A 57,671-nucleotide genomic window follows, 5' to 3' on the forward strand; every position below is an offset into this window, starting at 1 on the left:
GCCTGAACTTCCCGCGTAACAGCCTGATTCTGTGCAACAGCCTGTGTCGTGCGGCCGTGGTGATTCTCTGCACGTTGCTGGCAATCTATGCCTGGGCGCAGAACGGCCCGTGGCTCGGCTGGCTGATCTCCTGCGCGATCCTGCTGGTGCTCGCCGACTACCTGCCTCGCGCCCTGGCGGTTCGCCACCCGCAAGCCGTACTGGGCTTTGGTAATACGCTGCTGGGTGTGCCGCTGAAAATCCTCTACCCCCTGGCCTGGCTGCTCAATGGCATCAGCCTGTTATTGCTGCGCCCGTTCGCACGCAAATCCGGCGTGGTGAAAAAGAGCGACGAGCCACTGCCCGATCACGACGATGAACCCGAGCCCGAGACCGATGAAAATCGTACGCCCGGCATGCCCGGCATTCACGCGCTGGACAACATCACGGTCAACGACATCCTGGTGCCGCGCAGCGAAGTGGACGGTATCAACCTGGATGACTCGGTCGAGGAGATCATTGAGCAGCTGCGCACCTCGCAACGCACGCGCCTGCCGGTGTTCCACAGTGACATCAACCAGGTCGAAGCCGTGCTCAATACCCGGCAGATCCAACACCTGCTGCCCGACGCCAGCCTGACCAAAGAAGCCTTGCTCGCGGCCTGCCACGAGCCCTATTTCGTCCCCGAAAGCACGCCCCTGCAACTGCAACTGCTGAACTTCCACAAGCAGCAGCGGCGCCTGGGCATGGTGGTGGACGAATACGGCGAAGTGCTGGGCATCGTCACTCTGGAAGATATCCTCGAAGAAATCGTCGGCGAATTCGAAAGTGATCAGGCAGCGGACAATCCGCATATCGAGGCGCAGCCCGATGGCCGCTACATCATCGACGGCGCGGCTTCGATCCGCGAACTGAATAAAAGCCTGGGCTGGCACCTTCCCAGCGACGGCCCCAAGACCTTGAACGGCCTGGTGACCGAAGCGCTGGAGACCATTCCGGATTGCGCGGTGTGCCTGAAGATCGGCCGCTATCGCCTGGAAATCCTCGAGACCGAGGACAACCGCGTCAGCAAGGTGCTGATCTGGCACACCAGCCGCGTGCCCGTCGCCGCCTGACCTCCTGGCAAAACACATTGCCCCTGTGGGAGCTGGCTTGCCTGCGATGGCCTCACCTCGGTACTCCTGATGTACCGAAGCGCCTGTATCGCAGGCAAGCCAGCTCCCACATCGATCCGGTTTCCAGCCAAGAGATCCTCGCCCGCCCCCTTGTTGTCTGTTCAAACCCCTTCCTATAATCGGGACGGCTTACCAGAGCCCCGCCCGACCGCGTGCTACCCGCACTCAGCGCGTCCAGGCACTGCTTTACCGTGTCTGACCGGTGTTTGCTCCCATCCCGAGCCGCCCCGCTTACACCCCTGATCCATGGGTGTTTGACCAATAATAATCCGCGTCCAAACGCGCAATGACCGTCAGGGATACCTCAATGAGCACCACCTATACCGAGGCTGCAACCGCCGCCCCGCTCAACTCGACCGCACGGGTCGCCACCGCGAGCATCGTCGGCACCGCCATCGAGTTCTACGATTTCTACATCTACGCCACGGCCGCTGCGCTGGTGATCGGCCCGGTGTTCTTCCCGCAGACCTCCGGCACCGCGCAGATGCTGGCATCGTTCCTGACCTTCGGCATCGCCTTCATCGCTCGCCCGCTGGGTTCGGCGCTGTTCGGCCACTTCGGTGACCGTATCGGGCGCAAATCAACCCTGGTGGCGTCGTTGCTGCTGATGGGCGTGTGCACCACGTTGATTGGCCTGCTGCCCGGCTATGACAGCATCGGCGCCTGGGCACCGATCCTCTTGTGCGTGCTGCGCTTCGGCCAGGGCCTGGGGCTTGGCGGCGAATGGGGCGGCGCAGCATTGCTGGCCACCGAGAACGCCCCCAAGGGCAAGCGCGCCTGGTTCGGCATGTTCCCGCAACTGGGCCCTTCGATTGGCTTTCTGGCGGCCAATGGTTTGTTCCTGATCCTGGCCATGAGCCTGAACGACGAACAGTTCCGCAGTTGGGGCTGGCGCATCCCGTTCATTCTCAGCGCGGCGCTGGTGATGGTTGGCCTGTATGCCCGCCTCAAACTGCATGAAACCCCGGTGTTCGCCAACGCCGTCGCCAGAGAAGCGCCGGTGAAAGTGCCGCTGGTGGAGCTGTTCAGCCAGCATTGGCTGCCGGTCCTGCTGGGCGCGGCGTCGATGGTGGTGTGCTATGCGCTGTTCTACATCACCACCGCGTTCTCGCTGAGTTACGGCGTTGCAACGCTGGGCTACAGCCGCGAGACGTTCCTGGGCCTGCTGTGCTTTGCGGTGTTGTTCATGGGCCTGGCGACGCCGCTGGCGGCGTTGGCCAGCGACCGTTACGGGCGCAAGCCGGTACTGATCGTCGGCGCCATTCTTGCGATTCTGTCGGGCTTCACCATGGAGCCGCTGCTCACCCACGGCTCGACCTGGGCCGTCGCACTGTTCCTGGCACTGGAATTGTTTCTGATGGGCGTGACCTTCGCCCCAATGGGCGCGATGCTGCCGGAACTGTTCCCCACGCGCGTGCGTTATACCGGCGCTTCGGCGGCGTATAACCTGGGCGGGATTGTCGGGGCATCGGCCGCACCATTTTTCGCGACCAAGCTGGTGGCGATGGGCGGGCTGAGTTATGTCGGCGGGTATGTGTCGGCGGCAGCGTTGCTCAGCTTGATTGCTGTGCTGTGCCTGAAAGAGACGCGCAATAACGACTTGAACAAGGTCGCCTGATAGACCGCTATCGCGGGCAAGCCCGCTCCCACATGTTGAATTGTGAATGCCTTCAAATGTGGGAGCTGGCTTGCCTGCGATGGGCGCGACGCGGTTTTAAAGCTCTACAACAACCGCCTTCGAAGCCCGAGTCGCCTTGGCCCGCGCCGCCTCAATCGACTCATCCCGCGCCAACGCCACACCCATCCGGCGCTGACCATTGACTTCCGGCTTACCGAACAGACGCAACGCCGTGTCCGGCTCGCTCAAGGCCGCGCCAAGGTTGGCGAACGCGGTCTGGGTCGACTGCCCCTCCACCAGAATCACCGCCGAGGCCGAAGGCCCGAACTGGCGGATCAACGGAATCGGCAGGCCCAGGATCGCGCGCGCGTGCAGCGCGAACTGCGACAGGTCCTGAGAAATCAAGGTCACCAAGCCGGTGTCATGCGGGCGCGGCGACACTTCGCTGAACCACACTTGATCGCCCTTGATGAACAATTCCACGCCAAACAGACCACGGCCACCCAGCGCCTCGGTCACGGCTTTGGCAACCCGCTCGGATTCCGCCAGGGCAATCGGGCTCATGGCTTGCGGCTGCCAGGATTCCTGGTAGTCGCCCTTCTCCTGACGGTGGCCGACCGGCGCGCAGAAGGTGGTGCCGCCGATGTGGCGCACAGTCAGCAGGGTGATTTCGTAATCGAAGTCGATAAAGCCCTCGATGATCACGCGGCCTTTACCGGCACGCCCGCCCTCTTGAGCGTAATCCCAGGCTTTGCGCACGTCATCGGCGCTGCGCAGCAGGCTCTGGCCCTTGCCCGAAGAGCTCATCACCGGCTTGACCACACACGGGAAGCCCAGGTCCTGGACGGCCTTGCTGTAGTCCTCGAACGTGTCGGCAAAGTGGTACGGCGACGTCGGCAGGTCCAGCTCTTCAGCGGCCAGGCGACGGATGCCTTCGCGGTTCATGGTCAGAGAGGTGGCACGCGCGGTCGGAATCACGGTGAAGCCTTCGGCTTCAAGCTCTACCAGCGTGGCGGTGGCGATGGCTTCGATTTCCGGCACGATAAAGTGCGGCTTCTCGGCTTCGATCACTGCACGCAGGGCGGCGCCGTCGAGCATGTTGATCACGTGGCTACGGTGCGCAACCTGCATGGCAGGCGCGTTGGCATAACGATCCACGGCAATCACTTCAACGCCCAGGCGTTGCAGTTCGATTACCACTTCCTTGCCCAGCTCACCGCAGCCACACAGCAAAACGCGGGTCGCGGTTGGCGACAATGGAGTTCCGATTCGGGTCATCTCAGGTCCTCAGGGGAGCGGATCATGGGGAGAAAGGCCGGCATTTTACATGAACTGCAAGAATTGGCCTCAGTTGGCGACGGCGCGTTTGCGCAGGCGCCAGGCCATAATCAACCACACCACCGTGACCCCGGCGAATTTCGACACCAACGCCGTGCCCGCCACCGCCGGCGTCAGCGCGCCGATCAGGCCGAAGAAGATAAAGGTATCGAGGGGAATACTCAGCGCCGAACTTATCCACAGGCGATCGTGCAGTGGGCGCTTGGTGATGCTGAACACCAGCCAGTCAATGCATTCGGACACCGCAAATGCCGTGGCGCTGGCCAGGGCGATGGACGGGTCGGAAGTGATATACGACAGCACCAACGCCGCCAGCATGGCGAGTATCGCGCCATGGCCGAAGCGGGTCTGCACCATGTCGCGCAGGATAAACACCAGTCCACCCCAGGCGGACCAGATGACGTCCAGGTGCGGAGCGGTGGAGAAGGCAAAGTTGATCAGCACGACGCTGCTGATGTAGGCGATCAGGAAGAGCATGGGGAAGGACCTGTGGGTAATGCCGCACAGGGTAATGCACAGCAATCATTGTGGCGAGCGGGCTTGCCCCGCGTTGGGCTGCGCAGCGGCCCCACTAAGAACGCCGCGTCTTGTCAGGCAAACCGCGGCGCCAGTTTCAGGGCTACTTCGCAGCCCAACGCGGGGCAAGCCCGCTCGCCACAACGAGCCAGCTCCCACATTTTTGAATGTATTCACATATCCACTGTGGGAGCTGGCTTGCCTGCGATAGCGGTGGTTCAGGCGCCGGATTTCCCCGGAATCATCCACACCAACCCACTCGCCTTCGCCCGCTCATGGCACAACCCCAATACCACCCGGCGTTCGGCATTGTCCATGCGGCTCCAGCGCGTAATCTCATCCACGTTGCGCTGGCAACCTGTGCAAATATCATCGTCATCCAGCGCGCAAATACTCACGCAGGGCGAGGCAACAGGGCGTTCAATCGGGTTCATTCTTCTTGCTCAACCAAGTCCCGCGCATAGCGCTGCGCGTTATGCACATAGTGCGCGGCGCTGGCTTCGAGCATGCGCTTTTGCGCCTCGGTCAACTCACGCACCACTTTGCCCGGCGAGCCCATTACCAGCGAGCCATCGGGAATTTCCTTGCCTTCGCCGATCAACGAATTGGCGCCGATGATGCAGTGCTTGCCAATTTTGGCGCCGTTGAGGATCACCGCGTTGATGCCAATCAGGCTGTAATCGCCGACGGTGCAGCCGTGCAGCATGGCGTTATGGCCAATGGTCACGCCGGTGCCCAGGGTCAGCGGGTAGCCCATGTCGGTGTGCATCACGCTGCCGTCCTGCACGTTACTGTTCTTGCCGATCAGGATCAGTTCGTTGTCGCCACGCAACACCGCGTTGAACCACACATTGGCGCCCTCCTCCAGCTTGACCTTGCCGACCAGCGTGGCATTGGGCGCCACCCAGCTTTGCGGATGAGTCTCGACGCGGGCGTCGCCCAGGCGGTATTTCATGGTGTGTCCTCACGGCGGTGCCATTCATGCGATGGCTCAGGTATTGATGAAACTCTTGGGTGGCTGGTGCAGGCTGATCTGCGCGTCGTCATAGAGCAGGTTGATCAGCTCGACAATCATGATTGCCGTCAGCCCCCAGATTTTGTATTCGCCAAACCGATAGCTGGGCACATACCAACTGCGGCCCTGGTAATCGATACGGTGGGTATGTTCGCGTGGGTCCTGGCGGAAGAACTCCAGAGGCACGCTGAACACGGCGGCGATCTCGGCATCATTGGCCAGGTATTCGACGTAATCGGGAATAACCCCGACATAAGGCGTTACGCGGATACCGTGCAGGGAAATCAGCGGGCTCAACGGGCCGATGACTTCCACCAGGCCGGGCGGCAGGCCGATTTCTTCTTCGGCTTCGCGCAGCGCGGTAAAGATCAGGTCCGGGTCTTCGGGGTCACGCCGCCCGCCCGGAAACGCCACTTCGCCGCCATGGGTCGACAGGCCGCTGGCGCGCAGGGTCAGGATCAGCTCAGGTTCGTCACTGCGGGTAATCGGCACCAACACGGCGGCCTCGGGGAAACGCCCGTCAGTTTCCAGTGTGTGAGGGGTGTGATTGCTTACCCGGCGAAGTAGCTCGTCCAGCATGAGTCATCTCGGTCTGTTGGCTACCTTGCATCATGCACCAAAGCGGGCGGGTGCCCAACCCCAAAACCCGGCACATGTCGCGAAACGACAACTTGCAGGGCCCTGCCCGCCAAGCCAAGATAGGCCCACTCTCCAGGAACCCCAGCATGAACTTCTGCAGCCAGTGCGGTAAACCGGTTACCCAGCGCATTCCCGAAGGCGACACACGCCTGCGCTATGTGTGTGATCACTGCTCGACCATTCACTACCAGAACCCCAATATCGTCGCCGGCACCGTGCCAGTGTGGGGCGACCAAGTGCTGCTGTGCCGCCGCGCCATCGAGCCGCGCCTGGGTTACTGGACCTTGCCCGCAGGCTTTATGGAAAACGCCGAGACCGTAGAGCAGGCCGCCGTGCGCGAAACCCTGGAAGAAGCCTGCGCCCGCGTGCGCAACCTGAACATCTACACCCTGATCGACGTGCCGCACATCAGCCAGGTGCATATTTTCTACCGCGCCGAACTGGTCGACCTGGACTTTGCCGCAGGCCCCGAAAGCCTTGAGGTGAAGCTGTTCGATGAAGCCGATATCCCTTGGTCAGAGCTGGCTTTCCGCACGGTCGGGCGTACCTTAGAATGCTTCTTCGCTGACCGCCGGCAACAACAGTTCCCGGTACGCAGCGAGTCGGTGCCGCCGATGACGCGGCCGGCCAAATAACACCTTCAGGCAGCACCGTCTAACAAGGGAAACCGTTTCAATGCGTTGGTTGCTCGCTTTCATCTGCCTGTCGTTCGTTACCCTGTCCTCGGCCTCCACGGTGGAAATCCTCGGCGGCAAACCTGTCGAGAAAATCCTGGTGCTCAAGTCGGCGCACCAGTTGCAACTGATCAACGACGGCAAACCGCTCAAGACCTACCGCATCTCGCTGGGCAAAAACCCCAAGGGCACCAAGCAGTTCGAGGGCGACCGCCGCACGCCGGAAGGTTTTTACTGGATCGACTGGCGCAAGACCAGCGACCGCTACAACCTGGCCATGCACATTTCCTACCCCAATATCAGCGACTCCGCCCGCGCGCGCCGCGAAGGCGTGAGACCGGGCAGCATGATCATGATCCACGGCACGCCCGACACCGAGGAATACCCGGAGCAATGGTTCCACACCCTCGACTGGACCGATGGCTGTATCGGCATGCGCAATGTCGACATGCGCGAAGTCTGGAACCTGGTCAAAGACGGCACCATGATCGAGATTCGGCCGTAATTTCGTACCGTTCGTAAAATAATCTGAAAATAATTCCTGCCCCGGGCAGCGCCTGCCGGTGAATACCAGTTCACCGCGCCGGGCTGCACAGTTCTGCGCGCGATAAAGACCTCTCTAATACCACTTGATACCACGCACCCTTAAAGCGCCCTGAAACCGGGCTCTGCACCGTTTTGGCTGCATTGACATGGTATTTAAGTGGTATTAATTTCCGGCCATTACCGGGCGACAACACTCCAATAACCGCATCGGAAACTTCACAGATGAATCCCATCCAGACGCTGCGCCCCGACGAGAAACAATCCACGCCGCTGTACCTGCAACTGGCCCGTAACCTTGAAGCGGCGATCCATGCCGGCCAGTGGAAATCCGAGCAGGCCTTGCCGTCGGAACGCGCCCTCAGCGAGCAACTGAGCATTTCGCGGGTGACCGCACGTAAAGCGCTGGAAGTGTTGTTCGCCCAAGGCCTGATCCGCCGCAGCCAAGGCTCCGGCACCTTTATCACGCCGCGCCTGGAACAACCGCTGTCACGCCTGTCGGGCTTCAGCGAAATGCTGCGGCTCAAAGGTTTTGTACCGACTTCGCAGTGGCTGGAACGCGACATCACCCCGCCCACCCACGAAGAGCTGATCCGCCTGGGCCTGTCGCCTACCGACAAAGTGGCGCGCCTCAAACGCCTGCGTAAAGCCGACGACACGGTGATGGCAATTGAGATGACCGCCATGCCCGCCTCGGTGCTGCCGCATCCGCAGGCCATCGGCAATTCGCTGTACGAGTACCTGGAAAGCATCGGCAAGCCCATCGTGCGCGCGCTGCAACATATCCAGGCGATCAACGCCTCGGATGAGTTCGCCAGGCTGGTGGGCATTGCACCCGGCACCGCCATGCTGCTGATGACGCGGGTCGGTTACACCGCCGACAACACGCCGATTGAAATCACCGACACCTACTGTCGCAACGACTACTACGACTTCGTCGCAGAGCTGCGCCGCCATGACTACTCCGCTGAACTGCGCATTTAGAGAACTGCCCATGTCCGAAGACAACATCCTCACGCCCAGCGGCTGGATTCGCGGCCGCCTGGTGCACGAACACGGCAAAGTGGTCGCCGTCCAAGGCACGCCGTGCGACCCGGCTGACAACGACCTGCCCTACCTGCTGCCGGGTTTCATCGACCTGCATGTGCATGGCGGTGGCGGCAAAGACATCATGGAAGGCGTCGACGCCTTCGAGACCATCACCCGCACCCACGTGCGTTTTGGCACGACGTCGCTGCTGGCCACCACCATGACGGCGCCGGTGAACGAGATCTCCCGTGTGCTCGGCGAGCTTGGCACCTTCTGCGAGCAGCGCCCGAGCGGCAGCGCCCGCGTACTCGGTGTGCACCTGGAAGGCCCCTACATCAATCCGGGCAAACTCGGCGCCCAACCCAACTTCGCCCACACCGCGCTGATGGCCGAAGTGGAAACCTATCTGCGCCTGGCGCCGATCCGGGTGATCACCATCGCCCCGGAAATTGCCGGGCATGACGGCCTGATCCGCGCCCTCAGCCAACGCGGCGTGCGCATGCAGATCGGCCACACATTGGGCAGTTATGAAGAAGGCGTCGCCGCCCTCGCCGCCGGCGCCACCAGTTTCACGCATTTGTACAACGCCATGAGCCCGCTGCATCACCGCGAACCGGGCATCGTCGGCGCCGCCCTGGCCCACGCCCAATACGCGGAACTGATCCCCGACCTGCTGCACGTGCACCCCGGCGCCATGCGCGTGGCCCTGCGCGCGATCCCGTGCCTGTACTGCGTCACCGATTCCACCGCCGCCGCCGGCATGCCCGACGGCGAATACAAGCTGGGCAGCCACACCGTGACCAAATGCCTGGGCGGCGTGCGCCTGGCCGACGGCACCCTGGCCGGCAGCACGCTGACCATGGACCAGGCGCTGCGCAACCTGGTGAAAATCGGCCTGCCCATCAGCGAAGCCTCACAACGCCTGTCGCAATTTCCTGCGGATTACCTGGGCCTGGAAGAACGCGGCCGCCTGCAACCCGGCAGCTTCGCCGACTGCGTACGCCTGGACCGCTCCCTGCACCTCACCGACGTAATGGTCGAAGGAGAAACCATTGACTTCAAAAATGCTTGAAGAGGCCCTGGCCTCCTGTGACGCCGTCGCGGCGCAACTGCAACGCCTGGACCCGCTGCTGGAAGAAGTCGCCGGTCGCCTGCGCCGCCAGCCGCCGCAAGTGGCGATGACCATTGCCCGTGGCAGTTCGGACCACGCCGCCAGCTACTTTGCCTACCTGGCCATGCAGCACGTGGGCATTCCGGTGGCGTCGCTGCCGATGTCAGTGGTGACCCTGTTGCAGGCGCCATTGAAAGTCAGCGGTCAGGTGGCATTCGGTTTCTCGCAGTCGGGGCAAAGCCCGGACCTGGTCAACAGCCTGCGCCTGCTGCGCAAACGCGGTGCGTTGAGCATTTCACTGGTCAACGCCGAAGACTCACCGCTGGAAGCCGCCTGCGAATTCCACCTGCCGCTGTGCGCCGGGCCGGAACTCAGCGTGGCCGCGACCAAAAGCTTCATCGCCACCCTCAGCGCCAGCGCGCAGTTGATTGGCCACTGGAGCCAGGAAGACGACTTGCTGCAGGCCTGCCGCACGCTGCCCGATGAACTGCGTGCAGCGGCCAAACAGGATTGGAGCGCCGCTATCGAGGCCCTGCGTGGCTGCCAGCAATTGATGGTGATCGGCCGTGGCGCCGGTTTTGCCATCGCCCAGGAAGCCGCGCTCAAGCTCAAGGAAACCTCGGCGATCCAGGCCGAAGCCTTCAGCAGCGCCGAAGTCCGCCACGGGCCGATGGCCTTGATCGACGAAAACTACCCGCTGCTGATATTCGCCCCACGTGGCGCCGAACAGGCCGGGCTGCTGAGCCTGGCCGCCGACATGCGCCAGCGCGGCGCGCGCGTGCTGCTGGCCGCGCCAGACGATATCGCCGAGCGCGACCTGACCCTGAGCCGCGCCGAACACCCAAGCCTGGACCCGATCCTGGCGATTCAAAGCTTTTACGTAATGGCCGCCGGCCTGGCGCAAGCCCGGGGCATGGACCCCGACCAGCCGCGTCACCTGAGCAAAGTTACCCGCACTCACTGAGTCGATTGTCGTGTTTTCCTGATGAGTACCGTGCCCATGTCCAACAACAATAATGAATTGACCCTCAGCGCCCCACTCAGTGGCCCGGTGCTCGCCCTGGGCGAGGTGCCCGACGAAGTGTTCGCCAGTGGTGCCATGGGTGACGGTATCGCCATCGACCCGCTGAACGATTGCCTGCATGCACCCTGTGACGGGGTGATCATCCATGTCGCGCGCACCGGGCATGCCCTGACGATTCGTGCCGAGAACGGCGCCGAGGTGCTGATGCACGTGGGCATCGACACCGTAGAACTCAATGGCGAAGGGTTTGCGCTGCTGGTCAAGGAAGGCGCGCGGGTGAGCAAGGGCCAGGCGCTGGTGCAGTTTGATCTGGACCGCATTGCGCGCCAGTGCAAAAGCCTGGTCAGCCTGATTATTCTGACCAATGGCGAGCGTTTTGAGCTGCGGTCGGTGGCAGGAAAAATTACCAAGGTCGGTGAGCCGTTGCTGCACATCGTCACGCGCTCAGCGACCACCCAGCAGGCGGTTGTGGATAACTCGGTCACCGAAGTCCGCGCCTGCGTGCGCATCACACACCGTGGCGGTTTGCATGCTCGCCCCGCCGCATTGATCCGCAAAACCGCCCAGGGTTTCAGCAGCCAGGCGCAGTTGCACTTCGCGGGCAAATCCGCGCCGTGCGACAGCCTGATTGGCTTGATGGGGCTGGGAATTGGTGAAGGCGACGAAGTGCGCGTCACTTGCCGCGGCAGGGATTGCGAGGCGGCGTTGCAGGCGTTGGTGGCGGCGCTGTCCGCGGCGGTCAGCGAAGAACACCACGCGCCCGTGGCGGTCGCCCCACGCAAGGCGAACACCGAAGCCGGTGTGTTGCAAGGCGTGTGCGCGGCACCGGGCCTGGTCTGCGGGCCGCTGTTCCGTCTCAGCGGTATCGAACTGCCGGCCGACACCGGCAATCACTCGGCCGATGAACAACTGCAACGTTTGGACACGGCCCTTGAGCAAGTGCGCGGCGAGATCCGCACAACCCTGGACCACGCCCGCCAACGCAAAAACGTCGAAGAAGAAGAGATCTTCGCCGCCCACCTCGCCCTGCTGGAAGACCCGGCCCTGTTGGACGCGGCCACCGCTGCCATCGAACAAGGCAGCGCCGCCACCCACGCCTGGCGCGATGCAATCCAGGCGCAATGCGCGGTGTTGCTGGCGTTGGGCAAACCGCTGTTCGCCGAGCGCTCCAACGACCTGCGCGACTTGCAGCAACGCGTGCTGCGCGCACTGCTGGGCGAAACCTGGCATTTCGAATTGCCTGCCGGGGCGATTGTCAGCGCCCATGAGCTGACGCCCTCCGACCTGCTGCAACTGAGCGCGCAACAGGCCGCCGGCATCTGCATGGCCGAAGGCGGCGCCACGTCCCACGTGGCCATTTTGGCTCGCGGCAAAGGCTTGCCCTGCGTGGTGGCGCTGGGCGCAGAAGTGCTTGATGTGCCCCAAGGCCAACGCGTGGTGCTCGACGCGGTCAATGGGCGCCTGGAACTTGCGCCCAGCGAAGCGCGTCACGCCGAAGTGCACCAGATTCGCGACGCGCAAAAACTGCGCCGTGCGCAACAACAGGCCCAAGCGCAGCAACCGGCGCACACCCGCGACGGCATCAGCATTGAAGTGGCCGCCAACGTCGCCTCCAGCGCCGAGGCCCACGTGGCGTTTGAAAACGGCGCCGATGGCGTCGGCCTGCTGCGCACCGAATTCCTCTTCGTCGATCGGCGCACCGCGCCGGATGAACAAGAGCAGCGCCAGGCCTACCAGGCCGTGCTGGATGCCATGGGCGACAAGTCGGTGATCATTCGCACCATCGACGTGGGCGGCGACAAGCAGCTCGACTACCTGCCGCTGCCCGTGGAGGCCAACCCGGTGTTGGGCCTGCGCGGTATCCGCATGGCCCAGGTGCGGCCCGAACTGCTCGACCAGCAACTGCGCGCGCTGCTGCAAGTCAGCCCGTTGGCACGGTGCCGCATTCTGCTGCCGATGGTCAGCGAAGTGGATGAACTGCTGCAGATCCGCCAGCGCCTGGATGAGTTATGTGCCGAGCTGGGGCTGACGCAGCGCCCGGAGCTGGGCGTGATGATCGAAGTGCCCGCCGCCGCGCTGATGGCCGAACAGCTGGCCAAACATGCCGACTTCCTCTCCATCGGCACCAATGACCTGTCCCAGTACACCCTGGCCATGGACCGCGACCACGCCGGCCTCGCCGCGCGGGTCGATGCCTTGCACCCGGCGCTGCTACGGCTGATCGCGCAAACCTGCGCGGGCGCGGCCAAGCATGGGCGTTGGGTCGGCGTTTGCGGCGCCCTCGCGTCCGATCCGTTGGCCACGCCAGTACTGGTCGGCCTGGGCGTCAGCGAGCTGTCGGTGAGCCCGCCACAGATCGGAGAAATCAAGGACCGCGTCCGTCACCTGGACGCGGCTCAATGCCGGCAACTGAGCCTTGGCCTGCTCGACCTGAGCAGCGCCAAGGCGGTTCGCCAAGCCTGCCAACACCACTGGCCGCTGAGCTGACAACAACAAGAACAAGGAGACACGCCATGTACCAACATTTTATCGAAGGCTTACAACGCCTGGGCCGCGCGCTGATGCTGCCGATCGCGATCCTGCCGATCGCCGGCCTCTTGCTGCGCCTGGGCGACACCGACCTGCTCAACATCGCCGTGATGCACGACGCCGGGCAGGCGATCTTCGCCAACCTCGCGCTGATCTTCGCCATCGGTATTGCCGTGGGGTTTGCCCGCGACAATAACGGCACGGCGGGCCTGGCCGGGGCGATTGGTTACCTGGTAATGGTCTCCACGCTCAAGGTGATGGACACCACCATCAACATGGGCATGCTCGCCGGTATCGCCAGCGGCTTGATGGCCGGCGGGCTGTATAACCGCTTCAAGGACATCAAGTTGCCCGAATACCTGGCATTCTTTGGCGGGCGACGCTTTGTGCCGATTGTCACCGGGTTTTCGGCGGTGGCCCTGGGCGTGATCTTTGGTTTGATCTGGCCGCCGATCCAGCACGGTATCAACAGCTTCGGTGTGCTGCTGATGGAAAGCGGCAGCTTTGGCGCTTTTGTGTTCGGCGTGTTCAACCGCCTGCTGATCGTTACCGGCCTGCACCATATCCTCAACAACATGGCGTGGTTCGTGTTCGGCACCTTCACCGACCCGACCACCGGCGCCGTCGTCACCGGCGACCTGACCCGCTACTTCGCCGGCGACCCCAAAGGTGGCCAGTTCATGACCGGCATGTTCCCGGTGATGCTGTTCGGCCTGCCCGCTGCGTGCCTGGCGATGTACCGCAACGCGCTGCCGGAGCGCCGCAAAGTGATGGGCGGGATCTTCCTGTCGATGGCGCTCACCTCGTTTTTGACCGGCGTAACCGAGCCGATTGAGTTCGCGTTCATGTTCCTCGCGCCGTTCCTGTACTTGATCCACGCCGTACTGACCGGCCTGTCGATGGCTGTCACTGACCTGTTGAATATCCACCTCGGTTTTACCTTCTCCGGTGGCTTTATCGACATGGTGCTGGGCTGGGGCAAGTCCACCAACGGCTGGCGGGTGATCCCGGTGGGGTTGGCGTACGCGGTGATCTACTACAGCGTGTTCAACTACTGCATCCGCCGCTTCAACCTGAAAACGCCTGGGCGTGAAGACATCCAGGTGGTGCAGGCCGAGGCGATGAGTGATAACCAACGGGCCGGCGCCTACATCCGTGCGCTGGGCGGTGCGGCCAATTTGCTGAGTGTCGGCGCGTGCACTACTCGCCTGCGTCTGGACATGGTGGATCGCAACAAAGCAGTGGACGCGGACTTGAAAGCACTCGGCGCCATGGCCGTGGTTCGCCCAGGCAATGGCGGGAGCTTGCAGGTGGTGGTCGGGCCCATGGCCGACAGCATTGCTGACGAGATTCGCCTGGCCATGCCGTCGTTTGTTGCCAGCGCGCCGGTGGCGGCTGCACCTGTGGATAAGCCGGTTGCGGTGAATGTGCAGGAGGCCGAGAAATGGCTGAAGGCCTTGGGTGGCCGTGAAAATGTACGCCAGCTGGACGCCGTGGCGATGACCCGGTTGCGGGTGGAGTTGGGGGATGATTCGGTGTTGTCCGAGACTGATCTGACGGCGCTCGGTTGCCAGGGCGTGAGCCAGCTGGACAGCGGTGTTTGGCACTTGTTGATTGGTGACAAGGCCTCGGGATTGAGTGAGGCGCTGGAGCGGTTGGTCAGTGGCCGTGAGGTCGGCGCCAGGGTCTAGCGCTGTAGCGGCTTTTCTGGCCTCATCGCGGGCAAGCCCGGCTCCCACATTTGACTGTATTCACAGCTCAAAAATGTGGGAGCGGGCTTGCCCGCGATTGGGCCCGACAGGCGTCCGATTACTTCGGTTCAGGCACCTCAGCTAAATCCAACACCCGATCCACCATCAACTGGATACCCTCCAGCATCCGATGAATTCCCAGCACCGCATCACGCTGCGGGCCGTCGATGTCAAACGCCAGATTGCCCGCCAACGCCTGCACGGATGCCAGGTCTTGGGAGGCATTGGCGAGGAGGGTTTCGCTGTTCAGGTTGGGGAGTATGGTGAAGATTTGGTCGGTGGGCTGAGAATCAGATGGAGGATTTGGACTGTCTTTGATCATGGTGTATTTCCTAGTGAGAGTTTAGGAACTACCAACATCACTTGCAGTTGATGGGGGGCAGCTGTGCGCGGGCCTGCAAGACCGAGTCCCACCAGCACCTCGGTAGACCCGAAGGTCTCCCGCACACAGCCGCCATAAATGACGACCATGAAAAAACGCCGCAATTATAAAGGCGCTTAGGAGTAACTGGTGAGGTTTCGGCGGGCTTGCAGTCCCGGTCGCCACATTGGCAGCGACCCGAGAAGATTAGTGAGGCCAGTTCCGAGGGACAACCTGAAAGGCATGTGGGAAAGGTCTGAGGTGCCTGTCCCGACGCCTTCGCGAGCAAGCCCGCTCCCACAGTTTGATCGGTGCCCGACGTGGCAATGCGGTCAAATGTGGGAGCGGGCTTGCTCGCGAAGAGGCCATCACAGCCAACAAAAAACCCGCTGACCAAACTGGCCCAGCGGGTTTCTTGTTTCTGCAATCTGCGAATCAAAAATCCGCCAGCTGCCACACCTCATACGCCGGTGTCTCATACGGGTGACTCAGTTTGAGCGCAGCCACTACAGCCACAATCAATTCATCCGCCACCACCAGCTCAACCTTCCATTCTTCGACCACTTCAACCTGGCCCACCTGCCCAATAAACGGCTGGCTGCCGTCCAATGCGCGGAATTGGCCCTGGCCCAGCACTTGCCAGGCGCAGCTGTCGTAGTCGCCGATACGCCCGCCGCCGGCTGCGAAGACGGCGGCTTTCACCGTCTCCACATGGCTTGCGGGCACAAAGAAGCTGAGCTTGTACACCGCCTTAGTTCACCCACACGCGAGCGTTGCGGAACATGCGCATCCAGGCGCCGTCTTCGTTCCACTCTTCCGGGCGCCACGAGTTCTGCACGGCGCGGAACACACGCTCCGGGTGCGGCATCATGATGGTCACGCGGCCGTCGCGGCTGGTAAGGCCGGTGATCCCGCGCGGCGAGCCGTTCGGGTTGGCCGGGTAGCTTTCGGTGACCTTGCCGTGGTTGTCGACAAAACGCATCGCCACGCAACCGGACAGGTCGGCTTCGAGCAAGGCTTCTTCGCTTTCGAACTCGGCATGGCCTTCACCGTGGGCGATAGCGATTGGCATGCGCGAACCGGCCATGCCCTGCAGGAAGATCGAGTTGGATTCCTGCACCTGCACCATGGCGACACGGGCTTCGAACTGCTCGGAACGGTTACGCACAAAGTGCGGCCAGAACTCGCTGCCCGGGATCAGTTCGCTGAGGTTGGACATCATCTGGCAACCGTTGCACACACCCAGGGTGAAGCTGTCATTGCGCTCGAAGAAGCCCTGGAACGCATCGCGGGCACGGCTGTTGAACAGCGCCGACTTGGCCCAGCCTTCACCGGCACCTAGCACGTCGCCGTAGGAGAAACCGCCGCAGGCGACGAGGCCTTTGAACGCGTTGAGGTCAACGCGACCGGCGAGGATGTCGCTCATGTGCACGTCGATCGCGTTAAAGCCGGCGCGGTCGAACGCGGCCGCCATTTCCACTTGGCCGTTGACGCCCTGCTCACGCAGTACCGCAACTTGTGGGCGGATGCCTTTTTTGATGTAAGGCGCGGCGATGTCCTGGTTGACGTCGAAGCTGAGCTTGGTGCTCAGGCCCGGGTTTTCTTCTTCCAGGATCACGTCGAATTCCTGCTCGGCGCAGTCGGCGTTATCACGCAGGCGTTGGATCTGGTAGCTGGTCTCGGCCCACTGGCGTTGCAGCAGACGGCGCTGGCCGGCAAACACGGTGTCGCCATTAAAGGAGATATTGACTTCACCGTTGTTGATCGGCTGACCGATCACTGCCACGCAGTCGTCCAGGCCGGCGGCGCTGAATTGTGCGAGCACGTCCGGAGTGGCGTCCTGGCGAACCTGGATCACGGCGCCCAACTCTTCGTTGAACAGGATGCCGTTGATTTCGCAGGCTGCCTCGGCAACGCTGTCGAGCACGATGTTCAGGCCGCAGTGACCGGCGAAGGCCATTTCTACAACGCTGGTCAGCAAGCCGCCGTCGGAACGGTCGTGGTAAGCCAGCAGGTGGCCGTCGGCGTTCAGGCCCTGGATCACGGCGAAGAAGGCTTTCAGGTCTTCGGCGTCATCCACGTCCGGCGCGTGCTTGCCGAGCTTGCCGTGGGTTTGCGCGAGGATCGAGGCGCCCATGCGGTTCTGGCCACGGCCCAGGTCGATCAGGATCAGATCGGTGGTGCCCTTGTCCATGCGCAGTTGCGGGGTCAGGGTCTGGCGAATGTCGGTGACCGGTGCGAAACCGGTAACGATCAGCGACAGCGGCGAAGTGACGCTCTTGTCGGTGCCGTCTTCGTTCCAACGGGTGGCCATGGACATCGAGTCCTTGCCCACCGGAATGGTGATCCCCAGCTCAGGGCACAGCTCCATGCCGACAGCCTTGACGGTGTCGTACAGGCGCGCGTCTTCACCTGGGTGACCGGCAGCAGACATCCAGTTGGCCGACAGTTTGATGTCGGACAGCTTGCCGATGCGGGAGGCGGCGATGTTGGTGAGGGTTTCACCAATGGCCATGCGGCCCGACGCCGGCGCGTCCAGCAGGGCCAGCGGCGTGCGCTCGCCCATGGCCATGGCTTCACCGGTGTACACGTCGAAGCTGGTGGCGGTGACGGCAACGTCGGCCACCGGCACTTGCCATGGGCCGACCATTTGGTCACGGGCCACAAGACCGGTGATGGTGCGGTCGCCGATGGTGATCAGGAAGCTTTTGCTCGCCACGGCCGGGTGGTGCAGCACGCGTTCGATGCTGTCGGTCAGGTCGAGACTGCTTGGGTCGAAGTCATCGCCCAACTCGGTTTCACGCACGGCCGAACGGTGCATGCGCGGGGCTTTGCCCAGCAGCACTTCGAGCGGCATATCGACCGGGCTGTTGCCGAAGTGGCTGTCGGTGACCGTCAGTTGCGGCTCGGCAGTGGCTTCGCCGACCACGGCAAACGGGCAACGCTCGCGTTCGCAGATGGCCTGGAAGCGCGCGAAGTCTTCAGGGCCGACGGCCAGTACGTAGCGTTCCTGGGATTCGTTACTCCAGATTTCGTGCGGGGCCATGCCCGGCTCGTCGTTTGGAATGTTGCGCAGTTCGAAACGACCGCCACGCTCGCCATCGTTGACCAGTTCCGGGAAGGCGTTGGACAAACCGCCGGCGCCGACGTCGTGGATGAAGCTGATCGGGTTCTTGTCACCCAACTGCCAGCAACGGTCGATGACTTCCTGGCAGCGGCGTTCCATCTCAGGGTTTTCGCGCTGTACGGAAGCAAAATCCAGGTCTGCCGAGCTGGTGCCGGTGGCCATCGAGGAAGCAGCGCCGCCGCCCAGGCCGATCAACATCGCCGGGCCGCCGAGGACGATCAGCTTGGAGCCGACCAGAATCTCGCCTTTCTTGACGTGTTCTTCACGGATGTTGCCCATGCCGCCAGCCAACATGATTGGCTTGTGGTAGCCGCGCACTTCATCGCCACGCGGGGTGGTGATGGACTGCTCGAACGTACGGAAGTAACCGGTCAGCGCCGGGCGTCCGAATTCGTTGTTGAACGCGGCGCCGCCCAGCGGGCCTTCGATCATGATGTCCAGCGCAGTCACGATGCGCTCAGGCTTGCCGTACGGCACTTCCCACGGCTGTTCGAAGCCTGGGATCTGCAGGTTGGACACGGTGAAACCGGTCAGGCCCGCCTTTGGCTTGGCGCCACGGCCGGTGGCGCCTTCGTCGCGGATCTCACCGCCGGAACCTGTGGCTGCGCCCGGGAACGGGGCAATTGCGGTCGGGTGGTTGTGGGTCTCAACCTTCATCAGGATGTGCACCGGCTCCTGCACCGCGCCGTACTGGCGGGTTTCAGGATCCGGGAAGAAACGGCCGGCAACCGAGCCGACGATTACCGAGGCGTTGTCCTTATAAGCCGACAGAACGCCTTCGCTGTGCATCACGTAGGTGTTCTTGATCATGCCGAACAGGCTTTTTTCCTGGCTTTCGCCGTCGATGTCCCAACTGGCGTTGAAGATCTTGTGACGGCAATGCTCGGAGTTGGCCTGCGCAAACATCATCAGTTCGATGTCGTGCGGGTTGCGCTTCAAGCCGTTGAAGGCATTGACCAGGTAGTCGATCTCGTCTTCGGCCAGGGCCAGGCCCAATTCGATGTTGGCCTTCTCGAGGGCGGCGCGGCCACCGCCAAGCACGTCAATCGCAGTCAGCGGCTTGGGTTCGGCGTGGCTGAACAGGCCGCCAGCGTGTTCCAGCTGGCTGACGATGATCTGGGTCATGCGGTCGTGCAGGCTGCTGGCAATCAGCTCGGCTTCGGCGTCGCTGAACTGGCCGGCAACATAGAAAGCGATACCGCGCTCCAGGCGCTGGATTTTTTCCAGGCCACAGTTGCGGGCGATATCACTGGCCTTGCTCGACCAGGGCGAGATGGTGCCGAACCGCGGCAGAACCAGGAACAAGCGGCCGTCAGGCTCTTGAACGGGAACGCTTGGGCCGTACTTCAGAAGGCGCGCCAGCACTTGCTGTTCGTCGGCGGTCAACACGCCGGTCACGTCGGCGAAGTGAGCAAATTCAGCATACAAGCCTGTAACCGCTGGAACCTTCTGGCTCAGTTGCTCAAGGAGTTTGCTGTGGCGAAAGGCAGAAAGGGCAGGAGCGCCGCGCAGGATCAACATCTTCGGGACAGCCTCGGGAAGGGGGTGTGCTTTGAGGCCGTGCATTCTAGCGTAAACCATCGCCAACGGCACCCGAAACGGCACGGCTGGCCGCTGCCGAACGTCAGTTGGCACGGTTTGCACAGTATCGGGGCATTTTCCGTGGCTGGGCGCGCAGTTATTTTAACCGTCACAAACCCTCGCCAACCCGCGTTTCTGCGGGCTGCAGCCCGGTTCTGCGGGCGCTAGCAGACAAGTGCGCTGCTGTCGAGATATGGCGCTGAGGGTCGTTTGCGTATACTGCGCAGATGTTCTTCCCTACTGCTTTGCGCCCGCGATGCGCCAAATGGCTGATCGCAACCGGACTCTTCCTGATGCTCAGCGCCTGTGTTGATAAACCCAGCACGCTCGAGCGAATCAAGGAGGATGGCGTATTGCGGGTGATCACCCGAAACAGCCCGGCCACTTATTTCCAGGACCGCAACGGTGAAACCGGTTTCGAATACGAACTGGTCAAGCGGTTTGCCGACGACCTGGGCGTGAAGCTGGAAATCGAGACCGCCGACAACCTTGATGACCTGTTCGGCCAGTTGGGCAAACCCAACGGCCCGGTTCTGGCCGCCGCCGGTCTGGTCAGCAGCGAACAGCGCGAGCAGCAGGTGCGCTTCTCGCACCCTTACCTGGAAGTGACGCCGCAGATCATCTACCGCAACGGCCAGTCGCGCCCCACCACCGCAGCCGACCTGGTGGGCAAGAAGATCATGGTGCTCAAGGGCAGCACCCACGCCGAGCAATTGGCCGAGCTGAAAAAGCAGAACCCTGCGATTGAATATGAAGAATCCGACGCCGTTGAGGTGGTCGACCTGCTGCGCATGGTGGACGAGGGGCAAATCGACCTGACCCTGGTGGACTCCAACGAAGTCGCGATGAACCAGGTGTACTTCCCCAACGTGCGCGTGGCCTTCGACCTCGGCAATGCCAGCCACCAAAGCTGGGCCGTGGCGGCAGGCGATGACAACAGCCTGCTCAACGAGATCAACAGCTACCTGGACAAGGTGGAAAAGAACGGCACCCTGCAGCGTCTTAAAGACCGCTATTACGGGCACGTCGATGTGCTCGGTTACGTCGGCGCCTACACCTTTGCCCAGCACTTGCAGCAACGCCTGCCCAAATACGAGAAGCATTTTCGGACTTACGCCAAGGAAGAAAAAGTCGACTGGCGCCTACTGGCGGCCATCGGTTATCAGGAATCACTGTGGCAACCGGCCGTCACCTCCAAGACCGGCGTGCGTGGCCTGATGATGCTGACCCAGAACACCGCCCAGGCGATGGGCGTGTCCAACCGCCTGGACGCCAAGCAAAGCATCATGGGCGGCGCTAAATACCTGGCCAAGATCAAGGATGAGCTGGACGACAGCATCGCCGAGCCGGATCGCACCTGGTTCGCCCTCGCCGCCTACAACGTCGGCACCGGCCATCTGGAAGACGCGCGCACGCTGGCGAAGAAGGACGGCCTGAACCCCAACAAGTGGCTGGACGTGAAGAAGATGCTGCCGCGCCTGGCGCAGAAGCAGTGGTACAGCAAAACCCGCTATGGCTATGCGCGCGGCGGTGAGCCGGTGCATTTTGTGGCGAACATCCGGCGTTACTACGACATCCTCACCTGGGTGACCCAGCCGCAGCTGGAAGGCAACCAGGTGGTCGACGGCAACTTGCACGTGCCGGGCGTGGACAAGACCAAGCCGCCCGAAGATAACCCGCAGCTGTAAGCCACTTTCCCAAACACCACAAAACCCTGTGGGAGCCGGGCTTGCCCACGATGGCGGCCGGCCAGTCAACCTATTCGTTACCTGACACACCGCGATCGCGGGCAAGCCCGCTCCCACATTAGAGAGTGGTCGCCTTAAAGACCGGTGAGCAAATGCACGACGCCGCCGCCCAACACCATCACCCCCGGCACACCCGCCGCCCTTAACGCCGGCTCATCCAACCGCGCCGCATCCTGCAGTTGCACACGCACCCGCGTCAGCGCCACGCGTTGCTGCGACTTGAGGTTATCCGCGCCACCCAATGCACTCAGCACGCTGGCCGACAACAGACCCGGCGTCGACGCCGCGACCGTCTCGGCAATCAAATCCGGGGTCAGGGCTTTCCAGAACGCCCGCTGCAATTTCTCGAACATGCTCAGTGCTCCACGACAGGTGAGGTTTCAACGGTAGCCGCGTGGTACTGGCGCAGGGCCTCGCGCACATGCGCGGCTTCTTCCAGGCCCAGCACCTGGCGGGCAATGATCTGGCAATCGGCCAGGTCCAGCTCGCGCACGGTGGCCTTGATGGTTGGGATCAGCGGCACGCTGACCGACAACTCATCCACGCCAAGCCCGATCAACATGGGTACCGCCAACGCTTCGGACGCCAATGCGCCACACACGCCCACCCACTTGCCATGGGCATGCGCGGCCTTGACGGTGGTGGCGATCAGGCGCAACACCGCCGGGTGAAAGCTGTCAGCCTGGCTGGCCAGCCGCGGGTGATCACGGTCCATGGCCAGGGTGTATTGGGTGAGGTCATTGGTGCCGATGGAGAAAAAGTCCACATGCGGGGCAAAGACATCGGCCATCAGCGCCGCAGACGGCACCTCGATCATGATGCCCAGCTTCGGCAACGCTTCAAGCCCCAGCGCCAGCGCTTCCTCTTCAAGAATCTTGCGCGCCAAGTGCAGCTCCGACAGCAGGCTGACCATCGGTAACATGATGTGCAGCCGCGCCAACCCGGCGCTGGCAAGGATCGCGCGAAACTGTTCGCGCAGGAGCTCCGGGCGCGCCAGGCACAGGCGGATACCGCGCAAGCCCAAAAACGGGTTGGTCTCGCTTTCCATCGGCACATAGGCCAACGGCTTGTCGCCCCCCACGTCCAGGGTGCGCACCACCAAATTGCGCTCAGTGCCCAAGGCGCGGGCGATGGCGCTGTAGGTGCCCGCTTGCTCCTCGGGGCTGGGGGCGCGGTTGCGGTCCAGGTAGAGGAATTCCGAACGCAGCAGGCCGACGCCTTCACCGCCCAGGGCCAGGGATTGCTCCACTTCCTGCAATGAAGCGACGTTGGCCGTGACCTCAACGTGATGGCCGTCGCGGGTCGTGGCCGGCAAGGCCGCCTGCGCCACCTCACGCTGACGGCGCTGCACTTGCTGATCACGGGCCGCCTGCAGTTTTTCGATTTCAGCCAGGTCTGGCTCCAGGTGCAGCTCGCCTTTGTCGGCGTCGAGCAGGACTTGTTTGCCATTGGCCAGTGCCAACACGTGCCCTGGCACACCGCAAATCGCCGGCAGGCCGAGCGCACGGGCGAGAATCGCCACATGACTGGTCGCGCCGCCGCCGACAGTGACAAACCCCAGCACCTTGCGGGTATCCAGGCTGGCGGTTTGCGACGGCGTCAGTTGTTCGGCAATCAGGATGGCCTGCTCGGGCAAGTCCCATGCGCGGTCCTGGATACCGAGAATCAGCTTCAGCACACGCTGGCCGACATCGGCCAAATCCGCCGCGCGCTCGGCGAGCAGCGCATTGCCCAGGCCCTGGAACAGCTTGGCGGTGGCAACGGTGGCGCTGTTCCAGGCAAAGGCGGCGCTTTTGCCTTCGGCCAGCAGACCATGGGCTTGCTCCAGCAGGGTCGGGTCTTCGAGCAACTCCTGATGGGCCCTGAAAATCTCGGCCTGGGCGCTGCCGGCCGCCTTGGTTTGCAGAGTTTGCAACGCCTCGGTTGCCGCCAGCAGGCCACGCGTCAACGCGTCGCGCTCGGCGGTTTCGCCGGTGCCGTTTTCAGTGATGTTCAGCTCCGGCTCGGCCACCTGAACAACCTGGCCAAATGCCGAACCCGGTGACGCACACACGCCGCGCAGCAGCGCGGCCGACGACTCGGGCGCAACCGCCTCAACCACCTGCGCCGGTGCCGCGACCGTTTCGCCACAGCCCTCGGCCAACAGCGCGACCAATGCCTTGATCGCCGCGTCGGCATCGCTACCCGCCGCACTGACCTGCAAGGTGTCGCCCTGCGCGGTTTGCAGCGCCATGATCGCCACCAGGGATTTTGCGTTGGCGCTTTGGGTTTGTTTGTGCAAGTAAATGCTCGCGTCAAAACCCTTGGCCGCCTGGGCAAACACCGCCGCAGGGCGGGCGTGCAGGCCATTGGCGTTGGGCAAGCTCAGCGGCTTGGAGAACAGCGCATCACCCTCCTCCTCCTCGACGGCTGCAGTGGCCTCGCCGGGCGATACTCGCAACAGCGGCTGGCCCACATCCACCCAATTGCCGTCCGGCGCCAACAGCGTAAACGGCTCGCCGCTGACCACCAGCATCAAGGTCAACAAACTGCGCGCAGTGAGCGCCACGTAATCGGCATCAAATTCAATCAGCGGTTGCCCAGCTTCCACTCGCTGGCCTTCCTGCACCAGCCGCGTGAAGCCCTGGCCTGCCAGGTTCACCGTGTCCAGGCCGATATGCATCAGCACCTGAACGCCGTTGTCGTCGGTAACGCTGACGGCATGGCCACTGTCCTGGAGACTGCTGATCACCCCGGCCAGCGGCGCGCAAAGGGTCTGCGAGGTGGGATCGATGCACAGGCCGTCGCCGATCATGCGACTGGCGAACACCGGGTCGGGCACCTGATCCAGCGCCAGCAGCACACCCGACAGCGGCGCCAGCAGTTCCAGGGGTTGAGTTGTGGTCATGACTTCACCTGCTGTTTTGTTCTGTAAAAATCCGTGTGGGAGCGGGCTTGCTCGCGAATGCGGTGGTTCATTCAATAGATGTGTTGCCTGATATACCGCTTTCGCGGGCAAGCCCGCTCCCACATTTGGTCCGCGTTATTTCCACCAGTATTCGACCTGCACACCCACATTCGAGCCATGCCGCGCTGTGCCGTAGGCGCCGGTGTCGGACAACGCCGAGCCCGCCGCCAATTCATTCGCCGCGCGCTTGGCCGCTTCGTTCCAGGTTGCATAGGTGTAGTACAAACGCACTTCCGGCCGCGCCCAGAATTCCGGGCCGTTGGGCGACCAGGTCGGGGCGAAGGTGAATTTGCTCAGCTTGCGCGTGCCACCGGTGGCGTCGACCTGATCATGCCCAAGCTCGGTGACCAGTTTGAACTGCTCGCTGATGGCATACGCCGGGCGCACGCCGATGGACATCCAGGTTTGGTCCTGGCTGCCAGGGCGGATGTCTTTCTGGTACACCGCCTCGACCTGCCCGCCAAAACGCGGGGTCACCTGCCAGTCGAAGAACTCCACGGCCCGGTAGCTTTTACTGCTGTTATCCAAAGCCGTGTTGCCGGTGTAGCCCAAGCCCGTGCCGGGGCCTTCGCCGTACTGCAAGGCAAACTTGTTTTTGCCGCCCAGGAAAGGTTTTTGCACGTGCTGCGCCGTGATCGCCCAACCGCTGTTGGCGTCACGACCACCGGCTTTTTCGATGTAGCTCAAGCCGAACTCCAGTTCACCGCCGGGGTTGGTCTTGAACCCCGCCACGTTGAAGTCGTGACGGGTGGCGTATTCCTTCTGGTACAGGTTGTCCTTGCGGGAAATGGCATAGCTGTATTTGAGGTCGCCGATCAGCACGTCCTCGACGCCGCCGCCGGTGGCGCTCTGGTTCCAGTAGTAGAAATCGGAGATATGGATGTCGTTACGTTTGTAGTAACGCCGGCCCGCCCACACCGAGCCGCCATTGAGGCTGGGCAAATTGGACCACTGCGCATACATCTGCGGCATGCGCGCCGAGCCGTTGTCTTCGCCCTGGAACTTCAGGGCACGGTCGTACTTGTTGTACAGCGACGCCATGGCGTCGACGCTGAGCACCGAGCCGTCGTCGAGGGTCAGCAGGTCCTGGCGCAATTCCAGTTCGGCGTATTGCTCGCATTCGTTACCCAAACGGTACTTCGTTTGCGCCCCCGGCAACTGGAAGCACTGCTGCTTGCCACTGCCCGTTGAAGTGCCCGCGCCGCTGCGCAAGTAACCGGCAAATTCCAGGGCCTGCGCGGCAAAAGGTGCGGTAAGGCATGACGCAATGAGGCCCAGCTTTATTGTGGTTTTCATGAAGCACTCCTTTTATTTTTATTTTTTTCTTACTTTTTGTCTTACGCGCGGCGTGCAGAGACCGGCTCGCTGGCATTGGCGCGTTCAGGGCGCTATCGCCGGCAAGTGGGCTCCTACGGGTGACTCGCGGTGTTTCAGTCGGTCAGGTGCAGGACGAATGATTCATAGGGGCGCAACACCACCGTGGCCGTACGCAACGGGCAATCGGGGTAGTTGCTGATCAGCAAGCGTTGCTCGCTTGAGGCGTTGATCACGCCTTGCGGCAGCTGGATTTCGCAGGGTTTGCCATAGAAGTTGTTCACCACCAGCAAGCGCTCGCCATGGCCTTCGCGCAGGTAGGCCCAGACCTGGAGGTGGTCTTGCAGCAGTTGGCGATAAACCCCCTCCTGAATCAGCGGCTCATGCCGACGCAACGCAATCAGCGCACGGTAGTGATGCAGCACCGAATCCGGGTCATCCCGTTGGCTTTCGACGTTGATCTGCGCCGCGTTGGCTGGAATACCGATCCAGGGTTCACCGCTGCTGAAACCGGCGTTGGCTTGAGTGCTCCACTGCATCGGCGTGCGGCCGTTGTCGCGCGACTTCTGCATGATCGCCGCCATGCTGGCGGCCTCGGACTCACCGGCATCGCGCTTGAGCCGGAAGATGTTCAGGGTCTCGACATCGCGGTACTGCTCGATCTTGTTGAAGCCAGGATTGGTCATGCCCAACTCTTCGCCCTGGTACACATACGGCGTGCCCTGAAGGAAGTGCAGCGCCGTGGCGAGCATCTTGGCCGAGACCACGCGGTGCTCGCCGTCGTCACCAAAACGCGAGACCACCCGCGGCTGGTCGTGGTTACACCAGAACAGCGCATTCCAGCCACCACCGGCCTGCATGCCCAGTTGCCAGTCAGAGAAAATCTGCTTGAGCTGCAGAAAGTCGAAGTCGGCCTTCACCCACTTTTGCAGGTTCGGGTAATCGACCTTCAAGTGATGAAAGTTGAAGGTCATCGACAGCTCTTTCGACTCAGGATTGGAGTAGCGAATGCAGTGTTCCAGGCTGGTGGATGACATCTCGCCGACGTTGATCAGGTCATGCCCTTCGAAGACTTCGCGGTGCATTTCCTGCAGGTAGTGGTGCACGTTCGGGCCGTCGGTGTAGAAGCGCCGGCCATCAGTGTTGTCTTCTGGGAAATCGGCGGGCTTGGAGATCAGGTTGATCACGTCCAGGCGGAAACCGCCCACGCCTTTGTCGCGCCAGAAGCGCATCAACTTGAACACTTCGGCGCGCACCTTGGGGTTGTCCCAATTCAGGTCGGCCTGGGTGTGATCGAACAGGTGCAGGAAGTACTGGCCGGTTTGCGCCTCGTATTCCCAGGCCGAGCCGCCGAACTTGGACTCCCAGTTGTTTGGCTGGTCGCGCCAGATATAGAAGTCGCGGTACGGGTTGTCGAGGCTGCTGCGCGCCTGCTGGAACCACTCGTGCTCGATGGAGGTGTGGTTGACCACGATGTCGAGCATCAGCGTGATGCCGCGCTTGGCCGCTTCGCTGATCAGCAGGTCGCAGTCGGCCATGGTCCCGTAGCTTGGGTCGATGGCGTAGTAGTCGCTGATGTCGTAGCCGTTGTCGCGCTGCGGCGAGCGCAGGAATGGGGTGATCCACAGGCAATCCACGCCCAGCCATTGCAGGTAATCGAGCTTGTCCACGATGCCCAGCAGGTCACCGGTGGCGTTACCCGCGTGGCTGTGGAAGCTTTTTGGGTAGATCTGGTAGATCACCGAGTGCTGCCAGTTTTGCATGGTGGATTCCTTCAATAGAGTTGTGTGCTGGCCTTGCCGGCCTCATCGCGGGCAAGCCCGGCTCCCACACTTGAATGTGCTCACCCATCAATGTGGGAGTTGGCTTGTCGAACCGTCGCTCAGGCGACCCGATAGCCAGGCCGCACGATCTTCATGCTCAACGCACAGGTCAGTACAAATGGCACGACAATCGCGATGACCATCCCGATGACAAAAACCGGGATGTACTGCGGCAGGATTGAGATAAACGCCGGCAAACCACCGACACCAATGGCCGAGGCCTGCACCTTGTTCAGCGACAGGAAAATGCTGCCCAGTGCCGAGCCGAGCAACGCGGCATAGAACGGAAACTTGAAGCGCAGGTTCACGCCGAACATCGCCGGCTCAGTGATACCGAAGTAAGCGGAAATCGCCGAGGTCGAGGCCATGCTCTTGTCACGCGCATTGCGTGTCGTATAGAACACGGCGAGCGCGGCGCTGCCCTGGGCCAGGTTGGACATGACGATCATCGGCCAGATAAAAGTGCCGCCCTGGGTGGAGATCAGTTGCAGGTCCACGGCGAGGAACATGTGGTGCATGCCGGTGATCACCAGCGGCGCGTACAGCAGGCCGAAAATCGCCCCGCCGACCATCGGCGCCAGGTCAAACAGGGTGACCACGCCTTCGGTGATCAGGATGCCGAGGTGACGGGTCACCGGGCCGATGATCGCCAGGGCCAGTACGCCGGTGACGACAATCGTGGTGATCGGCACCACCAGCAGCTGGATGGCATTAGGTACTCGCGCGCGCAGCCATTTCTCGATGACGCTCATCACATAGGCGGCCATGAGGATCGGCAGGATCTGCCCCTGATAACCGACTTTTTCGATCTTGAACCAACCGAAAATATCGAAGTAAGGCAGGCTCTGGCCGTCGAGGCCGGCGACTGCCTTGCCGTAGTTCCAGGCATTGAGCAGGTCCGGGTGCACCAGCATCAGGCCGAGCACGATGCCAAGGATTTCACTGCCGCCAAACCGCTTGGCCGCCGACCAGCCCACCAGCGCCGGCAGGAACACGAACGAGGTGTTGGCCATCAGGTTGATCAGGCTCCACAGGCCATCCAGGTTCGGATACGCCGCAAGCAGCGTCCTGCCCTCGATGAACATGCCTTTGGCGCCCATCAGGTTGTTAACGCCCATCAGCAGGCCGGCGATGATCAACGCGGGCAGGATCGGCATGAACACATCAGAAAATACGCGCACCAGGCGCTGCATGGCGTTGGTCTTGTCGGCGCCCTTTTTCTTCACGTCGGCAATAGTGGCGGCGGCAAGGCCGGTCTGCTCGCGCAGCGCGGCGTAGACCTTTTCCACTTCGCCGGGGCCGATCACCACCTGGAACAGGCCGCCGGTGAAGAACGACCCCTTGACCAGATCGACCTGGTTCAACGCGCCGCTGTTGACCAGGCTCGGGTCCTTGAGCGCCAGGCGCAGGCGGGTCACGCAGTGGGCAGCCTGCTCAAGGTTGTCGCTGCCCCCGAGGTGCTCGAGAATCTCGCGGGCAATAGTTGAATAGTCGTGGCTCATGCTTGGTTTCCACTTTGATTTTTTTATTTGGGGGCAGTCATTGGCAGCACGCCGAGGGCAAAAGTACTCGTCTGTACGAGTTAAAGCAACAACTCGTCTGTACGAGCTACAAATAGTTTAATTTTATGAATGTGGAGTCAGACTTTTCCTCTATTCCACAGGTGGCCAATGGACAAAGCCCACCTCTGCCACTAAGGTTCCTGCCTTGAACGCGCAGTTCACTCTCATCAAGTCGGGCATAGAGCCATCCCCATGAGCAAATACAACCAGATCTATACGGATCTGCTTGCCAACATCACCACCGAACGCCTGCAACGCGGCACGCGCCTTCCCTCCGAAACCGAACTGATGGACGCCTACCAGGCCAGCCGTGGCACCGTGCGTCGCGCAATCGAGCAGCTGCAGGAGCGCGGTTTCGCGCAAAAAATTCACGGCAAGGGCACGTTCGTGCTGTCGCCCAACCCGATCGAGTTTCAGCTGGGCGGCATCGTCAGCTTCCACGAAACCCACGCTGACCTGGGCGATGACGTACGCACCGAAGTCGTCGAATTCAGCCAAATCCCGTTGGAAGGTTCACTGCTGCAACACATCGAAGCCGAACCCGGCACCCTGATCACGCGCATCAAACGGGTACGGCGCATCGGCGGCAAACGGGTGATCCTCGACATCAACCACTTCGTCGCCGAACTGATCCCCGGCCTGGACCGCGATATCGCCGAACAGTCGATCTACGCGTTTATCGAGCAGACGCTGCAGCTGCAGATCAGCTACGCGCAACGCACCATCGAAGCCCTGCCGCGCAGCAAGGACGATCAGACCCATCTGGACCTCGAAGGTCAGAGCCATGTGATCGTGGTGAGCAACCAGACGTTTTTGCAAGATGGCCGCCAGTTCGAGTACACCGAGTCGCGGCATACGCTGGACAAGTTTTACTTTTCTGACATTGCGCGGCGCTGAGGCAAGAGAGGTCAGCTACTGTGAATATCCCAAACAAGTGGCGTGCACAGTTTGCGCAGTCGCTGATTGAGCAACAGGCCATTGGTGAATCGCGGGCTGACGTGTTTCGCCTGCGCCAGGTCGGGGGTACGGATCTGTTCCTGAAGGCCGAACCCCTGGTGGAGTTCAGCGAACTTGCGGACGAAATCGAGCGCCTTCGGTGGCTCCGGCAAGTTAATTTGCCTGCACCCGTCGTACTGGATGAGCTGATAGACACCCACCACCATTGGCTGCTGATGACCGCCGTGCAGGGGCAGGATCTGGCCAGCGCCAACACTCTGTCCGCCGCGCAGACCGTCGACATCCTGGCGACAGCCCTGCGCACCTTGCACCAGATACCCATCGCGCAATGTCCCTTCGATCACGCCTTGCAACACCGCATCGCGCTCGCGCAGGCGCACGTCAATGCCGGGCTGATCGATGAGACGGACTTCGACGACGAACGACTCGGGCGAAGCCTTGAGGATGTGTTCGCCGAGCTCTTGTCGAATCAGCCCAACACCCACGACCTGGTAGTGACCCACGGTGACGCCTGCCTGCCAAATTTCATGGCCGCAGACGGCCGTTTCAGCGGCTTTATCGACTGCGGACGCCTTGGCATCAGCGACCGCCATCAAGACCTGGCCCTGGCGGCACGCAGCATCGAACGTAACGTTGGGCCGGAATGGGTAAAGCCATTCTTTGAGCTTTATGGTGTTGAGCCTGATGAGCAGCGGATGAAGTTTTACTGCCTGTTGGATGAGTTTTTCTAAACGCCTGAAGCCTGAGTGGAACTTCACCACCTCCGGAGGGACATTTTGGCCAATCAGGACGCCACGCGTATGGCCGCTTATCAGCCTCTATTCTTCTGGCGAAGCAGCTTGTTACCGTTCAGATAAGCAGCGGCCTTACAAAACAGATCCAACCTGACGTAGGATGCCCCCGTGGCTATGGAACACCTTCCTTCTAACCTCCTATGACCTAGGGGTTTCGCTCTCCACACTGCGCCTGCTTCTTGCAGGCGTTTTTACATCAGCTGTAGGACGATGCTGCAACTCGTACACGACGGCGGCCAAGGAGAAAATCAAGCATGCATCAGGATCTGTTTTTGCGTCGCCGTAGCAAAATTCTTGTTCCGATGGGCACTGGCGGTGCCACGCAAGCTCAAGTCGCGTCGGCTATCAGGGAAATCGCGGCGTTTCGATGCGTACTGTCAGAGCCGCTGATCGAGCAAATCGGCTTGTTGTCAGCGACAGAGCTCAAGTACTGGCTACACGAAATTGTCGCCGTCCTGCGGCGAGAAGCTGGCGGCCATGTACATCACAGGCCGTTTTATCCTGACTTTCCAGAACAGGTTCTGACGGCCTCAGAGGCGGACTTGTACCTTAACGCCGTCGTGCACTACCTGACGCTTTGGCGTTTACCACCGACCGAACACGCTCGGCCCGCGATGCTCGAAGGCAACGTCATATCCCGCGTTATCGAACTGGGTAGCGTCTCTGAGTTCGAGTCACTGCTCAAGCCGTTGGTATCATCGCGCACCTCGCTCTCCGCAGCGGACACTGCCGATGTTGTCTGGTTTATCCGAGAGTACAAAAGCGATGTGTTCCGTCTGCTGCCTGAGGCCGTTCCGTTCCGGGAAACCCGCGCGCTGGTTGGCGGCGCACTTATCCTGCTTGTAGCCGGCGATGCACGGGTGGACGCATTCCTGGAGCGAAACGTCGAAACGGCGACCGACGTGCTAAGGCTCGCGGTCGCGTTGAGTGGAGGAGACGTGTCACTGACGACATCTTCGACGCGTTTCAAAGCGATGAAGCGCTCAATGCGCCGCCTGCTATTGCGCCTGCTCGATCGCACACCCAACGCTGTAGACGACGTGATGCGCCATGCTGAGCGATGGAAACGTCTGGCTGAAGTACTGCACCCAGGCGACTACGCCGATAAATACCCAAAAGCACTAGCTGCCATCACCGCAGCACGTCGCAACGAGGCGCCAGCCTCATTTGGGTCTCGTGTCGAAACATTGCTTGCCCAGCGTCACATCGCCACGCTTACAACCATACTACAAAGCCATCCTGGGGAGTTCGCACGACGGCTGGACGTAACCCTGCGACGCGCGACGGAACCAGAATCCGTTCTCGACGCGTTCGAGGCGGTTGCCACACAAGTGTCCTCACCTGTCCTGCTGCAGTTGCTGACCCACTTACGTGCGCCGCGCCCCCTCCCTCTGCGAGCCTTCACTCCGAAAGGTGCATTTGCCAAAATCTATGGCACCAAGGATCGACGCGAGCCTCTCTTGCCCGACGTGTTGGCGCGTGCAGCCAGAATCTGCGAAGACGCTCTTGTCACGCGTTTTGCGTCACTACCACCCCTAGGAGGCTGTTTCGTCGATCCAGCATTAAGTGAATACAGGGTGCCGCTGGCGCAACGCGCCTCATCGAAGTCGCTACGAACGCTGGTGCGAGGCAGTCGGCTGCCAATGCCTGACACACGTTTCATTCGCCTGTTCCTGTGGTGGAAGAACGGCAGCGGGCGCACGGATATCGACTTGTCCGCCGCATTTTTCGACGCCAACTTTGTATTCAAAAAAACGGTCGCGTACTACAACCTCAGGGATTTCGGCGGCTGTCACAGCGGTGACATCGTCGACGCGCCTAACGGGGCTTCGGAGTTCATCGACCTCGATCTTGATGTGCTCGTCAAGAAGGGTATCCGTTACGTCGTCACGTCTATCAATTCGTTCACCGAGCAACCGTACTGCGATCTTCCAGAATGCTTCGCTGGCTGGATGGCCCGTACCGACACAGCGTCGGGTGAAGTATTCGAGCCGCGCTCTGTGTTCGACCGTATCGATATAGCATCCGACACAGGGGTCTGTCTGCCATTCGTGATGGACTTGCAGGACCGACGCATGATCTGGGCCGACCTGGGACTCACTTCGTCTGTGCGGTGGAACAACGTCCAGAACAACCTCAGTGGGGTATCGTTGATGCTACGGGCTTTAATACATACACCAAAGCCGGATTTGAAGACCCTGTTCGATTTACACGTTCGAGCACGAGGCGAACGAGTAGTGTCACCGCAGCAGGCACAGACGGTGTTTACGCCGGACCAAGGGATAACACCATTCGATACGGATTTGATTCGATCACAGTTTCTCTAATATCTACGCCAGCCTTTGGCGCTTATTAAAAACCACAGCTCTTGCTTCGGAGCGTTTTACCCAAAAACAAAATGCCAGTCAGCATAACTGACTGGCATTGGCTAAAACCCTTCCCGCGCTAGTACGAATCTAGCGCTGCACTCTAGTCAGTGCAGGGCGCCCTATTACTCCCACTCAATCGTCGCCGGCGGCTTGCTCGACACGTCATACGTCACGCGCGAAATACCTTCGATCTCATTGATGATACGGCCGCTGACAGTCTCCAGCAGCTCGTACGGCAGGTGTGCCCAACGGGCGGTCATGAAGTCGATGGTTTCCACCGCACGCAGTGCAACAACCCACGCATAACGACGGCCATCGCCCACAACGCCCACCGATTTCACCGGCTGGAACACCACGAATGCCTGGCTGACTTTGTGGTACCAGTCGGCATTGCGCAGTTCTTCGATGAAGATGTGGTCGGCGCGACGCAGCAGGTCGGCGTATTCCTTCTTCACTTCACCGAGGATCCGCACGCCCAGGCCCGGGCCCGGGAATGGGTGGCGGTAGACCATGTCGTACGGCAGGCCGAGTTCCAGGCCCAGACGGCGGACTTCGTCCTTGAACAGTTCGCGCAACGGTTCTACCAGCTTGAGGTTCATTTCCTCAGGCAGGCCACCTACGTTGTGGTGGGACTTGATCACGTGGGCCTTGCCACTCTTGGCGCCGGCCGACTCGATCACGTCAGGGTAGATGGTGCCCTGGGCGAGGTACTTGATGTTGTCCAGTTTGTTGGACTGGGCATCGAATACGTCGATGAAGGTACGGCCGATGATCTTGCGCTTCTTCTCTGGATCGGACTCGCCGGCCAGGTTGTTCAGGAACTGGTCTTCCGCGTTGGCGCGGATCACCTTGACGCCCATGTTCTCGGCGAACATAGCCATCACCTGCTCGCCTTCGTGCAGGCGCAACAGGCCGTTGTCGACGAACACGCAGGTCAACTGGTCGCCGATGGCTTTGTGCAACAGGGCAGCAACTACCGAGGAGTCAACGCCGCCGGACAGGCCGAGCAGCACGTTGTCGGTGCCGACCTGGGCGCGCACTTGGGCGATGGCGTCTTCAGCGATCTTCGACGGGGTCCACAGGGCTTCACACTCGCAGATGTCGAGGATGAAGCGCGACAGGATGCGCCCGCCTTGCTTGGTGTGGGTCACTTCCGGGTGGAACTGCACGCCGTAGTAGCCGCGCTCGTCGTTGAACATGCCGGCGATCGGGCAGCTCGGGGTGCTGGCCAGGATATGGAAGTCTTCCGGCATCTTGGTGACCTTGTCACCGTGGCTCATCCACACGTCGAGGCCGAACAGGCCGTCGGCGTCGATGTGGTCTTCGATGCCGTCCAGCAGGCGGCTCTTGCCGACCACATCAACACGGGCGTAACCGAATTCACGCAGCTCGGAACCTTCAACCTTGCCGCCCAGTTGCTCGGCCATGGTCTGCATGCCGTAGCAGATACCAAAGACGGGCACGCCCAGGTCGAATACGGCTTGCGGGCAGCGCGGGCTGTTGGCTTCGTGCACGGACTCGGGGCCACCGGCGAGGATGACGCCTTTAGGGGCGAATTCGCGAATCGCTTCGTCATCCATGTCGAACGGGTGCAGTTCGCAGTACACGCCGATTTCGCGCACGCGGCGGGCGATCAGCTGGGTGTACTGGGAACCGAAGTCGAGGATCAGAATGCGGTGGGCGTGAATGTCGAGGGCCATGAGGATCAGTCTCGTCTATGTAATTCAGAAACAACTCGGGGCTGAATAAAACAGCCCGGTTACTTAACATTTTGCTGGAAGCCTCAACCTACGCGGTAGTTTGGCGCTTCCTTGGTGATCTGCACGTCGTGGACATGGGATTCAGCCATGCCGGCGCCGGTGATCCGTACAAATTCAGGCTTGGTGCGCATTTCTTCGATGTCGGCGCTGCCGGTGTAGCCCATCGAGGAACGCAGGCCGCCCATCAGTTGATGGATGATCGCGCTCAGGGTGCCTTTGTACGGCACACGGCCTTCGATGCCTTCCGGTACGAGCTTCTCGGCGCCTGCCGAGGAGTCCTGGAAGTAGCGATCAGAAGAGCCTTGCGCCTGGGACATGGCGCCCAGCGAACCCATGCCGCGGTAAGCCTTGTACGAACGACCCTGGAACAGTTCGATCTCGCCCGGCGCTTCTTCAGTACCGGCGAACATCGAGCCCATCATCACGCAGGAAGCACCAGCGACGATGGCCTTGGACAGGTCACCGGAGAAACGGATGCCGCCGTCGGCGATCAACGGTACGCCGGTGCCTTCAAGGGCAGCGGCGACGTTGGCGATGGCGCTGATTTGTGGCACGCCCACACCGGCGACGATACGCGTGGTGCAGATCGAGCCTGGGCCGATACCGACCTTGACGGCGTCGGCGCCCGCTTCGGCCAGGGCCTTGGCGGCAGCGCCGGTGGCAATATTGCCGCCGATCACTTGCACGTCAGGGAAATTCTGTTTGACCCAGCGAACGCGGTCGATCACGCCTTTGGAGTGACCGTGGGCGGTGTCGACCACCACCACGTCAACGCCGGCAGCGACCAGGGCCGAAACGCGATCACCGGTGTCTTTACCGGTGCCGACCGCAGCGCCAACGCGCAGACGACCTTGGTCATCCTTGCTGGCCAGCGGGTAAGCCTTGGCTTTTTCGATGTCGTTGACGGTCATCATGCCTTTGAGGGCGAATTTGTCGTCGACGATCAGCACGCGTTCGATGCGGTGCTTGTGCAGCAGCTCGCGCACATCGTTCTTGTCGGCGCCTTCCTTGACAGTCACGAGGCGCTCTTTAGGCGTCATCACTTCGCGGACGGTGACTTCAAGACGGTTCTCGAAACGCACGTCGCGGGAGGTGACGATGCCGACCAGGTCGCCATCGTGCAGCACCGGAACGCCGGAGATGTTGTGCAGGCGGGTCAGGTCGAACAGGTCACGCACGGTGGCGTCGGCTTCGATGGTGATTGGGTCTTTCACCACACCGGCTTCGTAACGCTTGACCTTGCGCACTTCGGCAGCTTGCTGCTCGATGGTCATGTTCTTGTGGATGATGCCGATGCCGCCTTCCTGAGCCATGGCGATTGCCAAACGGGCTTCGGTGACGGTGTCCATGGCAGCAGAAACCAGGGGAATATTCAGCTCGATGCCACGGGTTAGGCGGGTCTTGAGACTGACTTCGTTAGGAAGCACCTCGGAATAACCGGGCACTAGGAGAATGTCGTCGAATGTCAGAGCTTCTTGGCTGATACGCAGCATCGCGGGGGCTCCCGAGCGGGAAAATGGAAGCGCGCCATTATATACATGCACCCTGTCAGGCTCAATGTAAAACTCTGACAAACTTGGTAATACTGATAGAAGGGTTAAAGCTCGACTTTGACCCAACTCATCTTCTGGTCCAACCAATCGGCAAATTCGTCGATAAAGCTCTGCTTGAAACCCGCCTCTGCCCAATTGTTGAAAATGAACCCCAGGTTGGAAAACCCGCATTCCTGCAGGAACAGAAACCCGTTGATGTCATCTTCATGCCCACACAGCGGGCAGGTGAAGTTGTCGGTGTGGCCGGGCATCCAGTCTTCCAGGCTTTCGAACAGTGCCTCGCCGACTTCCTTGAGGCATTCGGGGCAGCCGGCTTCTTCGAGAAAGCCTTTGGCCGGCGTGTAGATGCAGCGTTTGTAGATAATCTCGAGGCCATTGATCGGCTCGTTGAACGGCAGCGCCTCCGGGTGCAGCACCACGGCACGGGCGCCGTCGGCCAGGGCGTAGCCCATGCGATTGCCGGTGCGCCCGCAGGTGGTCAGCTCTTCCTTGATGATGTTCTTGCGCACCAGCCAACGCACGATTGCCCGCGCGCGGGGCTCGTGGACGGGCAAGGTGGAAATTTTCGGGACAAGGATGCTTTGGGAGTTCATGAGAGTCCTGCGGTGTGGCTTCTGGCCCCATCGCGGGCAAGCCCGCGATTAAGACCCCAGAGCCCGGCAGCTTAATCCCTGATACCCACAGGTCAAGTACTCAAGTAACGGGCAATCAACGCAAGGCCGCTCGCCAGCACCAGCCACGTCACCAACCGCACAAAGGCTTCACGCGACATACGCATCGTCAGCCTGCGCCCCACCCACAGTCCCAAGGCCATCGCCGGCAACAGGCACAGCGCCAACAGCAAAAGCGGCCAGTCCGCGTACACCCCGGCAATCAGGAACAGGCTCAGGCGCACCACGGTGCTGCAACTGATCAACGCACTTTGCGTGGCCCGCGCCGCGTCCTTGGGCAAACGACTGTTCAGGTAGATCGCATATAAAAAGCCGCCACTGCCAAACAACGCACCAAACAACCCGCCGACCGTGCCCATGGGAATCGACCAGCCCGCCGCCAGCTGCGTCGGCCGCGCCTTTACCGCCAGGCTATAAATCGCATAGGCGCTGATAAACAGCCCCATCAAGAGCAGCAACAGGTCCGAGTGCAGATTGAGCAAAAACACCACCCCAAGCGTGCAACCAATGGCCACGCACGGCAGCAATCGCAACAGCTCCGGCTTGTTCACCTCCCGCCGCGATTGCAGCAGGTTGCCAAAGGCCGCGACAAAGTCGAGCAACACCAGCAGCGGGATAAGTTTCGACAACGGCATAAACACAATCAGGATCGGCCCCGCGACCAGCGCCGTACCAAAGCCTGCGATACCAAACACGACGTAGGCCACGACAATGCCGAGGCAGATCACCAGCCAATCAACGCCGCTGAACGACCACTGACTCATCAGCTCAACCGGGCTCATGGGCACTTCCTTGAAAGAGATGACGGTCACTTTAGCCATCGACGAGTGTTGCGACTAATATCTTCAAAGCCCTCCACTCATCTCGAAAAGGCATGACGCGTGATTTCCACTCGCCAACTGCGCTACTTCGTCGAAATCGCCGACAGCGGCAGCTTCAGCGCCGCCGCCGAACGCCTGTTTGTGGCGCAATCGGCCCTGAGCCGGCAAATCAAGGAGCTGGAAAGCCAGCTGCAAACGCCACTGTTCGAACGCACCGCGCGCCAACCCCGGCTGACGGCGGCCGGCGAAGCCTTTTACCCACGGGCGCGCAACCTGCTGAGCGAGTTGCTCAAGGCCAGCGAAATGGCCACCCAGGTGGGCAATGGCCAGCTGGGCACGTTGCGCCTGAGCCATTCGAGCACCGTGCCGATGAGCGGGCACTTGTTGAAAGCCATCAGCACCTGGCTGGAGCGCTGCCCTGGCGTGTCGATGGACATCGTCAAATTGTCCTCCGAGGCGCAACTTGAAGAAATCGCCGAAGGTCGGCTTGAAGTCGGGCTGTTGCGCTTGCCGGTGTTGCGCCAACGCGAAGGTGTCCGGGTGGTGCCCTTGTACAGCGAACAGCTGGTGCTGGCTGTGCCGCCTGACCACGCGCTGGCCCGCAGCAATGCACCTGTCGAACTGGAACAGCTCAAGGACGAAGTGTTTATCTCGATCCCCCATCCTCAGCGCGGCGGCCTGAGTTATCTGTCAGCCGAACTCTGCATGCGCGCCGGATTTTTCCCCAAGGCTGCACGGGTGATGTCACGCAAAACCACGCAGCTGCAACTGATCCAGGCCGGCTTCGGAATTGCCTTGTTACCAAAATCCATGCAGGACATCGCCCCCGCCAACCTGCACTTTTTGCCCCTGGCTGATCCGGACTGCCTCAGCACCGTGGCCCTGGCCTGCGCGCAGACGCCGAGCGCGCTGGTCGAGCAATTCTGCCAAACCTTGCGCGAATGCCTATAAACTGCCGCCCATGATTAAAGATCCTTTTGCCCGTCTGGGCCTGGACCGCGAAGTCCTGACTGTCAGCCAGCTCAACGGCCGTGCGCGGGTGTTGCTGGAAGACGTGTTCACCAATATCTGGGTCGAAGGCGAGATCTCCAACCTCGCCCGCCCGGCGTCCGGCCATGTGTACTTCACCCTCAAGGACAGCGGCGCCCAAGTGCGTTGTGCGTTGTTTCGCAACAACGCCGCACGGGTGCGCCAGGCCTTGAAGGATGGCTTGGCGGTCAAAGTGCGCGGCAAGGTCTCGCTGTTCGAGGGCCGTGGCGACTATCAATTGATCCTCGACACCGTAGAGCCCGCCGGTGATGGCGCGCTGCGCCTGGCCTTTGACGCGTTGAAGGAAAAGCTCAGCGCCGAAGGCCTGTTCAGTGCCGAACGCAAGGTGCCGCTGCCGGCGCACCCTCGGCGCATTGGCATCATCAGTTCGCCCACAGGCGCGGTGATCCGCGACATCATCAGCGTGTTCGGCCGCCGCGCGCCGAACGTTGAATTGACGCTGATCCCCACGGCCGTGCAAGGCCGCGAGGCCGTGTCGCAGATTGTGCGCGCCCTCAAGCTGGCCGACGCACGCGGCTTCGACGCGTTGATCCTCGCTCGCGGCGGCGGCTCTCTGGAAGATCTGTGGTGCTTCAACGAGGAAGCCGTGGCCCGTGCGGTGGACGCGTGCGCGACGCCGATTGTCAGCGCCGTCGGCCATGAAACCGATGTGTCGATCTGCGACTTCGTGGCCGACGTGCGCGCGCCCACGCCCTCCGCCGCCGCCGAATTGCTCGCCCCCGATGCCAGCCATTTGGTGCGCCAGGTCGAAAACCTGCACCGCCGCCTGGTGATGCTGATGCGCAATCGCCTGAGTCATGAGCGCCTGCGCCTGGAAGGCATGGCCCGTCGCCTGCGTCACCCCGGCGAACGTCTGCGCCAACAGGCCCAGCGCCTGGATGACCTGGACATGCGCATGCGCCGCGCCTTCGAACGCAGCCTCAATACCCGCCGCGAACGCCTGATCCGCCTGGAAACCCGCCTCGCCGGCCAGCACCCCGGCCGTCAGTTGGCCCTGCTGCGCCAGCGCCTGGACAGCCTCGCCGAACGCCTGCCGCGCGCCATGCGCGAAGGCCTCAAGGCGCGTCGCTTGCAACTGCAAAGCCAGGTGCAGACGCTGCAGGTGGTCAGCCCACTGGCGACCCTGGGCCGTGGCTACAGCATTTTGCTGGACGAGCGTGGCCAGGCGATCCGCAACGCCGCGCAAACCCACACCGGCCAACGCCTGACCGCGCGCCTCGGTGAAGGCCAATTGCAGGTGCGGGTGGAAGATAACCACCTGACGCCCGTCACCCTTTCGTTATTGGATTGATTGATGCCCCGTCTATTTAGCCTGCTGATGCTGTTGTGCCTCACCTTCAATGCCCACGCCGACAGCTACATCACTCGGCTGCTGAACAAGCCGGTGCCGGGTGGCGTCGCAGTGGTCGATCTGGGTACGTCGGCAACCGCGCCGAAAGCCACCTACCAGAACAGGCCGGTGTTGGTGGTCAAGGAACAGAACACCTGGCTGGCAATTGTCGGGATTCCTCTGACGGTTAAACCCGGCACCCAACGCCTAACCAGCGGTGGGCAAACCCTGCCGTTCGTGGTGGGCTTCAAGAAATACCCCGAGCAGCACATCACCCTGAACAACAAAAGCCAGGTCAATCCGGACCCGGCACAGCTCAAGCGCATCGAGGGCGAACTGGCGGTCCAGCTCAAGGCTTACCGCAGTTTCAGTCCGAACACGCCCAGCAACCTGCTACTGGATAAACCCGTGAACGGGCCGCTGTCGAGCAAGTTTGGCGTACGCCGGTTCTTTAACGGCGAGGAGCGCAACCCGCATTCGGGCCTCGACTTCGCCGTCGGTGCCGGCACGCCGATCAAGACCCCGGCGGCCGGTAAAGTCATCCTTACCGGCAATTACTTCTTCAACGGCAACACCGTCTTTGTAGACCATGGCCAGGGCTTTATCAGCATGTTCTGCCATATGTCGAAGATCGACGTGAAGGTGGGCGACCAACTGGCGCGCGGCGCGGTGGTGGGCAAGGTCGGCTCGACGGGCCGCGCGACCGGGCCGCACATGCATTGGAACATCAGCCTCAACGATGCACGGGTCGACCCGGCGATCTTCATCGGCGCGTTCCAGCCCTGAATGAAGCGATTGCGCGCCCGATCAAGGGCGCGCAATTAAAAAGAGCCTGCAACTCATTCCACGCCATAAGATCTCGTTTCCCACGCCAATAGCAGAACTTATCTCAATTTTTCTCGACTGCTTGCCATCTTTCACCCCGGCGGTTAGGGTTGAGCTTATGAAAACCTCTCACACCCTCATTCAGCTCCGCCAGCACCGCAGCCTGTGCCTCGTCAGCGCACGACTGCCAGGCTGAATCGATCTGCCTCGTCTTCTTGCTTTATCCCTAAAAACAGTTCTACGGCAGGCCGCCTTTTCTCGGCCCCTACAACAAAGGATTTCCCGATGAGCATGCTCAAAGACCCGTCTTCGAAGTACCGTGCGTTCCCGACCATCGATATCCCGGACCGCACCTGGCCGTCGAAAACCATCACCGAAGCGCCGATCTGGTGCAGTTCCGACTTGCGTGATGGCAACCAGTCGCTGATCGAACCGATGGACGCCGCGAAAAAACTGCGTTTCTGGAAGACCCTGGTTGCGGTGGGCGTGAAGGAAATCGAAGCCTCGTTCCCGGCTGCCTCGCAAACCGACTTTGACTTCGTGCGCACCCTGATCGAAGACAACCATATCCCCGAGGACACCACCATCCAGGTGCTGACCCAGGGCCGTGAAGACTTGATCGCACGCACCTTCGAATCCCTGCGCGGCGCCAAAAAGGCCATCGTGCACTTGTACAACGCCACTTCGCCGTCCTTCCGCCGCATCGTGTTCAACCAGGACAAGGACGGCATCAAGGCCATCGCGGTCAACGCCGCCAAGCTGTTCGTCAAATACGCCGCCCAGCAGCCGGAAACCCAATGGACCTTCGAATACTCCCCGGAAACCTTCAGCGCCACTGAGCTGGAGTTCGCCAAGGAAGTGTGCGACGCGGTGATCGAGGTGTGGAACCCGACGCCTGAGCACAAGATGATCCTCAACCTGCCCGCCACCGTTGAGTGCGCAACGCCGAACATCTATGCCGACCAGATCGAGTGGTTCGGTCGTCATATCAACCGCCGCGACAGCGTGATCATCAGCCTGCACACCCACAACGACCGTGGCACCGGCGTAGCCGCTACCGAGCTGGGCCTGATGGCTGGCGCCGACCGTGTCGAAGGCTGCCTGTTCGGCAACGGCGAGCGCACCGGTAACGTCGACCTCGTCACCGTAGCCCTGAACATGTACACCCAGGGTCTCGACCCACAACTGGACTTCTCCGACATCGACGGCGTGCGCAAAGTCGTCGAGGAATGCAACCAGATCCAGGTGCACCCACGCCACCCGTACGTCGGCGACCTGGTGCACACCGCGTTCTCCGGCTCCCACCAGGACGCGATTCGCAAGGGCTTCACCCAGCAGAAGGCCGACGCGCTGTGGGAAGTGCCGTACTTGCCGATCGACCCTGCCGACATTGGCCGCAGCTACGAAGCGGTGATTCGTGTGAACAGCCAGTCGGGCAAAGGCGGCATCGCCTACCTGCTTGAGCAGGAATACGACATCAGCTTGCCGCGCCGCATGCAGATCGAATTCAGCCAGGTGGTCCAGGCTGAAACCGACCGCGTGGGTCTTGAGATGACCGCGCCACAGATCTACGCCTTGCTGCAGCGTGAATACCTGCAAGCCAACACGCCGTACGCGCTGGTCAGCCATCGTCTGCAGGAAGAAAACGGCAACAGCTTTGTCGAAGTGGAAGTCTCGGGCAAAGGCCAGGGCGAAACCAACCTGCACTGGAAAGGCAAAGGCAACGGCGCCCTGGAAGCGCTGGTGGCAGGCTTGCCGATTGGTGTAGAGATCATGGACTACAACGAACATGCCATCGGTGCAGGCACCAACGCCAAGGCGGCGGCCTACATTGAGCTGCGTGTGAATGGCGAGCGTCCGGTGCATGGCGTGGGCATTGATGAAAACATCACCACGGCCAGCTTCAAGGCGCTGTTCAGTGCGCTGAACCGCTCGTTGAGCCAGCAGGAAGCGAAAGCGGCGTAAGCCGCGTCGTAGGAATGCAAAAGGCCCCTGGGTGAGCACTCAAGGGCCTTTTTACTTTAGATCTGTGGTGATGCTGATGACCTCTTCGCGGGCAAGCCCGCTCCTACAGGGGGAGTGCACTCCAAATGTGGGAGCGGGCTTGCTCGCGAAAGCGGTCTTTCAGACAAACTCAAACCTATCTGCGTCAAGGTTCGCCGGAAATTTTTCGCGATACGCCGTCAGCTCCGCCGCCTCCAGGCACACCTGAAACACGCCATCCGCCTCCCCTGCACTCAGCAAGGTCTCGCCCTGAAAATCCAGCACCTGACTGTCTCCGGTGTAGGCAAAGCCCTTCCCATCCGTGCCCACTCGATTCACCGCCGCCACGTAGCACAGGTTTTCGATCGCGCGCGCCGGCAGCAAACGGTTCCAGTGCAGGCGCCGTGCACCCGGCCAATTGGCGGTGTACAGCAGCAAGTCAGTGTCCTGGGCATCACGGCTCCACACCGGGAAGCGCAGGTCATAGCAAATCAACGGCCGAATACGCCAACCCTTCAATTCGAACTGCACCTGGCGCTCGCCTGGCGTGTAGTGGTCGTGCTCGCCCGCCATACGGAACAAGTGGCGCTTGTCATAGTGCAACACCTCGCCGTCCGGCCGCGCCCACAGCAGGCGGTTGCGATGACTGCCATCGGCGGCCTGGATAATCACACTGCCGGTGATCACGGCGTTGTACTTCGCCGCCTGGGCCTGGAGCCAATGATGGGTCGGGCCGTTTTCCCGTTCAGCCAGGGTTTCCGACTCCATTGAAAACCCGGTGGTAAACATCTCCGGCAGCACAATCAGATCGGCCCCTTTGGCCTGCTCCAGCAACAGCTCGAAATGTTCCAGGTTGGCCTGACGGTCATGCCACACCAGGCTGGTCTGCACCAGGGCGATGTTCAGGTTGGGTAATGCACTCAGATCACGCATAGTTTTTCGGCTGCTTGTTGCAGCGTCTCCTCGCGTTTGGCAAAGCACAGGCGCACCAGGCGCTGGCCTTGGGGTGGGTTCTGGTAGAACACCGAGACCGGAATTGTCGCCACGCCGTGCTCGCGGGTCATCCATAGCGACATGGCGACGTCATCCAGGTCCGGGCGAATCTGTGAGTAATCCACCAATTGGAAGTAAGTACCGGTCACCCGGGTGAAGCTGAAGCGCGACGGCGCCAGCAAGTCGCAGAACAGGTCGCGCTTGGCCTGGTAGAAAGCCGGCAATTCTTCGACATGTTCCGGGTGTTCGGCCATGAAGTCCGCCAAAGCGTACTGCAAAGGGGTCACGCCGCAGAAGTTGACATATTGATGCACCTTGCGCAGTTCAGCGGTCAGCGCCGGTGGCGCGACCACGTAGCCGGTTTTCCAGCCAGTGACGTGGTAAGTTTTGCCGAAAGAGCTGACCACGAACGCGCGCTGATACAGTTCTTCATGGGCCAACACGCTGACATGGGGCACGCCGTCGAACACCAAGTGTTCGTAGACTTCATCGCTGACCAGATAGATATCGCGGTCGCGGACCAATTCGGCCAACTGGTCGAGTTCGGCGCGGCTGATCAGTGCGCCGGTCGGGTTGTGCGGGGTGTTGAGGATGATCATGCGTGTGCGCGGCGACAGCGCGGCCTTGATCTTTTCAAAGTCCAGGGAGAAGCCCTGCAGGCTCAGCTGTACATGCACGCAGCGACCGCCGGCCAGCTCGACCGAGGGCTCGTAGCTGTCGTAGCAGGGGTCGAACACGATGACTTCATCGCCGTTGCGGATCACCGCCTGAATCGCACAGAAAATCGCGGCAGTGGCGCCGGGAGTAATGGTCACTTCACTGTCGGGGTTAACCGTAGCGCCATAACTGCGGGCGATCTTGGCCGCCACTTGCTGGCGCAGGGCCGGCAGGCCGGTCATCGGTGAATACTGGTTATGCCCGCTGGCAACGTGCTGGCCCACCGCATCGAGCAACGCCTTGGGGCCATTGAAATCGGGAAAGCCCTGGGACAGATTGAGCGCGCCGGTCTCGGCAGCGAGTTGCGACATGGTGGTGAAAATGGTCGTACCGACATTCGGCAGCTTGCTGGTGATCATGGGAGCCCCCTTCGGGTGAGCTGCAAGTTTTAAGCTGCAAGCTGCAAGCAGGTCAAGCCAGCAATCCACCAGGCACAAAAAAGGGCTCAAAAAGAGCCCTGTCTTGCAGCGTGTAGCGGACAACGTGAAGCGGCGCTTATTTCTTGTCGCGGCGCTTCTTGTCGGCCTTCTTGTGGTGAGTCATCAAACGACGCTTCTTGTTCACCTGACGGTCAGTCAGTGTGTTCTTGTTGCCTTCGTATGGGTTCTCGCCACCTTTGAACTCGATACGGATCGGCGTACCGACCAGTTTCAAGACACGGCGGTAGGTGTTTTCCAGGTAACGCACATAGGACTTAGGCACCTTCTCGATCTGGTTACCGTGGATCACGATAATCGGCGGGTTGGCACCACCCAAGTGGGCGTAACGCAGTTTGATCCGGCGGTTGTTGACCATCGGCGGCGCGTGCTCGCCAACCGCGTCTTCCAGGATCTGGGTCAGGCGGTTGGTCGGCCAGCGAGTGACCGCAGACTTGAACGAGTTCTGTACGGACGCGTAGAGGTTACCCACGCCAGTGCCGTGCAGTGCCGAGATAAAGTGGATATCGGCGAACTCAACAAAGAACAGGCGACGCTGCAGCTCGATCTTGACGAAATCGCGCTCGCTCGGCGTCATGCCGTCCCACTTGTTGATCGCGATCACCAGGGCGCGACCAGCTTCCAGGGCAAAGCCCAGCAAGTTGAGGTCGTGGTCCACCACGCCTTCGCGGGCGTCCATCACGAAGATCACCACGTTGGCGTCTTTGATCGCCTGCAGGGTTTTGACCACCGAGAACTTTTCAACTTCCTCGTGGATCTTGCCGCGCTTGCGCACACCGGCGGTGTCGATCAGCGTGTACTTCTCGTCGTTACGCTCGAACGGGATGTAGATACTGTCGCGGGTGGTGCCGGGCTGGTCATAAACGATTACCCGGTCTTCACCGAGCATGCGGTTAACCAGGGTCGACTTGCCAACGTTCGGGCGGCCGATGATGGCGATCTTGATACCGTCTTTTTCGCTCGGGCCAGGAATGCGCTTGGCTTCCTCACCTTCGGCGACGATCTCTTCCTCGCCCTCTTCTTCCTCGGCGTCATCCTTAGGGAAGTCGCGCAGGGCGATTTCCAGCATTTGGGTGATACCGCGACCGTGAGCGCCGGCGACCGGGATCGCGTCGCCCAGGCCCATCGGGCTGAACTCGGCACGGGCCGCCTCAGGATCGATGTTATCGATCTTGTTGGCGATCAAATAGGAACGCTTGTTGCGCTTGCGCAGGTGCTCGCCAATCATCTGGTCGGCAGCGGTGTAGCCCGCGCGGGCGTCCACCAGGAACAACACGACATCGGCTTCTTCGATAGCGAGCAGCGACTGCTCGGCCATCTTTTCGTCCATGCCATGCTCGTCACCGGAGATACCACCGGTGTCGACAATAATGTAGGAGCGCCCTTGCCACTTTGCCTCACCGTATTGGCGATCACGGGTCAGACCGGACAAGTCGCCGACGATGGCGTCGCGAGTCCTGGTCAGGCGGTTGAACAAGGTGGACTTGCCGACGTTAGGTCGGCCCACCAGGGCGATTACGGGAACCATGCGGCTCTCCACTTCGTTATTTCAGAAAATACAAAAGCCGCTGCAAGGCAGCGGCTGGTGCTCGGGGCAGCATATTCAAATGCCGCATGCCCCGCCGAAGCGGGGCCGCCTGGGTTTTACCCCAAGCATAGTTCTTACTTGATGGTCAGGGCTTCCAGCTTGCCGCTGTTGCCATACACGTAAAGCATGTTACCCACGACCAGCGGACGGGCACGCAGGCCGTCGCTGTCGATACGCTCGCGGCCGACAAAACGACCGTCCACCTGGCTCAGCAGATGCAGGTAACCTTCAAAGTCACCTACCGCTACGTAGCTGGAGAATACTTCCGGGGCCGACAGTTGACGGCGGGCCAGAGAGTCGTTGCTCCACAGTGCAGTGGTGGAACGCTCGTCGACACTTTCAACGGTGCCGGACGCCAGGCTTACGTAGACGCTGCCAAACCCTTGGGCGACACCGGCATAGCTGGAAGCATCACGCTGCCAGTTGATGCGGCCGCTTTGCAGGTCCAGCGCAGCAACGCGGCCCTGGTAGGTAGCCACATAGATGGTTTCACCCGACAGCAGCAAGCCGCCGTCGATGTCCACCACGCGATCCAGTTCGGAACGACCTTGAGGGATTGCCACGCGGGTTTCCCAGGCCGGCACGCCGTTCTGGGTATCCAGGGCGACCACTTTACCGGTCGACAGGCCTGCAACGGCCAGGTTGTTGGTCACAATCGGACCACTGGTACCGCGCAGGGTCAACACCGCAGGGGTGCTGTCGTACAGCCAACGCTGGTTGCCGGTGGCGGCGTCCAGGCCGATCACACGGTCATCCTGGGTCTGTACTACCACGACATCGCCGTTGGTGGCAGGCGCTGCGAGCACTTCACTGGTCACGCGAGCGCGCCATTTCTCTTCGCCCGTCGCCGAGTCCAGAGCAACCACGTCGCCTTTGAGCGTACCGACCAACACCATGCCGTAGCCGACACCCACGCCACCGGAAACCGGCAGCTCGAGGTCTTTCTTCCACTTCACGTCGCCATTCATGCGATCCATGGCCATGATCACGCCAGTGGAGTCAGTGGCCACAATGTTTTCGCCGTCGATTGCCGGCTGCAGCAGGTTGTACAGGTCGCCCTGGCCATCACCGACGGAGCGGCTCCACTGCTTTTGCAGGACCACTTCTTCCTTGAAGCTGGTCAGCTCGGCCGGAGGCAGTTCTTTTTTACTGTTGCTGCTGCAACCCGCGGCCAGAACGGCCAGAGCCAGCAATGCTGCATGTTTCCAACGGATCACGTCACGCATCCCCTTTGGCCAAGTCGTCCAGCTTGATTTGTAAGCCACCGACTGCCGCTTCATCAGACAGCGCCGCCTTGGCTTTTTGGTACGCAGCATGGGCTTCGTCGGTACGACCCAATTGGACCAACAGGTCGCCCTTGAGCTCTTCACGAGTGGCCACAAATGCTTTGTCAGCATCGCCGTCGAGCAGTTTGAGTGCTTCGTCAGCCTTGTTCTGTGCCGCCAATACCTGTGCCAGGCGCTGACGTGCGATTTCACCCAGGGTCGGGTTGGTCGGCTTGTCGGCGATGGCCTTCAGCTCGGTTGCGGCGTCATCCAGCTTGCCGGTGTCGACCGCGACTTTCGCGACGAACAGGCTGCCGTATTGGGCGTAGGTGCTACCGCCGAATTCGCTTTTGAGCTTGCCGGCCAGGTCTGCAACCTGGGCAGGATCAGGCTTGCCGTCCGGCGTGAGCGTGGTTTCCAGCAATTGCTGATAGAGGACCGAGGCGCCTTGGGACTGGTTGGCCTGATACTTGTGCCAGGCTTGCCAGCCGAACACCACCACTAAAGCCAGCAGACCGCCGGTAACCAGGGGCTTGCCGTTACGCTGCCACCAGTCCTTGAACTCGGCCATCTGCTCATCATCAGTACTCGACACCCCAATACTCCTTAATCGCTAAATTCGGCTGTTCGACAGCTTCAACCCTGCACGACGCAGGTGGCCAAGTGCGCGGCAAGCGCATCAAAGGCAATGTTCTGTTGCTCGCCCTGGCCACGCAGGGGTTTGAAACCTATCACTTGCTGGGCCAGTTCGTCATCGCCGAGGATCAGTGCATACAGCGCACCGCTCTTGTCGGCCTTCTTGAACTGGCTCTTGAAGCTGCCGGCGCCGGCATTGACCTGCAGGCGCAAGTTCGGCAGTTGGTCGCGTACTTTCTCGCTCAGAGCCAGGGCTGCCAGTTCGGCGGCCTCGCCAAAGGCGCACAGGTACACGTCCACCTGACGGGAAATTTCTTCCGGAACCTGCTCCAGGGTTTCGAGCAGCAGGATCAGCCGCTCGATGCCCATGGCAAAGCCCACGCCCGTGGTCGGCTTGCCGCCCATTTGCTCAACCAGGCCGTCGTAGCGACCACCGGCACACACGGTGCCCTGGGCGCCGAGTTTGTCGGTGACCCACTCGAATACGGTCTTGCTGTAGTAATCGAGGCCACGCACCAGTTTCGGGTTGATCACGTAGGGAATACCCGCCGCATCCAGACGAGCCTTGAGGCCCTCGAAATGCGTGCGCGATTCGTCGTCCAGATAGTCGGCCATTTTCGGCGCATCGACCAGTACCGCCTGGGTGTCGGCGTTCTTGGTATCCAGTACACGCAACGGGTTGGTTTTCAGACGGCGCTGGCTGTCTTCATCCAACTTGTCCAGGTGAGCGGACAGGTACTCGACCAGGGCTTCGCGATAGCGGCCCCGGGATTCGCTGGTGCCCAGGCTGTTGAGTTCAAGTTTGACCGCGTCGCGGATACCCAGTTGGCCCCACAGGCGCCAGGTCAGCACGATCAGCTCGGCGTCGATGTCCGGGCCATCCAGGTTGAAGACTTCGCAGCCGATCTGGTGGAACTGGCGGTAACGACCTTTCTGCGGGCGCTCGTGGCGGAACATCGGGCCGATGTACCACAGCTTCTGGGTCTGGCCGCCACCCGTGATGCCATGCTCGAGCACGGCACGCACGCACGCAGCGGTGCCTTCCGGACGCAGGGTCAGGGAGTCGCCGTTGCGGTCTTCAAAGGTGTACATCTCTTTTTCGACGATGTCGGTCACTTCACCGATGGAGCGCTTGAACAGCTCGGTGAATTCGACGATCGGCATGCGGATCTGCTTGTAACCGTAGTTATCCAGCAGGCGCGCGACCGTGCTCTCGAAGTAACGCCACAACGGCGTCTGCTCCGGCAGGATGTCGTTCATGCCACGAATGGCTTGCAGAGACTTGCTCACATCTAATCCTTAAATTCGTTCTTAGCCGCGCGCGATCAGCGCTGCGTCAGCCGCGACCTTCTCGGCCGCTTTCTCGCGGATCAGTCTTTCGAGCTCATCCACCAGATTGTCATTCGTCAACTTCTGCGACGGCTTGCCGTCGATGTAAATCAGGTTCGGCGTACCGCCAGTCAGGCCGATGTGCGCCTCTTTGGCTTCACCCGGGCCGTTAACCACACAGCCAATCACCGCAACATCCAGTGGCACCAGCAAGTCTTCGAGGCGCCCTTCCAGTTCGTTCATGGTTTTCACCACGTCGAAGTTCTGCCGCGAGCAGCTCGGGCAGGCAATGAAGTTGATGCCACGGGAACGCAAATGCAGGGATTTGAGAATGTCGTAACCGACCTTCACTTCCTCTACCGGGTCCGCCGCCAGGGAGATGCGGATAGTATCGCCAATCCCTTCGGCGAGCAGCATACCGAGACCCACCGCAGATTTCACTGTGCCTGAGCGCAAACCGCCCGCTTCAGTGATACCCAGGTGCAGCGGCTGCACGATTTCCTTGGCCAGCAGGCGGTAGGCTTCTACCGCCATGAACACGTCGGAAGCCTTTACGCTGACCTTGAAGTCCTGGAAATTCAGGCGTTCAAGGTGTTCAACGTGGCGCAGCGCCGATTCAACCAGCGCGGCCGGGGTCGGTTCGCCGTATTTCTTTTGCAGGTCTTTTTCCAGGGAGCCGGCGTTGACGCCGATGCGGATCGGAATCCCGCGATCACGGGCAGCATCCACCACTGCGCGCACACGGTCTTCGCGACCAATGTTGCCTGGGTTGATGCGCAGGCAATCGACGCCCAACTCGGCAACACGCAAGGCGATTTTGTAATCGAAGTGAATGTCGGCAACCAGCGGCACCTTGACCAGCTGCTTGATGCGGCCGAAGGCTTCGGCAGCATCCATGTCCGGCACGGAAACCCGCACGATGTCTACGCCGGCCGCTTCCAGACGGTTGATCTGGGCGACGGTGGCGGCGACATCATTGGTGTCGCTGTTGGTCATGCTCTGTACCGCGATGGGGGCGTCGCCACCCACCGGCACTGAGCCGACCCAGATCTTGCGCGATACGCGACGTTTGATTGGAGATTCGCCGTGCATGACTATTGTCCCAACTTGAGGCGAGCGGTCTCGCCACTGGTGAACGGCGCTACGTCCACAGGCTGGCCGTTGTAGGCCACTTGCGCGCCACGGGCAAAGCCCAGACGCAGCGTCAAAGGAGGCTTGCCGCCTTGGTCAAGCGTATCTCCCTTACGCTTCAAACCGCTGAACAGCACTTTGCCGTTGCCATCGGTGACTTGCGTCCAGCAGTCAGCGACGAAGGTAATCTGGATATGCCCGTCGCCAGCGACCAACGCAGGCGCAGCAGGCGGCGCAACGGTCGGCGCGGCCGGTGCAGCTGGCGCGGCGGTCGCTGGAGCCTGTGCGGCAGCGGCTGGGGTATGGGCCTGGGCAGTTGGCGCGGCCGGGGCCGCCGGTACGGCTGGAGTCGGCACGGCAGCAGTCGCCGCGGCAGTACCCGCTTCCGGCGCGGGCTGCTCGGCGGTGGCCGGTGCTTCTGGCGCGGCTTGCCCTTCGGCAACGGCCTGGTCTTCCGGCTCGTCCAGCGGGTGAATCTGGGTGGTGCCGTCGGCGCTTTCGACTTCGACGTGCTCCATGGCGTTGCTGGTCAGGTCCTTGCTGCGCTGGGAGGTCTGGTCTTGCCACCAGACGAAACCGCCGCCGATCACGGCAATCAGCAGCAACAGGCTGACAATTCGCAAAATCGTGTGGGAAACCCGCACCGGCTCTTCGATGCGACCCAGGCCATGCACATTGCTGCCCTGAGAGTCGGTGCCGGTAAATTGGTCGAATTCCTGGACCAGCACGGTCTGGTCAATGCCCAGCAACTTGGCATAAGCGCGGATATAGCCGCGGGCGAAGGTATGCCCTGGCAGCTTGTCGAACGCGCCGGCTTCCAGGTTGCCCAGGGAAGTCGTGGTCAAATTGAGCTTGAGGGCCACTTCTGCCAGCGACCAACCATTGCTTTCGCGGGCCTGACGCAAGGTCTCGCCTGGGTTTACGCGATTAGCTGCTACAACTTCCGGGTGCGCCGCTTTCATCATTGCTCCGACAGGTATTGCTGATATTCCGGCGTACCGGGATAGAGTCGTTCGAGTTGCTGGCCAAAACGTGCGGCGGTGTCGCGTTCATCATGAACCGTCGCCAGCCGCACACCGAGCAATAGACTACGTGCATTTTGCCCGCTGAGCAGGCTAAAACGCTCGTAATAGTCACGTGCCGGCACATAATGCCTGTCTTCGTAAGACAACTCAGCCATTTCGAGCAACGCGCGTGGCTGACGACTGTTCAAATGCAGGGCTTTTTCCAGCTGCTGGCGCGCGCTGTCGCGCTGGCCGAGGCGCATCGAGGTGACCCCAAGGTTCTCGAACACCCGCGACCGCTCCGGGTAGAGGGCGTCGGCAGAGGCTTGTTGGAAATAACGGGAAGCCTGGTCATAACGTTTCTGCTCGAACAGGAAGCTGCCGTAATTGTTCAGCAGCCGAGGGTCGGCAGGACGCGAGGCCAAGGCCTTGTGGAAATATTGATCGGCCAACTCAGGCTCGGCCTGGGCCTGGAACACCAAAGCCAGCGCGGCATTCGCGTCGGCATCGTCGCTGTCCAGCTCAAGGGCCTTTTTCAACGGTACCTTGGCCTGCTCGCTCATGCCTTGTCGCAAATAACCCAAACCCAGTTGCACATAGGCAACTCGCGCCTCGTCACGGCCTTTACCCGTCTGCAACGGGCTGTCATGGCCCGATGAAACACAACCGGCCGCGAGGCCGGTAACTAGCAAAAGCAGCGCAAGGCGCAAGGGCATAGAGATCCTCTCTCAGATTCGATTCACAGCAATTTGCGGCAAATCTTCGGCGGCGTTAAGTTCGCGCACGGCGATATAACGTTCGCTACGGCGGGTGCGGTCCATCACCTGCCCTACCAATTGGCCACAGGCGGCGTCGATGTCTTCACCACGAGTGGTGCGTACGGTGACGTTGTAGCCGGCCTGGTGCAGTTGATCCTGGAAACGGCGGATAGCATTGTTGCTCGGCCGCTCGTAGCCAGAATGTGGAAACGGGTTAAACGGAATCAGGTTGATCTTGCACGGGGTGTTCTTGAGCAACTCGATCATCTCGACGGCGTGCTCAACCTTGTCGTTGATGTCCTTGAGCATGGTGTACTCAATGGTCAGCACACGCTTCTCACCCAAGGTCGCCATGTAACGCTGGCAAGATTCGAGCAGCATCTTAAGCGGATACTTCTTGTTGATCGGCACCAATTGGTTACGCAATGCGTCATTGGGTGCGTGCAGCGACAACGCCAGAGAGACGTCGATGTGCTTGGCCAGCTCATCGATCATCGGCACCACGCCCGAGGTCGACAGGGTCACACGGCGCTTGGAAATGCCGTAGCCCAAGTCGTCCATCATCAAATGCATGGCCGCAATAACGTTGTCGAAGTTCAGCAGCGGCTCACCCATGCCCATCATCACCACGTTGGTGATGGCACGGTCGACGGTTGCCGGGACGCTGCCAAAGGATTTGTTGGCAATCCACACCTGGCCGATGACTTCGGCGGCAGTGAGGTTGCTATTGAAGCCTTGCTTGCCGGTGGAGCAGAAACTGCAGTCCAGGGCACAGCCTGCCTGGGACGAAACGCACAACGTGCCGCGCTTGCCCTGGGGAATGTAGACGGTCTCGACGCAGCTGCCGGACGCCACGCGCACCACCCACTTACGGGTGCCGTCGCTGGAGATGTCCTCGCTGACCACTTCGGGACCACGGACCTCAGCAATGGCCTTGAGCTTGTCGCGCAGGGCCTTGCTGACGTTCGTCATGGCGTCGAAATCGTCGACGCCAAAGTGGTGAATCCACTTCATTACCTGACCGGCACGGAAACGCTTCTCCCCGATTGAGTCGAAGAATTTCTCCATTTCCGGCTGAGTCAGACCCAGCAGGTTGGTTTTAACAGTCGATGTAGTCATGGATTCACCCTCACTCTTTAAGCCGATGCTTAGCGAGCGGTTACTTCAGTAGCAGCGAAAAAGTACGAGATTTCGCGAGCAGCAGCGGCTTCGGAGTCCGAACCGTGAACAGCGTTGGCGTCGATGGACTCAGCGAAGTCAGCACGGATGGTGCCGGCAGCAGCTTCTTTAGGGTTGGTAGCGCCCATCAGCTCACGGTTCAGAGCGATAGCGTTTTCGCCTTCCAGAACCTGAACAACAACAGGACCGGAGATCATGAAGGCAACCAGGTCGCCGAAGAAACCACGAGCGCTGTGCTCAGCGTAGAAGCCTTCAGCTTCAGCTTTGGACAGTTGCTTGAGTTTCGAAGCTACAACCTTCAGGCCGGCTTTTTCGAAACGAGTGGTGATCTCGCCGATGACGTTTTTTGCAACAGCGTCAGGCTTGATGATGGAGAAAGTACGTTGAACAGCCATGGTGTAACTCCAGAAACGGTAATTTACGAAAAATTAAACCCGCGAATTATACGCGGGTTATTGGGTATTGCCTAACTGCGTAATAAGGCGGTTCAGTCTGCTTCTTCGATCCACAGGCCTTGAATCGCCTCCAGAACCTTTTCGCCACCCCGGTCGGGGATGTCGTCAAAGTCCGGCAGCTCCATCACCAGATTGCGCAGCTTGACGAAGTTGACCGTCAGAGGATTGACCTCTGGGTGGGCTTCAGCAAGTTGTATAGCGATTTCTTGTACATCAACCCATTTCAGGCTCATGACATTTCCTTGAATCAATGCGGTGCTTCGGCCGCATGGTTGAGGGAATATTTCGGAATTTCGACGGTGATGTCTTCAGTCCCAACCTTTGCCTGACAGCTTAGGCGAGAAGTCGCTTCAAGGCCCCACGCGCGGTCCAGAAAGTCTTCTTCCAGCTCATCCGCTTCTTCAAGCGAGTTGAAACCCTCGCGAATCACGCAGTGGCAGGTGGTGCAAGCGCAAACACCGCCGCAGGCACTCTCGATCTCGATGTGGTTGTCATGGGCAACTTCGAGGATGGACTTGCCGGTCTCAGCCTCCACGACCATACCGTCCGGGCAATGCTCGGCGTGTGGCAGAAAAATGACCTGCGGCATTAATTATTCCTCGATTTCATTCAGGTTGCGCCCGGCCAGTGCGGCTTTCACCGTCTGATCCATGCGGCGGGCGGCAAAGGCATCAGTCACCTGCGACAGGCGCTTGGTCTGCTGCTCGATGGCGTAACCATCGTTGCCTTTCATCAGTTCGGCCAGCTCCTGCATCTGCAGGTCGATGACCATGCGCTCTTCGGCGTCCAACAGGCGCTCGCCATCGGTATCGAGAGCGCCTTGCACGGCCTCAAGCAGGCGTTGCGCATCGACTTGCTGTTCACGCAGCACGCGAGCGACTTTGTCGTCACCGGCGTACTGGAACGAGTCCTTGAGCATTTTGGCGATTTCGCCGTCGGTCAGGCCGTAGGACGGCTTGACCTGGATGCTGGCTTCTACGCCTGAGCCCAGCTCACGCGCAGCCACGCTGAGCAGACCATCGGCGTCAACCTGGAAGGTCACGCGGATTTTCGCCGCACCGGCTACCATCGCCGGAATACCGCGCAATTCAAAGCGCGCCAGGGAGCGGCAGTCGCTGATCAGCTCGCGCTCACCTTGCAGCACATGAATCATCATGGCCGTCTGGCCATCTTTATAGGTGGTGAAGTCCTGGGCGCGGGCAACGGGGATGGTGGTGTTGCGTGGAATCACCTTCTCCATCAGGCCGCCCATGGTTTCCAGCCCCAGGGACAACGGGATCACGTCGAGCAGCAGCAATTCGCCACCGTCGCGCTTGTTGCCAGCCAGGGTATCGGCCTGGATCGCGGCGCCGATGGCGACGACTTGATCCGGATCGATTTCAGTCAGCGGCTGGCGACCAAATGCTTCAGCAACGGCTTCGCGCACACGCGGCACACGGGTCGAACCGCCGACCATGACCACGGCAGCCACGTCTTCCAGCTCAACGCCGGAATCACGTACCGCACGGCGACAGGCTTTAAGGCTGCGAGCGACCATTGGCTCGATCAGCGCGTCGAAGGCTTCGCGCGTCAGCTGAGCCGACCAGGAACCGTAGGAAACATCGACAGAGTTGGCGTCAGTCAGCGCTTCCTTGGCCGCACAGGCGGTTTGCAGCAAATGCCGCTGCTCGCCCGGGTCCAGGTCGGCAGACAAACCGGCGCTGGTGATGATCCAGCCGGCAATGGCGTGATCGAAGTCATCGCCGCCCAAGGCGGTATCGCCACCGGTGGCCAGCACCTCGAACACACCGCCGGTCAGGCGCAGGATCGAAATATCAAAGGTGCCGCCGCCCAGGTCGTAAATCGCAACCAGGCCTTCGGCGTGCTGATCCAGACCATAGGCCACAGCGGCCGCCGTCGGCTCATTGAGCAGGCGAAGCACGTTCAGACCGGCGAGTTTCGCCGCGTCCTTGGTGGCTTGGCGCTGAGCATCGTCAAAATACGCAGGCACGGTAATCACCGCGCCGACCAGTTCGCCGCCCAAGGTGGTTTCCGCGCGCTGGCGCAGCACCTTGAGGATATCGGCCGACACTTCCACCGGGCTTTTGGGGCCCTGGACGGTGTCGATGAATGGCATATGCGATTCGCCGCCGACAAAGCGATACGGCAGCTGGTCACCCAATTGCTTGACGTCGGACAGACCACGACCCATCAAGCGCTTGACCGACAGCACAGTGTTCAAAGGATCGGAGGACGCCGCCAGCTTGGCCGACTCACCAACTTCAATATGGTCAGCGTGATAGCGCACGGCCGACGGCAGGATAACCTGGCCATCGGCGTCGGGCAGCGGCTCGGATAGGCCGCTGCGCAAGGCGGCGACCAGGGAATTGGTGGTGCCCAGGTCAATCCCGACCGCCAGGCGACGCTGGTGCGGTTGAGGGCTTTGGCCGGGTTCGGCGATCTGCAGTAGGGCCATGGTAATCAGGTCTTATCTGTCTATCAGGCGTGCACGGGCAGCACTGGGTTAATCGTCGAGGCGCTCTTCTAGCTGGCGCACTTCGTAGGTGAGCTTGTCGAGGAACTGCATGCGCCGCATCAGGCGTTCGGCCTGTTCACGTTGCGCTGCATCATCCCAACAGGCTGCGAAGCTTTCGTTGAGCTCATCCTGGGCCATTTTCAGACG

The 57,671-nt window shown here is 61.1% G+C and carries 49 protein-coding genes (2 of these 49 running past the window's edge); 17 read left to right on the forward strand and 32 right to left on the reverse strand.

The window, feature by feature from the left end; genetic code table 11:
- Both AB5I78_RS23795 and AB5I78_RS23800 read left to right on the forward strand, forming a co-directional pair.
- Nucleotides 1-1,094, forward strand: the 3' portion of a protein-coding gene (locus AB5I78_RS23795; RefSeq protein WP_369302119.1) for a transporter associated domain-containing protein. 145 nt of this gene lie to the left of the window's left edge; only the last 1,094 of its 1,239 coding nucleotides appear in the window; its start codon lies beyond the left edge, outside the window; it ends in the stop codon at nt 1,092-1,094.
- Between the two features lie 367 nt (nt 1,095-1,461).
- Nucleotides 1,462-2,772 (forward strand): MFS transporter, encoded by a 1,311-nt coding sequence (locus AB5I78_RS23800; RefSeq protein WP_369302120.1) that lies wholly within the window; start codon nt 1,462-1,464, stop codon nt 2,770-2,772.
- 96 nt (nt 2,773-2,868) lie between these two features.
- Here the strand turns inward: AB5I78_RS23800 and purT are convergent, their stop codons facing one another.
- The 5 genes from purT to AB5I78_RS23825 form a co-directional block, all read right to left on the reverse strand.
- Nucleotides 2,869-4,050, reverse strand: a complete 1,182-nt coding sequence (gene purT, locus AB5I78_RS23805; protein WP_094951941.1) for a formate-dependent phosphoribosylglycinamide formyltransferase — start codon at nt 4,048-4,050, stop codon at nt 2,869-2,871.
- A 69-nt stretch (nt 4,051-4,119) separates the two neighbouring features.
- A complete protein-coding gene (locus tag AB5I78_RS23810; RefSeq protein ID WP_106578306.1) occupies nt 4,120-4,587 on the reverse strand; it encodes a VUT family protein in 468 nt (155 codons plus the stop codon).
- A 257-nt stretch (nt 4,588-4,844) separates the two neighbouring features.
- Nucleotides 4,845-5,060: a DUF1289 domain-containing protein gene (locus AB5I78_RS23815; RefSeq protein WP_145164145.1), complete on the reverse strand. Its 216-nt coding sequence runs from the start codon at nt 5,058-5,060 to the stop codon at nt 4,845-4,847.
- Nucleotides 5,057-5,581, reverse strand: coding sequence for a gamma carbonic anhydrase family protein (locus AB5I78_RS23820; RefSeq protein WP_106578304.1), 525 nt, complete (start codon nt 5,579-5,581; stop codon nt 5,057-5,059). Before AB5I78_RS23820 ends, AB5I78_RS23815 begins: the two co-directional genes overlap by 4 nt.
- A 36-nt stretch (nt 5,582-5,617) precedes the next feature.
- On the reverse strand, nt 5,618-6,220 hold the full coding sequence (locus AB5I78_RS23825) for a CoA pyrophosphatase (protein WP_060754282.1): 603 nt from the start codon (nt 6,218-6,220) through the stop codon (nt 5,618-5,620).
- 146 nt (nt 6,221-6,366) lie between these two features.
- On the opposite strand from AB5I78_RS23825, the gene AB5I78_RS23830 reads away from it, so the two are divergent.
- The 7 genes from AB5I78_RS23830 to nagE all read left to right on the forward strand — a co-directional run bounded on the left by AB5I78_RS23830 (nt 6,367) and on the right by nagE (nt 14,881).
- Nucleotides 6,367-6,915 carry an NUDIX hydrolase gene (locus tag AB5I78_RS23830; protein WP_262209856.1) on the forward strand — a complete coding sequence of 183 codons (549 nt, stop codon included), beginning with the start codon at nt 6,367-6,369 and terminating at the stop codon, nt 6,913-6,915.
- 40 nt (nt 6,916-6,955) lie between these two features.
- On the forward strand, nt 6,956-7,459 hold the full coding sequence (locus tag AB5I78_RS23835) for a murein L,D-transpeptidase family protein (RefSeq protein WP_145164152.1): 504 nt from the start codon (nt 6,956-6,958) through the stop codon (nt 7,457-7,459).
- A gap of 263 nt (nt 7,460-7,722) precedes the next feature.
- Nucleotides 7,723-8,481 (forward strand): GntR family transcriptional regulator, encoded by a 759-nt coding sequence (locus AB5I78_RS23840; RefSeq protein ID WP_369302121.1) that lies wholly within the window; start codon nt 7,723-7,725, stop codon nt 8,479-8,481.
- 10 nt (nt 8,482-8,491) lie between these two features.
- Nucleotides 8,492-9,598 carry an N-acetylglucosamine-6-phosphate deacetylase gene (gene nagA / locus AB5I78_RS23845; RefSeq protein WP_369302122.1) on the forward strand — a complete coding sequence of 369 codons (1,107 nt, stop codon included), beginning with the start codon at nt 8,492-8,494 and terminating at the stop codon, nt 9,596-9,598.
- The gene (locus AB5I78_RS23850; RefSeq protein ID WP_262209858.1) at nt 9,579-10,601 is read left to right on the forward strand and encodes an SIS domain-containing protein; all 1,023 of its coding nucleotides are present in this window, start codon (nt 9,579-9,581) and stop codon (nt 10,599-10,601) included. Before nagA ends, AB5I78_RS23850 begins: the two co-directional genes overlap by 20 nt.
- Before the next feature lie 36 nt (nt 10,602-10,637).
- Nucleotides 10,638-13,148, forward strand: coding sequence for a phosphoenolpyruvate--protein phosphotransferase (gene ptsP / locus AB5I78_RS23855; protein WP_369302123.1), 2,511 nt, complete (start codon nt 10,638-10,640; stop codon nt 13,146-13,148).
- A 26-nt stretch (nt 13,149-13,174) separates the two neighbouring features.
- On the forward strand, nt 13,175-14,881 hold the full coding sequence (gene nagE / locus AB5I78_RS23860) for an N-acetylglucosamine-specific PTS transporter subunit IIBC (protein WP_369302124.1): 1,707 nt from the start codon (nt 13,175-13,177) through the stop codon (nt 14,879-14,881).
- A 118-nt stretch (nt 14,882-14,999) separates the two neighbouring features.
- On the opposite strand, the gene AB5I78_RS23865 is transcribed toward nagE, so the two are convergent.
- The 3 genes from AB5I78_RS23865 to purL form a co-directional block, all read right to left on the reverse strand.
- A complete protein-coding gene (locus tag AB5I78_RS23865) occupies nt 15,000-15,263 on the reverse strand; it encodes a DUF6124 family protein (RefSeq protein ID WP_262209864.1) in 264 nt (87 codons plus the stop codon).
- A 474-nt stretch (nt 15,264-15,737) separates the two neighbouring features.
- Complete coding sequence (locus tag AB5I78_RS23870) at nt 15,738-16,049, reverse strand: NGG1p interacting factor NIF3 (RefSeq protein ID WP_369302125.1); 312 nt, start codon at nt 16,047-16,049, stop codon at nt 15,738-15,740.
- Nucleotides 16,050-16,053: 4 nt separating this feature from the next.
- On the reverse strand, nt 16,054-19,950 hold the full coding sequence (purL, locus tag AB5I78_RS23875; protein WP_242199999.1) for a phosphoribosylformylglycinamidine synthase: 3,897 nt from the start codon (nt 19,948-19,950) through the stop codon (nt 16,054-16,056).
- Between the two features lie 287 nt (nt 19,951-20,237).
- Between purL and mltF the strand changes: the two genes are divergently transcribed.
- Nucleotides 20,238-21,698: a membrane-bound lytic murein transglycosylase MltF gene (gene mltF, locus AB5I78_RS23880; RefSeq protein ID WP_145164162.1), complete on the forward strand. Its 1,461-nt coding sequence runs from the start codon at nt 20,238-20,240 to the stop codon at nt 21,696-21,698.
- A 134-nt stretch (nt 21,699-21,832) separates the two neighbouring features.
- Here mltF and AB5I78_RS23885 read toward each other — a convergent pair whose 3' ends face one another.
- The 5 genes from AB5I78_RS23885 to treP all read right to left on the reverse strand — a co-directional run bounded on the left by AB5I78_RS23885 (nt 21,833) and on the right by treP (nt 29,344).
- Entirely contained in the window at nt 21,833-22,111 is a 279-nt protein-coding gene (locus tag AB5I78_RS23885; RefSeq protein ID WP_369302126.1) for a PTS glucose transporter subunit IIB, read from the reverse strand.
- A 2-nt stretch (nt 22,112-22,113) separates the two neighbouring features.
- Nucleotides 22,114-24,645 carry a phosphoenolpyruvate--protein phosphotransferase gene (gene ptsP, locus AB5I78_RS23890; protein WP_369302127.1) on the reverse strand — a complete coding sequence of 844 codons (2,532 nt, stop codon included), beginning with the start codon at nt 24,643-24,645 and terminating at the stop codon, nt 22,114-22,116.
- A 135-nt stretch (nt 24,646-24,780) separates the two neighbouring features.
- Complete coding sequence (locus AB5I78_RS23895; protein WP_369302128.1) at nt 24,781-26,001, reverse strand: maltoporin; 1,221 nt, start codon at nt 25,999-26,001, stop codon at nt 24,781-24,783.
- Between the two features lie 134 nt (nt 26,002-26,135).
- Nucleotides 26,136-27,782 carry an alpha,alpha-phosphotrehalase gene (gene treC / locus AB5I78_RS23900; protein ID WP_262209876.1) on the reverse strand — a complete coding sequence of 549 codons (1,647 nt, stop codon included), beginning with the start codon at nt 27,780-27,782 and terminating at the stop codon, nt 26,136-26,138.
- A gap of 119 nt (nt 27,783-27,901) precedes the next feature.
- Complete coding sequence (gene treP, locus AB5I78_RS23905; protein ID WP_369302129.1) at nt 27,902-29,344, reverse strand: PTS system trehalose-specific EIIBC component; 1,443 nt, start codon at nt 29,342-29,344, stop codon at nt 27,902-27,904.
- Nucleotides 29,345-29,596: 252 nt separating this feature from the next.
- Here treP and treR point away from each other — a divergent pair, with 252 nt between their 5' ends.
- The 3 genes from treR (at nt 29,597) to AB5I78_RS23920 (ending at nt 33,482) form a co-directional block, all read left to right on the forward strand.
- Nucleotides 29,597-30,301, forward strand: coding sequence for a trehalose operon repressor (gene treR / locus AB5I78_RS23910; RefSeq protein WP_145164174.1), 705 nt, complete (start codon nt 29,597-29,599; stop codon nt 30,299-30,301).
- Between the two features lie 20 nt (nt 30,302-30,321).
- Entirely contained in the window at nt 30,322-31,092 is a 771-nt protein-coding gene (locus AB5I78_RS23915) for an APH(3')-II family aminoglycoside O-phosphotransferase (RefSeq protein WP_369302130.1), read from the forward strand.
- Nucleotides 31,093-31,409: 317 nt separating this feature from the next.
- Nucleotides 31,410-33,482: a TerD family protein gene (locus AB5I78_RS23920; protein ID WP_369302131.1), complete on the forward strand. Its 2,073-nt coding sequence runs from the start codon at nt 31,410-31,412 to the stop codon at nt 33,480-33,482.
- Between the two features lie 164 nt (nt 33,483-33,646).
- Here the strand turns inward: AB5I78_RS23920 and guaA are convergent, their stop codons facing one another.
- The 4 genes from guaA to AB5I78_RS23940 all read right to left on the reverse strand — a co-directional run bounded on the left by guaA (nt 33,647) and on the right by AB5I78_RS23940 (nt 38,290).
- Entirely contained in the window at nt 33,647-35,224 is a 1,578-nt protein-coding gene (guaA, locus tag AB5I78_RS23925) for a glutamine-hydrolyzing GMP synthase (RefSeq protein WP_369302132.1), read from the reverse strand.
- 83 nt (nt 35,225-35,307) lie between these two features.
- Nucleotides 35,308-36,777 (reverse strand): IMP dehydrogenase, encoded by a 1,470-nt coding sequence (gene guaB / locus AB5I78_RS23930; RefSeq protein WP_016977684.1) that lies wholly within the window; start codon nt 36,775-36,777, stop codon nt 35,308-35,310.
- Between the two features lie 104 nt (nt 36,778-36,881).
- On the reverse strand, nt 36,882-37,430 hold the full coding sequence (locus AB5I78_RS23935) for a hypothetical protein (RefSeq protein WP_025859262.1): 549 nt from the start codon (nt 37,428-37,430) through the stop codon (nt 36,882-36,884).
- A gap of 92 nt (nt 37,431-37,522) precedes the next feature.
- On the reverse strand, nt 37,523-38,290 hold the full coding sequence (locus tag AB5I78_RS23940) for a sulfite exporter TauE/SafE family protein (RefSeq protein WP_369302133.1): 768 nt from the start codon (nt 38,288-38,290) through the stop codon (nt 37,523-37,525).
- 99 nt (nt 38,291-38,389) lie between these two features.
- On the opposite strand from AB5I78_RS23940, the gene AB5I78_RS23945 reads away from it, so the two are divergent.
- The 4 genes from AB5I78_RS23945 (at nt 38,390) to leuA (ending at nt 43,499) form a co-directional block, all read left to right on the forward strand.
- Nucleotides 38,390-39,280, forward strand: a complete 891-nt coding sequence (locus AB5I78_RS23945) for a LysR family transcriptional regulator (protein WP_369302134.1) — start codon at nt 38,390-38,392, stop codon at nt 39,278-39,280.
- A gap of 10 nt (nt 39,281-39,290) precedes the next feature.
- Entirely contained in the window at nt 39,291-40,670 is a 1,380-nt protein-coding gene (xseA, locus tag AB5I78_RS23950; protein ID WP_369302135.1) for an exodeoxyribonuclease VII large subunit, read from the forward strand.
- Nucleotides 40,671-40,673: 3 nt separating this feature from the next.
- Nucleotides 40,674-41,495, forward strand: a complete 822-nt coding sequence (locus tag AB5I78_RS23955) for a peptidoglycan DD-metalloendopeptidase family protein (protein WP_369302136.1) — start codon at nt 40,674-40,676, stop codon at nt 41,493-41,495.
- Between the two features lie 324 nt (nt 41,496-41,819).
- Nucleotides 41,820-43,499: a 2-isopropylmalate synthase gene (leuA, locus tag AB5I78_RS23960; RefSeq protein WP_083356880.1), complete on the forward strand. Its 1,680-nt coding sequence runs from the start codon at nt 41,820-41,822 to the stop codon at nt 43,497-43,499.
- Nucleotides 43,500-43,658: 159 nt separating this feature from the next.
- Here the strand turns inward: leuA and AB5I78_RS23965 are convergent, their stop codons facing one another.
- The 15 genes from AB5I78_RS23965 to hscB all read right to left on the reverse strand — a co-directional run.
- The gene (locus AB5I78_RS23965) at nt 43,659-44,450 is read right to left on the reverse strand and encodes an amidohydrolase (RefSeq protein ID WP_369302137.1); all 792 of its coding nucleotides are present in this window, start codon (nt 44,448-44,450) and stop codon (nt 43,659-43,661) included.
- On the reverse strand, nt 44,438-45,586 hold the full coding sequence (locus AB5I78_RS23970) for a pyridoxal phosphate-dependent aminotransferase (protein ID WP_369302138.1): 1,149 nt from the start codon (nt 45,584-45,586) through the stop codon (nt 44,438-44,440). Before AB5I78_RS23970 ends, AB5I78_RS23965 begins: the two co-directional genes overlap by 13 nt.
- A 136-nt stretch (nt 45,587-45,722) precedes the next feature.
- Complete coding sequence (gene der, locus AB5I78_RS23975) at nt 45,723-47,192, reverse strand: ribosome biogenesis GTPase Der (protein ID WP_122489126.1); 1,470 nt, start codon at nt 47,190-47,192, stop codon at nt 45,723-45,725.
- Between the two features lie 134 nt (nt 47,193-47,326).
- A complete protein-coding gene (gene bamB / locus AB5I78_RS23980) occupies nt 47,327-48,478 on the reverse strand; it encodes an outer membrane protein assembly factor BamB (RefSeq protein ID WP_145164194.1) in 1,152 nt (383 codons plus the stop codon).
- Nucleotides 48,471-49,088: a tetratricopeptide repeat protein gene (locus tag AB5I78_RS23985; protein ID WP_177410102.1), complete on the reverse strand. Its 618-nt coding sequence runs from the start codon at nt 49,086-49,088 to the stop codon at nt 48,471-48,473. Before AB5I78_RS23985 ends, bamB begins: the two co-directional genes overlap by 8 nt.
- A 65-nt stretch (nt 49,089-49,153) precedes the next feature.
- Nucleotides 49,154-50,443, reverse strand: a complete 1,290-nt coding sequence (gene hisS, locus AB5I78_RS23990) for a histidine--tRNA ligase (RefSeq protein ID WP_106578273.1) — start codon at nt 50,441-50,443, stop codon at nt 49,154-49,156.
- Between the two features lie 21 nt (nt 50,444-50,464).
- Nucleotides 50,465-51,574 carry a flavodoxin-dependent (E)-4-hydroxy-3-methylbut-2-enyl-diphosphate synthase gene (ispG, locus tag AB5I78_RS23995; protein ID WP_025859271.1) on the reverse strand — a complete coding sequence of 370 codons (1,110 nt, stop codon included), beginning with the start codon at nt 51,572-51,574 and terminating at the stop codon, nt 50,465-50,467.
- Between the two features lie 2 nt (nt 51,575-51,576).
- Nucleotides 51,577-52,575 (reverse strand): RodZ domain-containing protein, encoded by a 999-nt coding sequence (locus AB5I78_RS24000; protein ID WP_369302139.1) that lies wholly within the window; start codon nt 52,573-52,575, stop codon nt 51,577-51,579.
- Entirely contained in the window at nt 52,575-53,333 is a 759-nt protein-coding gene (gene pilW, locus AB5I78_RS24005) for a type IV pilus biogenesis/stability protein PilW (protein WP_119736829.1), read from the reverse strand. Before pilW ends, AB5I78_RS24000 begins: the two co-directional genes overlap by 1 nt.
- 12 nt (nt 53,334-53,345) lie before the next feature.
- Complete coding sequence (rlmN, locus tag AB5I78_RS24010) at nt 53,346-54,494, reverse strand: 23S rRNA (adenine(2503)-C(2))-methyltransferase RlmN (protein WP_005791178.1); 1,149 nt, start codon at nt 54,492-54,494, stop codon at nt 53,346-53,348.
- 29 nt (nt 54,495-54,523) lie between these two features.
- The gene (ndk, locus tag AB5I78_RS24015) at nt 54,524-54,949 is read right to left on the reverse strand and encodes a nucleoside-diphosphate kinase (RefSeq protein WP_003175956.1); all 426 of its coding nucleotides are present in this window, start codon (nt 54,947-54,949) and stop codon (nt 54,524-54,526) included.
- A 92-nt stretch (nt 54,950-55,041) separates the two neighbouring features.
- Nucleotides 55,042-55,242, reverse strand: a complete 201-nt coding sequence (gene iscX / locus AB5I78_RS24020; RefSeq protein ID WP_003238461.1) for a Fe-S cluster assembly protein IscX — start codon at nt 55,240-55,242, stop codon at nt 55,042-55,044.
- Between the two features lie 14 nt (nt 55,243-55,256).
- Entirely contained in the window at nt 55,257-55,598 is a 342-nt protein-coding gene (gene fdx, locus AB5I78_RS24025; RefSeq protein ID WP_015885743.1) for an ISC system 2Fe-2S type ferredoxin, read from the reverse strand.
- A gap of 3 nt (nt 55,599-55,601) precedes the next feature.
- A complete protein-coding gene (hscA, locus tag AB5I78_RS24030; protein ID WP_369302140.1) occupies nt 55,602-57,464 on the reverse strand; it encodes a Fe-S protein assembly chaperone HscA in 1,863 nt (620 codons plus the stop codon).
- 48 nt (nt 57,465-57,512) lie between these two features.
- Nucleotides 57,513-57,671: the end of a co-chaperone HscB gene (hscB, locus tag AB5I78_RS24035; RefSeq protein WP_242199880.1), read on the reverse strand. It continues 363 nt past the right edge of the window; 159 of the gene's 522 nt are visible here — the last part of the coding sequence; its start codon lies off the right edge, out of view — the gene reads right to left on this strand; the stop codon is at nt 57,513-57,515.

It is taken from the genome of Pseudomonas sp. N2-3-1-14 (assembly GCF_041228395.1).
Classification (GTDB): Bacteria; Pseudomonadota; Gammaproteobacteria; order Pseudomonadales; family Pseudomonadaceae; genus Aquipseudomonas.

Excerpts from the sequence above, each read along its gene's own strand:
- fdx (WP_015885743.1), bottom strand. The coding sequence starts at position 55,598 with ATGCCGCAGGTCATTTTTCTGCCACACGCCGAGCATTGCCCGGACGGT.
- treC (WP_262209876.1), bottom strand. The coding sequence starts at position 27,782 with ATGCAAAACTGGCAGCACTCGGTGATCTACCAGATCTACCCAAAAAGC.
- AB5I78_RS23970 (WP_369302138.1), bottom strand. The coding sequence starts at position 45,586 with ATGATCACCAGCAAGCTGCCGAATGTCGGTACGACCATTTTCACCACC.
- AB5I78_RS23935 (WP_025859262.1), bottom strand. The coding sequence starts at position 37,430 with ATGAACTCCCAAAGCATCCTTGTCCCGAAAATTTCCACCTTGCCCGTC.
- AB5I78_RS23895 (WP_369302128.1), bottom strand. The coding sequence starts at position 26,001 with ATGAAAACCACAATAAAGCTGGGCCTCATTGCGTCATGCCTTACCGCA.
- mltF (WP_145164162.1), top strand. The coding sequence starts at position 20,238 with ATGTTCTTCCCTACTGCTTTGCGCCCGCGATGCGCCAAATGGCTGATC.
- AB5I78_RS23965 (WP_369302137.1), bottom strand. The coding sequence starts at position 44,450 with ATGCGTGATCTGAGTGCATTACCCAACCTGAACATCGCCCTGGTGCAG.
- AB5I78_RS23810 (WP_106578306.1), bottom strand. The coding sequence starts at position 4,587 with ATGCTCTTCCTGATCGCCTACATCAGCAGCGTCGTGCTGATCAACTTT.
- hscA (WP_369302140.1), bottom strand. The coding sequence starts at position 57,464 with ATGGCCCTACTGCAGATCGCCGAACCCGGCCAAAGCCCTCAACCGCAC.
- purT (WP_094951941.1), bottom strand. The coding sequence starts at position 4,050 with ATGACCCGAATCGGAACTCCATTGTCGCCAACCGCGACCCGCGTTTTG.
- xseA (WP_369302135.1), top strand. The coding sequence starts at position 39,291 with ATGATTAAAGATCCTTTTGCCCGTCTGGGCCTGGACCGCGAAGTCCTG.
- AB5I78_RS23920 (WP_369302131.1), top strand. The coding sequence starts at position 31,410 with ATGCATCAGGATCTGTTTTTGCGTCGCCGTAGCAAAATTCTTGTTCCG.
- iscX (WP_003238461.1), bottom strand. The coding sequence starts at position 55,242 with ATGAGCCTGAAATGGGTTGATGTACAAGAAATCGCTATACAACTTGCT.
- nagE (WP_369302124.1), top strand. The coding sequence starts at position 13,175 with ATGTACCAACATTTTATCGAAGGCTTACAACGCCTGGGCCGCGCGCTG.
- AB5I78_RS23830 (WP_262209856.1), top strand. The coding sequence starts at position 6,367 with ATGAACTTCTGCAGCCAGTGCGGTAAACCGGTTACCCAGCGCATTCCC.
- AB5I78_RS23840 (WP_369302121.1), top strand. The coding sequence starts at position 7,723 with ATGAATCCCATCCAGACGCTGCGCCCCGACGAGAAACAATCCACGCCG.
- ispG (WP_025859271.1), bottom strand. The coding sequence starts at position 51,574 with ATGCACGGCGAATCTCCAATCAAACGTCGCGTATCGCGCAAGATCTGG.
- AB5I78_RS24000 (WP_369302139.1), bottom strand. The coding sequence starts at position 52,575 with ATGAAAGCGGCGCACCCGGAAGTTGTAGCAGCTAATCGCGTAAACCCA.
- AB5I78_RS23835 (WP_145164152.1), top strand. The coding sequence starts at position 6,956 with ATGCGTTGGTTGCTCGCTTTCATCTGCCTGTCGTTCGTTACCCTGTCC.
- guaA (WP_369302132.1), bottom strand. The coding sequence starts at position 35,224 with ATGGCCCTCGACATTCACGCCCACCGCATTCTGATCCTCGACTTCGGT.
- AB5I78_RS23865 (WP_262209864.1), bottom strand. The coding sequence starts at position 15,263 with ATGATCAAAGACAGTCCAAATCCTCCATCTGATTCTCAGCCCACCGAC.
- AB5I78_RS23940 (WP_369302133.1), bottom strand. The coding sequence starts at position 38,290 with ATGAGCCCGGTTGAGCTGATGAGTCAGTGGTCGTTCAGCGGCGTTGAT.
- der (WP_122489126.1), bottom strand. The coding sequence starts at position 47,192 with ATGGTTCCCGTAATCGCCCTGGTGGGCCGACCTAACGTCGGCAAGTCC.
- AB5I78_RS23885 (WP_369302126.1), bottom strand. The coding sequence starts at position 22,111 with ATGTTCGAGAAATTGCAGCGGGCGTTCTGGAAAGCCCTGACCCCGGAT.
- AB5I78_RS23985 (WP_177410102.1), bottom strand. The coding sequence starts at position 49,088 with ATGGCCGAGTTCAAGGACTGGTGGCAGCGTAACGGCAAGCCCCTGGTT.
- treP (WP_369302129.1), bottom strand. The coding sequence starts at position 29,344 with ATGAGCCACGACTATTCAACTATTGCCCGCGAGATTCTCGAGCACCTC.
- AB5I78_RS23825 (WP_060754282.1), bottom strand. The coding sequence starts at position 6,220 with ATGCTGGACGAGCTACTTCGCCGGGTAAGCAATCACACCCCTCACACA.
- rlmN (WP_005791178.1), bottom strand. The coding sequence starts at position 54,494 with ATGACTACATCGACTGTTAAAACCAACCTGCTGGGTCTGACTCAGCCG.
- pilW (WP_119736829.1), bottom strand. The coding sequence starts at position 53,333 with ATGCCCTTGCGCCTTGCGCTGCTTTTGCTAGTTACCGGCCTCGCGGCC.
- treR (WP_145164174.1), top strand. The coding sequence starts at position 29,597 with ATGAGCAAATACAACCAGATCTATACGGATCTGCTTGCCAACATCACC.
- purL (WP_242199999.1), bottom strand. The coding sequence starts at position 19,950 with ATGTTGATCCTGCGCGGCGCTCCTGCCCTTTCTGCCTTTCGCCACAGC.
- AB5I78_RS23820 (WP_106578304.1), bottom strand. The coding sequence starts at position 5,581 with ATGAAATACCGCCTGGGCGACGCCCGCGTCGAGACTCATCCGCAAAGC.
- guaB (WP_016977684.1), bottom strand. The coding sequence starts at position 36,777 with ATGCTGCGTATCAGCCAAGAAGCTCTGACATTCGACGACATTCTCCTA.
- ndk (WP_003175956.1), bottom strand. The coding sequence starts at position 54,949 with ATGGCTGTTCAACGTACTTTCTCCATCATCAAGCCTGACGCTGTTGCA.
- ptsP (WP_369302123.1), top strand. The coding sequence starts at position 10,638 with ATGTCCAACAACAATAATGAATTGACCCTCAGCGCCCCACTCAGTGGC.
- ptsP (WP_369302127.1), bottom strand. The coding sequence starts at position 24,645 with ATGACCACAACTCAACCCCTGGAACTGCTGGCGCCGCTGTCGGGTGTG.
- bamB (WP_145164194.1), bottom strand. The coding sequence starts at position 48,478 with ATGCGTGACGTGATCCGTTGGAAACATGCAGCATTGCTGGCTCTGGCC.
- nagA (WP_369302122.1), top strand. The coding sequence starts at position 8,492 with ATGTCCGAAGACAACATCCTCACGCCCAGCGGCTGGATTCGCGGCCGC.
- AB5I78_RS23955 (WP_369302136.1), top strand. The coding sequence starts at position 40,674 with ATGCCCCGTCTATTTAGCCTGCTGATGCTGTTGTGCCTCACCTTCAAT.
- AB5I78_RS23800 (WP_369302120.1), top strand. The coding sequence starts at position 1,462 with ATGAGCACCACCTATACCGAGGCTGCAACCGCCGCCCCGCTCAACTCG.
- AB5I78_RS23815 (WP_145164145.1), bottom strand. The coding sequence starts at position 5,060 with ATGAACCCGATTGAACGCCCTGTTGCCTCGCCCTGCGTGAGTATTTGC.
- leuA (WP_083356880.1), top strand. The coding sequence starts at position 41,820 with ATGAGCATGCTCAAAGACCCGTCTTCGAAGTACCGTGCGTTCCCGACC.